The 54,571-nt window shown below is 62.3% G+C and carries 59 protein-coding genes and 1 tRNA gene (1 of these 60 cut by a window edge); 15 read left to right on the forward strand and 45 right to left on the reverse strand.

Annotated features, from left to right (window positions below; all coding sequences use genetic code 11):
• Positions 1 to 64: 64 nt before the first annotated feature.
• The 7 genes from xdhB to VNT00_RS00200 form a co-directional block, all read right to left on the reverse strand.
• Positions 65 to 2,470: a xanthine dehydrogenase molybdopterin binding subunit gene (gene xdhB / locus VNT00_RS00170; RefSeq protein WP_325583270.1), complete on the reverse strand. Its 2,406-nt coding sequence runs from the start codon at positions 2,468 to 2,470 to the stop codon at positions 65 to 67.
• Positions 2,471 to 2,482: 12 nt separating this feature from the next.
• Positions 2,483 to 3,928: a xanthine dehydrogenase small subunit gene (gene xdhA, locus VNT00_RS00175; RefSeq protein ID WP_325583272.1), complete on the reverse strand. Its 1,446-nt coding sequence runs from the start codon at positions 3,926 to 3,928 to the stop codon at positions 2,483 to 2,485.
• Positions 3,925 to 4,491 (reverse strand): ureidoglycolate lyase, encoded by a 567-nt coding sequence (locus VNT00_RS00180; protein WP_325583274.1) that lies wholly within the window; start codon positions 4,489 to 4,491, stop codon positions 3,925 to 3,927. Before VNT00_RS00180 ends, xdhA begins: the two co-directional genes overlap by 4 nt.
• Before the next feature lie 105 nt (positions 4,492 to 4,596).
• Complete coding sequence (alc, locus tag VNT00_RS00185; RefSeq protein ID WP_325583276.1) at positions 4,597 to 5,637, reverse strand: allantoicase; 1,041 nt, start codon at positions 5,635 to 5,637, stop codon at positions 4,597 to 4,599.
• Positions 5,638 to 5,698: 61 nt separating this feature from the next.
• Positions 5,699 to 6,217, reverse strand: a complete 519-nt coding sequence (uraD, locus tag VNT00_RS00190) for a 2-oxo-4-hydroxy-4-carboxy-5-ureidoimidazoline decarboxylase (RefSeq protein ID WP_325583278.1) — start codon at positions 6,215 to 6,217, stop codon at positions 5,699 to 5,701.
• Entirely contained in the window at positions 6,214 to 7,149 is a 936-nt protein-coding gene (gene puuE, locus VNT00_RS00195) for an allantoinase PuuE (protein WP_325583280.1), read from the reverse strand. The genes uraD and puuE overlap by 4 nt, the downstream gene beginning before the upstream one ends.
• A 12-nt stretch (positions 7,150 to 7,161) precedes the next feature.
• Positions 7,162 to 7,917: a GntR family transcriptional regulator gene (locus tag VNT00_RS00200; protein ID WP_325583282.1), complete on the reverse strand. Its 756-nt coding sequence runs from the start codon at positions 7,915 to 7,917 to the stop codon at positions 7,162 to 7,164.
• Positions 7,918 to 8,088: 171 nt separating this feature from the next.
• Between VNT00_RS00200 and uraH the strand changes: the two genes are divergently transcribed.
• Both uraH and VNT00_RS00210 read left to right on the forward strand, forming a co-directional pair.
• The gene (gene uraH, locus VNT00_RS00205) at positions 8,089 to 8,442 is read left to right on the forward strand and encodes a hydroxyisourate hydrolase (protein WP_325583284.1); all 354 of its coding nucleotides are present in this window, start codon (positions 8,089 to 8,091) and stop codon (positions 8,440 to 8,442) included.
• A gap of 84 nt (positions 8,443 to 8,526) precedes the next feature.
• Entirely contained in the window at positions 8,527 to 9,765 is a 1,239-nt protein-coding gene (locus VNT00_RS00210) for a urate hydroxylase PuuD (RefSeq protein WP_325583286.1), read from the forward strand.
• A 14-nt stretch (positions 9,766 to 9,779) separates the two neighbouring features.
• Here VNT00_RS00210 and VNT00_RS00215 read toward each other — a convergent pair whose 3' ends face one another.
• Genes VNT00_RS00215 through VNT00_RS00235 form a run of 5 tightly spaced genes read right to left on the reverse strand, consistent with a single transcriptional unit; the run spans position 9,780 to position 13,602 of the window.
• Positions 9,780 to 10,250 (reverse strand): nuclear transport factor 2 family protein, encoded by a 471-nt coding sequence (locus tag VNT00_RS00215; RefSeq protein ID WP_325583289.1) that lies wholly within the window; start codon positions 10,248 to 10,250, stop codon positions 9,780 to 9,782.
• Complete coding sequence (locus VNT00_RS00220) at positions 10,247 to 11,185, reverse strand: fumarylacetoacetate hydrolase family protein (protein ID WP_325583291.1); 939 nt, start codon at positions 11,183 to 11,185, stop codon at positions 10,247 to 10,249. Before VNT00_RS00220 ends, VNT00_RS00215 begins: the two co-directional genes overlap by 4 nt.
• The gene (locus tag VNT00_RS00225; RefSeq protein WP_325583293.1) at positions 11,186 to 12,055 is read right to left on the reverse strand and encodes a DODA-type extradiol aromatic ring-opening family dioxygenase; all 870 of its coding nucleotides are present in this window, start codon (positions 12,053 to 12,055) and stop codon (positions 11,186 to 11,188) included.
• A complete protein-coding gene (locus tag VNT00_RS00230) occupies positions 12,055 to 12,471 on the reverse strand; it encodes a hypothetical protein (RefSeq protein WP_325583295.1) in 417 nt (138 codons plus the stop codon). The genes VNT00_RS00225 and VNT00_RS00230 overlap by 1 nt, the downstream gene beginning before the upstream one ends.
• Before the next feature lie 33 nt (positions 12,472 to 12,504).
• Positions 12,505 to 13,602 (reverse strand): aromatic ring-hydroxylating dioxygenase subunit alpha, encoded by a 1,098-nt coding sequence (locus VNT00_RS00235; RefSeq protein WP_325583297.1) that lies wholly within the window; start codon positions 13,600 to 13,602, stop codon positions 12,505 to 12,507.
• A gap of 280 nt (positions 13,603 to 13,882) precedes the next feature.
• Here VNT00_RS00235 and VNT00_RS00240 point away from each other — a divergent pair, with 280 nt between their 5' ends.
• Together VNT00_RS00240 and VNT00_RS00245 are read left to right on the forward strand one after the other, a co-directional pair.
• Positions 13,883 to 14,674: an IclR family transcriptional regulator gene (locus tag VNT00_RS00240; protein ID WP_325583299.1), complete on the forward strand. Its 792-nt coding sequence runs from the start codon at positions 13,883 to 13,885 to the stop codon at positions 14,672 to 14,674.
• Positions 14,675 to 14,712: 38 nt separating this feature from the next.
• Positions 14,713 to 15,357 (forward strand): aspartate/glutamate racemase family protein, encoded by a 645-nt coding sequence (locus tag VNT00_RS00245; RefSeq protein ID WP_325583302.1) that lies wholly within the window; start codon positions 14,713 to 14,715, stop codon positions 15,355 to 15,357.
• A 58-nt stretch (positions 15,358 to 15,415) separates the two neighbouring features.
• Here VNT00_RS00245 and VNT00_RS00250 read toward each other — a convergent pair whose 3' ends face one another.
• From VNT00_RS00250 to VNT00_RS00285, 8 genes are read right to left on the reverse strand one after another with little or no spacing between them, the layout of a single operon-like run.
• Positions 15,416 to 16,429: a prepilin-type N-terminal cleavage/methylation domain-containing protein gene (locus VNT00_RS00250; protein ID WP_325583304.1), complete on the reverse strand. Its 1,014-nt coding sequence runs from the start codon at positions 16,427 to 16,429 to the stop codon at positions 15,416 to 15,418.
• 9 nt (positions 16,430 to 16,438) lie between these two features.
• Complete coding sequence (locus tag VNT00_RS00255) at positions 16,439 to 17,023, reverse strand: type 4 pilus major pilin (protein ID WP_325583306.1); 585 nt, start codon at positions 17,021 to 17,023, stop codon at positions 16,439 to 16,441.
• Positions 17,024 to 17,048: 25 nt separating this feature from the next.
• Complete coding sequence (locus VNT00_RS00260; RefSeq protein ID WP_325583308.1) at positions 17,049 to 18,182, reverse strand: type II secretion system F family protein; 1,134 nt, start codon at positions 18,180 to 18,182, stop codon at positions 17,049 to 17,051.
• Positions 18,179 to 19,936, reverse strand: a complete 1,758-nt coding sequence (locus VNT00_RS00265; RefSeq protein ID WP_325583310.1) for a GspE/PulE family protein — start codon at positions 19,934 to 19,936, stop codon at positions 18,179 to 18,181. The genes VNT00_RS00260 and VNT00_RS00265 overlap by 4 nt, the downstream gene beginning before the upstream one ends.
• A gap of 5 nt (positions 19,937 to 19,941) precedes the next feature.
• Complete coding sequence (locus tag VNT00_RS00270) at positions 19,942 to 20,481, reverse strand: hypothetical protein (protein ID WP_325583311.1); 540 nt, start codon at positions 20,479 to 20,481, stop codon at positions 19,942 to 19,944.
• The gene (locus VNT00_RS00275; RefSeq protein ID WP_325583312.1) at positions 20,393 to 21,754 is read right to left on the reverse strand and encodes a type 4b pilus protein PilO2; all 1,362 of its coding nucleotides are present in this window, start codon (positions 21,752 to 21,754) and stop codon (positions 20,393 to 20,395) included. Before VNT00_RS00275 ends, VNT00_RS00270 begins: the two co-directional genes overlap by 89 nt.
• 11 nt (positions 21,755 to 21,765) lie before the next feature.
• Positions 21,766 to 23,361 carry a hypothetical protein gene (locus tag VNT00_RS00280; RefSeq protein ID WP_325583314.1) on the reverse strand — a complete coding sequence of 532 codons (1,596 nt, stop codon included), beginning with the start codon at positions 23,359 to 23,361 and terminating at the stop codon, positions 21,766 to 21,768.
• Positions 23,358 to 24,239 carry a TrbG/VirB9 family P-type conjugative transfer protein gene (locus VNT00_RS00285; protein ID WP_325583316.1) on the reverse strand — a complete coding sequence of 294 codons (882 nt, stop codon included), beginning with the start codon at positions 24,237 to 24,239 and terminating at the stop codon, positions 23,358 to 23,360. Before VNT00_RS00285 ends, VNT00_RS00280 begins: the two co-directional genes overlap by 4 nt.
• Before the next feature lie 292 nt (positions 24,240 to 24,531).
• Here VNT00_RS00285 and VNT00_RS00290 point away from each other — a divergent pair, with 292 nt between their 5' ends.
• Positions 24,532 to 24,813: a hypothetical protein gene (locus VNT00_RS00290; RefSeq protein ID WP_325583318.1), complete on the forward strand. Its 282-nt coding sequence runs from the start codon at positions 24,532 to 24,534 to the stop codon at positions 24,811 to 24,813.
• Between the two features lie 214 nt (positions 24,814 to 25,027).
• Here the strand turns inward: VNT00_RS00290 and VNT00_RS00295 are convergent.
• Positions 25,028 to 25,103: transfer RNA gene (locus VNT00_RS00295), tRNA-Lys, on the reverse strand.
• 140 nt (positions 25,104 to 25,243) lie between these two features.
• Positions 25,244 to 26,620: an adenylosuccinate lyase gene (purB, locus tag VNT00_RS00300; protein WP_325583320.1), complete on the reverse strand. Its 1,377-nt coding sequence runs from the start codon at positions 26,618 to 26,620 to the stop codon at positions 25,244 to 25,246.
• A 196-nt stretch (positions 26,621 to 26,816) separates the two neighbouring features.
• Between purB and VNT00_RS00305 the strand changes: the two genes are divergently transcribed.
• Together VNT00_RS00305 and VNT00_RS00310 are read left to right on the forward strand one after the other, a co-directional pair.
• The gene (locus VNT00_RS00305; RefSeq protein ID WP_325583322.1) at positions 26,817 to 27,431 is read left to right on the forward strand and encodes a glutathione S-transferase N-terminal domain-containing protein; all 615 of its coding nucleotides are present in this window, start codon (positions 26,817 to 26,819) and stop codon (positions 27,429 to 27,431) included.
• Between the two features lie 116 nt (positions 27,432 to 27,547).
• Positions 27,548 to 27,781: a hypothetical protein gene (locus VNT00_RS00310; RefSeq protein ID WP_325583324.1), complete on the forward strand. Its 234-nt coding sequence runs from the start codon at positions 27,548 to 27,550 to the stop codon at positions 27,779 to 27,781.
• Here VNT00_RS00310 and VNT00_RS00315 read toward each other — a convergent pair.
• The 8 genes from VNT00_RS00315 to VNT00_RS00350 all read right to left on the reverse strand — a co-directional run bounded on the left by VNT00_RS00315 (position 27,778) and on the right by VNT00_RS00350 (position 33,876).
• Positions 27,778 to 28,119 (reverse strand): hypothetical protein, encoded by a 342-nt coding sequence (locus VNT00_RS00315; protein WP_325583326.1) that lies wholly within the window; start codon positions 28,117 to 28,119, stop codon positions 27,778 to 27,780. The two genes, VNT00_RS00310 and VNT00_RS00315, sit on opposite strands and share 4 nt — an antisense overlap.
• Before the next feature lie 60 nt (positions 28,120 to 28,179).
• A complete protein-coding gene (locus VNT00_RS00320; RefSeq protein ID WP_325583328.1) occupies positions 28,180 to 28,545 on the reverse strand; it encodes a hypothetical protein in 366 nt (121 codons plus the stop codon).
• A 119-nt stretch (positions 28,546 to 28,664) separates the two neighbouring features.
• A complete protein-coding gene (locus VNT00_RS00325) occupies positions 28,665 to 29,147 on the reverse strand; it encodes a hypothetical protein (protein ID WP_325583330.1) in 483 nt (160 codons plus the stop codon).
• A 180-nt stretch (positions 29,148 to 29,327) separates the two neighbouring features.
• Positions 29,328 to 29,528: a hypothetical protein gene (locus tag VNT00_RS00330; RefSeq protein ID WP_325583332.1), complete on the reverse strand. Its 201-nt coding sequence runs from the start codon at positions 29,526 to 29,528 to the stop codon at positions 29,328 to 29,330.
• 91 nt (positions 29,529 to 29,619) lie between these two features.
• Positions 29,620 to 30,735, reverse strand: a complete 1,116-nt coding sequence (gene mnmA / locus VNT00_RS00335) for a tRNA 2-thiouridine(34) synthase MnmA (RefSeq protein WP_325583333.1) — start codon at positions 30,733 to 30,735, stop codon at positions 29,620 to 29,622.
• A 101-nt stretch (positions 30,736 to 30,836) separates the two neighbouring features.
• Positions 30,837 to 32,237 (reverse strand): FAD-binding oxidoreductase, encoded by a 1,401-nt coding sequence (locus VNT00_RS00340; protein ID WP_325583406.1) that lies wholly within the window; start codon positions 32,235 to 32,237, stop codon positions 30,837 to 30,839.
• 83 nt (positions 32,238 to 32,320) lie between these two features.
• Positions 32,321 to 33,397 carry a 3-deoxy-7-phosphoheptulonate synthase AroG gene (gene aroG / locus VNT00_RS00345; protein ID WP_325583335.1) on the reverse strand — a complete coding sequence of 359 codons (1,077 nt, stop codon included), beginning with the start codon at positions 33,395 to 33,397 and terminating at the stop codon, positions 32,321 to 32,323.
• Between the two features lie 281 nt (positions 33,398 to 33,678).
• Positions 33,679 to 33,876, reverse strand: coding sequence for a hypothetical protein (locus VNT00_RS00350; protein ID WP_325583338.1), 198 nt, complete (start codon positions 33,874 to 33,876; stop codon positions 33,679 to 33,681).
• Here VNT00_RS00350 and ehuB point away from each other — a divergent pair.
• The 4 genes from ehuB (at position 33,855) to ehuA (ending at position 37,020) form a co-directional block, all read left to right on the forward strand.
• Positions 33,855 to 34,721: an ectoine/hydroxyectoine ABC transporter substrate-binding protein EhuB gene (ehuB, locus tag VNT00_RS00355; RefSeq protein WP_325583340.1), complete on the forward strand. Its 867-nt coding sequence runs from the start codon at positions 33,855 to 33,857 to the stop codon at positions 34,719 to 34,721. The two genes, VNT00_RS00350 and ehuB, sit on opposite strands and share 22 nt — an antisense overlap.
• Positions 34,722 to 34,884: 163 nt before the next feature.
• Complete coding sequence (gene ehuC, locus VNT00_RS00360; RefSeq protein ID WP_325583408.1) at positions 34,885 to 35,556, forward strand: ectoine/hydroxyectoine ABC transporter permease subunit EhuC; 672 nt, start codon at positions 34,885 to 34,887, stop codon at positions 35,554 to 35,556.
• A 1-nt stretch (position 35,557) separates the two neighbouring features.
• Positions 35,558 to 36,253 (forward strand): ectoine/hydroxyectoine ABC transporter permease subunit EhuD, encoded by a 696-nt coding sequence (ehuD, locus tag VNT00_RS00365; protein ID WP_325583342.1) that lies wholly within the window; start codon positions 35,558 to 35,560, stop codon positions 36,251 to 36,253.
• Complete coding sequence (gene ehuA / locus VNT00_RS00370) at positions 36,250 to 37,020, forward strand: ectoine/hydroxyectoine ABC transporter ATP-binding protein EhuA (RefSeq protein WP_325583344.1); 771 nt, start codon at positions 36,250 to 36,252, stop codon at positions 37,018 to 37,020. Before ehuD ends, ehuA begins: the two co-directional genes overlap by 4 nt.
• A gap of 76 nt (positions 37,021 to 37,096) precedes the next feature.
• On the opposite strand, the gene thpD is transcribed toward ehuA, so the two are convergent.
• From thpD to VNT00_RS00405, 7 genes are all read right to left on the reverse strand, one after another.
• Positions 37,097 to 38,017 carry an ectoine hydroxylase gene (gene thpD, locus VNT00_RS00375; RefSeq protein ID WP_325583346.1) on the reverse strand — a complete coding sequence of 307 codons (921 nt, stop codon included), beginning with the start codon at positions 38,015 to 38,017 and terminating at the stop codon, positions 37,097 to 37,099.
• Positions 38,018 to 38,036: 19 nt separating this feature from the next.
• Positions 38,037 to 38,432, reverse strand: a complete 396-nt coding sequence (locus VNT00_RS00380; protein WP_325583348.1) for an ectoine synthase — start codon at positions 38,430 to 38,432, stop codon at positions 38,037 to 38,039.
• The gene (gene ectB / locus VNT00_RS00385; protein WP_325583410.1) at positions 38,429 to 39,736 is read right to left on the reverse strand and encodes a diaminobutyrate--2-oxoglutarate transaminase; all 1,308 of its coding nucleotides are present in this window, start codon (positions 39,734 to 39,736) and stop codon (positions 38,429 to 38,431) included. Before ectB ends, VNT00_RS00380 begins: the two co-directional genes overlap by 4 nt.
• A gap of 90 nt (positions 39,737 to 39,826) precedes the next feature.
• A complete protein-coding gene (ectA, locus tag VNT00_RS00390; protein ID WP_325583350.1) occupies positions 39,827 to 40,294 on the reverse strand; it encodes a diaminobutyrate acetyltransferase in 468 nt (155 codons plus the stop codon).
• Positions 40,295 to 40,374: 80 nt separating this feature from the next.
• On the reverse strand, positions 40,375 to 40,914 hold the full coding sequence (locus VNT00_RS00395) for a MarR family winged helix-turn-helix transcriptional regulator (RefSeq protein ID WP_325583352.1): 540 nt from the start codon (positions 40,912 to 40,914) through the stop codon (positions 40,375 to 40,377).
• A gap of 200 nt (positions 40,915 to 41,114) precedes the next feature.
• Complete coding sequence (gene tldD, locus VNT00_RS00400; RefSeq protein WP_325583354.1) at positions 41,115 to 42,572, reverse strand: metalloprotease TldD; 1,458 nt, start codon at positions 42,570 to 42,572, stop codon at positions 41,115 to 41,117.
• 26 nt (positions 42,573 to 42,598) lie between these two features.
• Positions 42,599 to 43,417: a carbon-nitrogen hydrolase family protein gene (locus tag VNT00_RS00405; RefSeq protein WP_325583356.1), complete on the reverse strand. Its 819-nt coding sequence runs from the start codon at positions 43,415 to 43,417 to the stop codon at positions 42,599 to 42,601.
• Between the two features lie 233 nt (positions 43,418 to 43,650).
• Here VNT00_RS00405 and VNT00_RS00410 point away from each other — a divergent pair, with 233 nt between their 5' ends.
• Positions 43,651 to 44,013, forward strand: a complete 363-nt coding sequence (locus tag VNT00_RS00410) for an H-NS histone family protein (RefSeq protein WP_325583358.1) — start codon at positions 43,651 to 43,653, stop codon at positions 44,011 to 44,013.
• Positions 44,014 to 44,120: 107 nt separating this feature from the next.
• Here the strand turns inward: VNT00_RS00410 and VNT00_RS00415 are convergent, their stop codons facing one another.
• Positions 44,121 to 44,759 (reverse strand): DUF4136 domain-containing protein, encoded by a 639-nt coding sequence (locus tag VNT00_RS00415; protein ID WP_325583360.1) that lies wholly within the window; start codon positions 44,757 to 44,759, stop codon positions 44,121 to 44,123.
• 218 nt (positions 44,760 to 44,977) lie between these two features.
• Between VNT00_RS00415 and pepN the strand changes: the two genes are divergently transcribed.
• Together pepN and VNT00_RS00425 are read left to right on the forward strand one after the other, a co-directional pair.
• A complete protein-coding gene (gene pepN, locus VNT00_RS00420) occupies positions 44,978 to 47,677 on the forward strand; it encodes an aminopeptidase N (RefSeq protein WP_325583362.1) in 2,700 nt (899 codons plus the stop codon).
• 12 nt (positions 47,678 to 47,689) lie between these two features.
• Positions 47,690 to 48,700 (forward strand): class 1 fructose-bisphosphatase, encoded by a 1,011-nt coding sequence (locus VNT00_RS00425; protein WP_325583364.1) that lies wholly within the window; start codon positions 47,690 to 47,692, stop codon positions 48,698 to 48,700.
• Here VNT00_RS00425 and VNT00_RS00430 read toward each other — a convergent pair.
• Both VNT00_RS00430 and VNT00_RS00435 read right to left on the reverse strand, forming a co-directional pair.
• Positions 48,685 to 49,452, reverse strand: a complete 768-nt coding sequence (locus tag VNT00_RS00430; RefSeq protein ID WP_325583366.1) for an alpha/beta fold hydrolase — start codon at positions 49,450 to 49,452, stop codon at positions 48,685 to 48,687. The two genes, VNT00_RS00425 and VNT00_RS00430, sit on opposite strands and share 16 nt — an antisense overlap.
• Before the next feature lie 2 nt (positions 49,453 to 49,454).
• Positions 49,455 to 50,168, reverse strand: coding sequence for an SDR family oxidoreductase (locus tag VNT00_RS00435; RefSeq protein WP_325583368.1), 714 nt, complete (start codon positions 50,166 to 50,168; stop codon positions 49,455 to 49,457).
• An 86-nt stretch (positions 50,169 to 50,254) separates the two neighbouring features.
• On the opposite strand from VNT00_RS00435, the gene VNT00_RS00440 reads away from it, so the two are divergent.
• Complete coding sequence (locus VNT00_RS00440) at positions 50,255 to 50,935, forward strand: GntR family transcriptional regulator (RefSeq protein WP_325583370.1); 681 nt, start codon at positions 50,255 to 50,257, stop codon at positions 50,933 to 50,935.
• Here VNT00_RS00440 and VNT00_RS00445 read toward each other — a convergent pair.
• The 5 genes from VNT00_RS00445 to VNT00_RS00465 all read right to left on the reverse strand — a co-directional run.
• Positions 50,868 to 51,185 carry a hypothetical protein gene (locus VNT00_RS00445; RefSeq protein WP_325583372.1) on the reverse strand — a complete coding sequence of 106 codons (318 nt, stop codon included), beginning with the start codon at positions 51,183 to 51,185 and terminating at the stop codon, positions 50,868 to 50,870. The genes VNT00_RS00440 and VNT00_RS00445 overlap by 68 nt on opposite strands.
• Positions 51,182 to 51,997, reverse strand: coding sequence for a DODA-type extradiol aromatic ring-opening family dioxygenase (locus VNT00_RS00450; protein WP_325583374.1), 816 nt, complete (start codon positions 51,995 to 51,997; stop codon positions 51,182 to 51,184). The genes VNT00_RS00445 and VNT00_RS00450 overlap by 4 nt, the downstream gene beginning before the upstream one ends.
• Before the next feature lie 13 nt (positions 51,998 to 52,010).
• Complete coding sequence (locus VNT00_RS00455) at positions 52,011 to 52,517, reverse strand: aromatic-ring-hydroxylating dioxygenase subunit beta (RefSeq protein WP_325583375.1); 507 nt, start codon at positions 52,515 to 52,517, stop codon at positions 52,011 to 52,013.
• Positions 52,518 to 52,531: 14 nt separating this feature from the next.
• A complete protein-coding gene (locus VNT00_RS00460; protein ID WP_325583377.1) occupies positions 52,532 to 53,785 on the reverse strand; it encodes an aromatic ring-hydroxylating dioxygenase subunit alpha in 1,254 nt (417 codons plus the stop codon).
• A gap of 149 nt (positions 53,786 to 53,934) precedes the next feature.
• Positions 53,935 to 54,571: the 3' portion of an SDR family NAD(P)-dependent oxidoreductase gene (locus VNT00_RS00465; protein WP_325583379.1), read on the reverse strand. The gene runs 134 nt beyond the window's last position; only the last 637 of its 771 coding nucleotides appear in the window; its start codon lies beyond the right edge, outside the window; the stop codon is at positions 53,935 to 53,937.

The raw sequence follows: 54,571 nt of genomic DNA on the forward strand, positions 1-54,571 counted from the left end.
CAGGATATTCTGCGTGGCCTGCACCCAGGAAGGCCTGGATACCGGCCGGCGCAGCGCCAGGGCCTCAGGCATCGCCCGGTCCGGAACTGGCCGCCCCCATGACGGGCACGGCCAGGGTCTGCGCAGAGCCCAGGTCATCTTCGGCAAGAATGCCGGCGCCCAGGGCCGAGCCCTCGTTGACGCTTTCCAGCGCCCACAGCACACGCTCGGCAGTGGCGGGCGCGTTCAATGGCACGGTGACCCCGGGGGCCGCCGTGGAAGCAATGGCGTCGCGAATGGCCAGGAATACGGAAATGGCCGTGGGCAGCGGCGGTTCGCCCACCGCCTTGGACTGATAGATATTGTTCTCGGTATTGCCGTTGTCGAAAAACGCGATATTCAGCACCGGAGGACAGTCGGACACCGAGGGAATCTTGTAGGTGGATGGCGCATGGGTCATCAGCTTGCCTTTGTCGTTCCACCATAGCTCTTCGGTGGTCAGCCAGCCCATGCCCTGGATGAAGCCGCCTTCGACCTGGCCCCCATCGACCGCCGGATTGATGCTGCGTCCGCCATCGTACAGAATGTCGGCCCGCAGCAGCTTGTTCTCGCCGGTAAGGGTGTCGACGACGACTTCAGCGCATGCCGCCGCATAGACAAAATAATAAAAGGGCCGGCCGGTGAGCGTCTTGACGTCGTAGTGGATCTTGGGCGTGCGGTAGAACCCCGACGACCACAGGGGAATACGCGCCATATAGGCCTCGTGCACGAAATCGGCGAACGGCAGCGTAATACGGTCGCCGCAGACGACTTCGTTGTTGCGAAACTGGATATGGGCTTCGTCGCAGCCATAGTGGTCGGCGGCAAATGCCGTGAGCGCCGCCTTGATTTTGCGGGCGGCGTCCTGAGCGGCCTTGCCGTTGAGATCGGAACCCGTGGAAGCCGCCGTGGCCGACGTATTGGCAACCTTGGAGGTATCGGCCGCCGATACGCGCACATGCGTAATATCCAGGCCCAGTTCCTCGGCCACGACCTGCGCCACCTTGGTGTTCAGGCCCTGGCCCATTTCGGTGCCACCATGGTTGATCAGCACCGAGCCATCGGTATAGATGTGCAGCAAGGCGCCGGCCTGGTTCAGGAAGGTGGCGGTAAACGAAATGCCGAACTTCACCGGCACCAGCGCCAGGCCTTTTTTAAGGATGCGGCTTTGCGCGTTGAACGCGTCGATCTGCCGGCGGCGTTCACGATACTGGCTGCTGGCCTCGAGCTGGTCGACCAGCTCGTGCACGACGTTGTCCTCGACCACCATTTGATACGGCGTGACATTGCGGTCGGTGCGCCCGTAGAAATTGAGCTTGCGCACATCGAGCGGATCCTTGCCCAGTCTGCGGGCGATGTCGTCGATGATGTATTCGATGCACAGAATGCCTTGCGGGCCGCCGAAACCGCGGAACGCGGTATTGGACTGCGTATTGGTCTTGACCCGCAGCGACAGGATGTCGAAGGTTTCGAGATAGTAGGCGTTGTCGGAGTGGAACACTTGGCGATCGGCCACCGCGCCGGAAAGATCGGCGGAGTAGCCGCAGCGCAACTGCTGCTCGAACGCCACCGCCTTGATCAGGCCTTCGTCGGTATAGGCGACATCGAACAAAACGCGAAAGTCGTGGCGCTTGCCCGTGATGGTGAAATCGTCGTCGCGGTCGGCGCGTATTTTGACGGGCTTGCCGGTGCGCCGGGCCAGCAGGGCCGCCGCCGTGGCGAACGGCCAGGACTGGCTTTCCTTGCCGCCGAATCCGCCGCCCATGCGCCGGCATTGCACCTTGACGGTATGCGAGGGCTGGCCCAGCATGTGCGCCACCATGTGCTGCATTTCGGACGGGTGCTGGGTGGAGCAATAGACCTGGAATTCGCCATCTTCGCCCGGAACGGCATAGGCGACCTGGCCTTCGAGGTAGAACTGTTCCTGCCCGCCGCAATACAGCTCGCCCTGATGCCGGTTGGGGCCCTGCGCAAGCGCGGCCGGCACGTCGCCCCGCGAAATATGCACAGGCGGCAGCACGTAGGACTTGCGCGCCGCGCCTTCCTCGACCGTCAGGACGGGCTCGAGGTCTTCGTATTCGATGCGCGCCAGCTGCACGGCGCGCCGCGCCTGGTCGTGGGTGGCGGCGGCCACAGCGAATATCGGCTGGCCCAGGTATTCGACCTTGCCGTCGGCGAAAATGGGCTCGTCCTGGATATAGGAACCCACGTATTTCTCGCCCGGAACGTCGTCCAGCGCGACGACCGCCGCAACTCCGGGCGCGGCGGCAACCGCCGAAAGATCCATGGATACGATACGGGCATGCGCCCGCGCGGACATGCCCAACGCCCCGTGCAGGCTGTTGGCAAGCTCGGGGATGTCGTCGGTGTACTGGGCGCTTCCCGTGACGTGCAGATGCGCGCTTTCGTGAGGCAGCGCCTTGCCGACGGTTTGATAGGTGTTTGCAGACATGAGACCCCCTGACTAAATGCGAGTATCGGTCATGCCGGTGCTCTCGAGGTAAAAACGGTACAAAAGGTTGCGCGCCGCCTTCAGGCGGTAGGCGCCGGTGGCGCGCATGTCGGTCATGGGCTGGTAGTCCTGCTCCAGCGCGTCCATGGCCCTGGCCACGGCCGCCTCGTCCCAGCTTTGGCCGTCCAGGGCCCGCTCGGCATGCGGGGCGCGGCGCGACGTGGCCGCCATGCCGCCGTGCGCAATGCGCACCGACGCCACCCTGCCCTGGTCGACCCGAAGCGCGTAGGCGCCGCACACCGCCGAGATGTCCTGGTCGACGCGCTTGGAAAGCTTGTACGTGGCCACCTGGACATCGGCGGCCCGCAAGGGGATGAGCAAGGCCTCGACGAACTCGCCGGGCTCGCGGGCCTGCTTGCGGTAGTCGACATACAGGTCTTCCAGCGGCAGCTCGCGCCGGCGCCCTCCTTTGCGCAGCACCACCCGAGCCTGGATGGCGATGAGAAACGGCGCGCTGTCGCCGATGGGCGAGCCGTTGGCGACATTGCCCACCAGGGTTCCCGAATTGCGGATGGGCATGGACGCAAAACGCTTCCAGAGCTCGAGCACCTCGGGGTATTCGTTGGCGACGGCCGCGTAGCCGTCATTCAGCAAGACCGTGGCGCCGATGCGCAGACAGCCACCCTGGTGCTCGATTTGATTGAGCTCGGAAACGCCGCCCAAATAGATGATGTCGTCGAAAGACCGAAGCTGCTTGGTCACCATGAGGCCGACATCGGTGCCGCCCGCCAGCAGCATGGCCTCGGGGCGGGCCGCGTAGAGCCCGGCCAGTTCGTCCAGCGTGGCCGGCGCAAAATACCGTTGCCCCGCGGATTCGAGATATAACGAGGTCTTGCACGATTCCTGCAGTTCAGCGAGCTGCCGTTCGATACATTCGACATCGAGCCTGGCTTCGGGGTAATTGCCCATATTGAGCGCAGCGTCGATGATGGGCCGATAGCCGGTGCAGCGGCACAGATTGCCCGAAAGATTGTCGAGCACTTCCTCGCGCACAGGGCGGGTAAGGCCGTTCTGGTACATGGTGTACATGGACATGACGAAGCCCGGTGTGCAAAACCCGCACTGCGATCCATGATGATCGACCATGGCCTGCTGCACGGGGTGCAGGCTGCCGTCGCCGCCGGCCACTGCCTCGACCGTCCAGACGGCCCGGCCGTCCAGCGTGGGCAGGAAACGGATACAGGCGTTGACGGCCCGGAACTCGACCTGGCCATCGGCCCCGAGACTGGCCTCGGTAACGGTACAGGCTCCGCAGTCGCCTTCCGCGCAACCTTCCTTGGTGCCGGTAAGCCCCGCCTGCTCGCGCAGATACTGCAATACCGTCTGCGTGGGTGACGCCGGTGTTACATGCTGCAACCGGCCATTCAAATAGAAACTGACGACCTGCCTTTGACTCATTGCTGTCTCCCGCCTTCCAGGCTGATGGTCGGGGCGCTTTGCTGTTCAGCCGCCTCGTCCAGGAACGACCCATCTACCGTATAGTGTTGATCTAAATTGCTTTCATCGCAATTGGGGGCGGAGCCGATGCGATCGACCACGACGAATTTCCCCTTCCTGCCCAGGGTCATGAGCGGGTGGTGCCATGTCCCCTGGAAATAATTGACGCCTTGCCCGCCGTCGGCAAGAAAAGCGCATATGCCAGTTTCGTCGGGCTTGTCGTTGGCGCCATTGGGCGCGACCACGATGACGAAGGCCGCGCCGTCGGCGGGTATCCACGACTGGCTGCCAAGCGGATGGCGCTCCAGCATGGATATGCTCATGGGAAACGCCAGGGCGTCGCCCAGCGCCAGGCTGATGCCGGCATGGCCGTCGGCGCCGCTGACCTGCACAGTGCCCTGGGCATGGTAGCGTCGGGTGGTTCCGTTATTGATGGGAAACCAGTCCCGGCCTTCCGTTTCGATGACCTCGCCGAACCGGGCGAAGCGGGATTGCGTCAAACGCTGTAGTTTCAAAATCGGCAATCTGTGTCTCCTGGATCGGCGTTTGCGCCCGATGCGCGCGCCGCCGTCCCGTATTTTTATTGCCGGCCGGGCAGGCTTGCGCCACGCCGGGCCCGGGCAAAGCGGCTACCGCGCCAGGCGGCCCCATATGCGCAGCCGGCTGATGCCGCCATCGGGAATCATGTTCAGCTTTACATGGGTAACCGGCCCCAGCGGCTGGATATGCTCGGTCGTATAAAAATGCTGCTTGTCGGCTTCGGTTTTTTGCTCGCCCAACAGGACGGGCCAGAACATGGCCTGGGTGATGACGGACTGGTCGGTGCCGCCCGAAACATGCGCCGCCTGCAGGGAAATACGGTCGGGGTAGTTGCCCTTGAAATGCGCCGTATCGACCTCGATTTTCTCGACCACGGCCGCATGGCCGAGTTCGACGATGCACCAGTCGTGGCCTGGATCGCGGCGGCGACGCGTTTCCCAGCCATCGCCCATGTTGACGCCGCGCCCCGGCATGATGAGCCGGAACGGCACGCCGAAATGCGCGTCGTTGTAGCCCACGATGCGCCCGCCGGCCGCCAGCGCGGAAACCTCGTGCAGCGCATTGGCGTCCAGCGCACTCCAGTCGCAAACAGCCTGGCCGTAGATGCGCAGGCGCGCAACGCCGCCATCGGGGTAGATGTTGAGGCGGCAGTGCGTCCAGGCGCGCCCGTCGTCCAGCTCGATGAAATGGTGCGAATTGCCGGCCAGCGACGTGGCGGGCACGAGATCCGTCCATACCGTGTTCTGGTCGGGTTCGGTGCTGCAATGGCACGCCTGCAGCGAAGCCGCGGGCGGGAAGTTGCCGGTGAAATGGCTGGTATCGATATCCACGCCCTTGATGACCCCGGGCAGGCCCAGCCTGACAATGGCATGATCATGGCCGGCCTGGCGCTTGCGCCGGGTTTCCCAGCCGTCCATCCATTTTCCGTGGTCGTCGAACTTGCCCACCACGAACACCGGCTCGGAAGCCTGCAACATGCGATTGGCGGCGGCGAACCATTCATCCGAGCACGAGACGACGGTGGCGCCGAAATCGGCCGACGCCAGATTGGCGTGCCGGGTGGCGAACGCGGGCAACTCCGCGCTGGGGGCATTCAAGACAGTACCTGCGGGTAGATTGGGGGCTGCCATTGCAAAATCACTCCTGACGAAAAACTGCGCGCCGGTTGAAGAAAGGGCCGGCCCCTTGCGATTATTCGCGAATGAGGTCATCGAGCCGAAGTCGCCCGATTCTGTATATCTGAGCCAGGTTTTCAGCCATTTCGGCGTCGGGCGCCAGGCCCAGGCGCCGCTGGAACTGCTCGATGATGCCGGCGCGGTCGTAGCCGCGCACGGCAAGAATGAACGGAAAACCGAACTTCTCGCGATACGCCTGATTGAGCGAGGTAAGCGTGGCGAACTCTTCCGGCGAGCAATTGGCCAGGCCCGCGCCCGCCTGTTCGGAACTGGACTCGGGCGTGAGCTCGCCTCTTACCGCCGCTTTGCCGGCCAGCTCCGGATGGGCGCGGATGAGCGTCAGCCAGGCATCCCGCCCCGCCCGCTGAATGCACTCGGTCATTGCCCGGTGCAAGGCTTGCACGCTGGCAAACGGCCGCTGGCCCAGCACCCCCTGCGCCACCCATGGCGAATGCTCGAAGACGCCGCCCAGAACGCGCACGAAATCCTCTTCGGAGGCGCTGTTCAAGGCCGCCAGCGTGATGGCGGCGCTCATGGCCGGCTCCCGTCGTAATAGGGATGATGTTCCCGCCAGTGCCTGGCTATATCGACGCGGCGGCAAATCCAGACCCGCTCGTGCTTTTGCACGTAGTCCAGAAAGCGCTGCAGCGCGGCAAATCGCCCCGGGCGCCCGGTAAGGCGGCAGTGCAAGCCCACCGACATCATCTTGGGCGCCGTTTCGCCTTCGGCGTACAGGACGTCGAAGGCATCCTTGAGGTAGTTGAAAAAGTGTTCGGAAGTATTAAAGCCCTGGGGCGTGGCGAAACGCATGTCGTTGGTGTCCAGCGTATAGGGCACGATAAGCTGGGGGGCGAGGCTGCCATCAGTTTTCTCGACCTCCATCCAGAAAGGCAGGTCGTCGCCATAGTAGTCCGAGTCGTACAGGAAGCCGCCCTCGTCGGCCACCAGGCGGCGCGTATTGGGGCTGTCGCGCCCGGTATACCAGCCATAGGGATGTTCGCCGGTAATGCCGCGGATGATTTCAATGCAATGCAGCATATGTTCGCGCTCGACATTCTCGGCTACCGACTGGTAGTGGATCCAGCGATAGCCGTGGCAGGCGATTTCGTGGCCCTGCTCCACAAACGCCCGGGCCACCTCGGGGTTGCGCTCCAGCGCCATGCCGATGCCGAACACCGTAAGCGGCAGGCCGCGCCGCTCGAACTCGCGCAGTATGCGCCATACGCCGGCCCGCGAGCCGTATTCGTAAATCGATTCCATGGACATATGCCTGGCGGAATAGGTATCGGCGCCCACGATCTCCGACAGGAACTGCTCGGAACCCGAGTCGCCGTGCAGCACGCAGTTTTCGCCGCCTTCTTCGTAGTTCAGCACGAACTGCAGCGCAACGCGCGCCCCGCCCGGCCAGGCCGCCTGGGGAGGTTTTTTGCCGTAGCCGATCAAATCGCGAGGATATTGCTTGTTCATGGATGCTCCGGATCAAGGCTTGATGCTGAAGGCCGCCCAGGGGTCGGCCGGCACAGTCGTTGTGGATTCGCTCACGCGCTGCTCGCAATCCTGAAGATGGTGGCACATGGCGCCCTTGGCGCCCTCGGCATTGCCGGACGCCAGCAGGTCAAGGATTTGCTCGTGCTCGATATAGGAGCAGGTGCTGGAGCTGGGCGTGTCGTAAAGCGCGATGATCAGGGTCGTGCGCGAACACAGGCCATGCATCATCTCGGTAAGCACGTCGTTGCCGCCCAGGGCGGCCATCTTGACGTGAAAAGCGTTGGAAAGCCTTAGCCAGCTGACGCGGTCACCCTGCTCGAAGGCCTGGCGCTCTTGAGCGACCATGGCCCGCAAAGGCTCGAGCCTTTGCGGCAAGTCGGGCATGCCCAGCAGTTGCTCGATGAGCAGGCATTCAAGGGCGCGCCGGGCCTCGAAAACGTCTTTGGTTTCCTTGGCGTCGGGGCGCCACACAAAGGCCCCGCGGTTGGGCAACTGCACGACCAGCTTGTCGTAGGCCAGTTGGGCCAGCGCGCCGCGCACCGTCGCGCGCGAGCAGCCGAAAATGCTGCACAGCGTCGATTCGGTAAGCTTGGCCCCCGGCAGCAGGCGCCTGTCCATGACCGCGTCGAAAATCTCGGCGTAAACGCGGTCGACGTCGGAGTCGGGCGCGCTGCCCTCGAGCAGTGAGGACGCCCTGGGCGCATCGCTGTCGGAAACCGGATCTCGGCGCGAGTCCAGATAAAGCATTGCACGTATCCTTTACCGTTCTTTATAAGGAAATCTACTATTGACAATTATTGACACCTAAAACAGAATCGTCAACACAAATTGTCAACAATTAATGAAAACAGCTTCGGCGACGCCAGGTTTGCTTTCAAGGCCGTCGATACACCCCGCCGCGCCACAACCGGAGACTCCATGGGAAAACTATCCACCCACGTGCTGGACACCATGCACGGCAAGCCCGCCGAAGGCGTGGCCATGCGGCTTTACGCCGTGCAGGGCGACACCCGGAAACTCCTGAAACAGGCCGTCACCAACCATGACGGGCGCTGCGACGCCCCCCTGCTGGAAGGCGGCAACCTCGAAGCCGGCGTCTACGAACTGGTTTTCGAGGCCGGCGACTACTTCGCCGGGCAAGGCGTGACCCTGCCGGAACCCCGCTTCGTCGATCAGGTGGTGCTGCGCTTCGGCATCGCCCGGCCCAACGAGAACTACCACGTGCCGCTGGTCGTCACGCCATGGACCTACTCAACCTATCGCGGCAGCTGATGGCGCCGCGCCGGCAATGCAAGTCGTAAACCGGCAAACGGCGTTCCGCCCTCCACCCTTCAATCAAACCAACGGAATCGAGTCATGCACGCATATTTGATGGAGTTCGGCAATTTGCTCTTGCGCTGGCTGCACGTGGTGGCCGCCATCGCCTGGATCGGCGAATCCATTTACTTCGTGATGCTCGACAACAGCCTGCATCCGCCGCGCGGCGAGGAAAGCAAGAAGCGCGGGGTGTTCGGCGAGATGTGGGCGGTGCACGGCGGCGGCTTCTACCACAACCAAAAATACCTGACCAACCCGGCGGAACTCCCCGACGACCTGCACTGGTCCTTCTGGAAGGCCTACACCACCTGGCTTTCGGGGTTTGCGCTGTTCGCGGTGCTGTACCTGGTCAAGCCCTCGTTCTACCTGGTCAACACGGGCAGCGACTGGGCCTGGGCCGCGGCGCTTTCGGGCTGGCAGGCCAGCATCATTGCCGTGCTGTTCCTGGTGGCGGGCTGGGTGGTCTACGACCAGCTCTGCCGGCGCGTCAGCCCCAATATGGAAAACGACGGGGTATTGAGCATTGCCGTCGCCATCATGATGGTGATCGTGGCCTATCTAAGCAGCCATATATTCCAGGGCCGGGCCGCCTTCCTCATTACCGGCGCGGTCATGGCCACCAGTATGTCGGCCAATGTGTTCTTCTGGATCATCCCCGGCCAGCATCGCATGGTCAATGCCCTGAAAAGCGGCCAGACGCCCAATCCCCTGGACGGCAAGCGCGGCAAGCAGCGCTCGGTGCACAACACCTATTTCACGCTGCCCGTCGTGTTCCTGATGCTCAGCAACCACTACTCGTTCACGTTTTCCAGCCCCTACGCCTGGATCATCATGAGCCTGTTCATCTTTTCGGGCGCGGCCATACGGCAATATTTCGTGCTGCGCCACCTGGGGCAGAACAAGCTGGCCTATCCCGCCGTCGGCATCGTCCTGCTTATCGTCATTGCCTGGCTGGCCGCCCCTGTCGCGCCAACCGTCCCGGCGCCTGCCGCGCAAACGGCGGCTGCCGGCGGCACCACCGCTGCCGCCCAAGAAACCAGCACCAAGCAGGCCCTGGAAATCTTCCATGCGCGGTGCATACAGTGCCACTCCGCCAAGCCGAGCCAGCCGGGGTTCGCCTCGGCCCCGGCCGGCATCATGCTGGACACCGAACAGGAAGCCCTGGCTCACCCCGCGCTTATCAAGCAGGTCGTCGCCAGCAAATACATGCCTCTGGGCAATATGACTCACATGACTGACGCCGAGCGCGCCAGCATCGCGGCCTGGGCCGGCAAATAAAGCCGGCCTCGTGGCTACGCCCTGGGCGCCGCGGCGGCGTTCCTGAAAACAGGCCGGATCACGCGCTCGCGGATCCGCCAATAGCCGTCGCCCTGCAGCACATACACGTCTTCAAAGTCCGCGACCATGAACACGGCAACATGGTCGACGGGCAAGTCGGCGGTATTGCTGGCATAGGAAACCCAGACGCTGCTGCCGCGCGCCTCGGTATGGTCGTGGTTGAACTCCAGCCGCAAGCCTGTGCCCGCATGCCGCGTTATGCGCGGCCCGCCGGCCGCCTTGCGCTCTACGAAGAACCGCTTGATCTCGCCCGGCCCCGACAAAAAGCGTGCACCGCTTGTATAGCGCGCGTCTTCGGTGAAGGCCTGCGCCAGGTCGTCGTAACGCTGCTCGTCGAGACAGGCTGCCACAAAGGCGTTCAGCTCTTCGATCGCCAGCCTGTGCGCAAGCGTTGCGCCGATTTCCTGCACGGAAGAACGCTTCATCGCCATTCCACCGGGTTGATCAGGCGGCCTATGCCCGAGATGCCCACCTCGATGGGGCCGCCCAGCTTGTTCAGGTCTATGTTCTGAACCGCCTTGCCGTTCGCGGCGCCGGCGGCCTTGAGCGCGGTGCCCATGGAAATGATGTCGCCGGGCTCGAGAGTCATGTAGGTCGAGGCGAACGCCACCACATCCCTGACCTTGAAGAAAAGATTGGCGGTGTTGTCTTCGGTGACGAGCTCGTCCTGGTGCACGCAGCGCACGGTAAGGTCGTGCGGGTCGTCGATGGCATCGCGCGTGACGACCCACGGCCCCATCGGGCCGAACGTGTCTGAGCATTTGTAGCGGGCCGGGTAGGATACCCAGCTGTCGACGTATTCGATGGCGCTGGCGTCGCCCTCTTTGGGGTGGATGGCCCGATAGTGAAAGGTGTCTTCGCCGCGCATGGTGGGCGAGGTCAGATCATTGATGATGCTGTAGCCGAACACGTGGTCCATGGCCTGTTCGACCGGGATATCGCTGCCCCCCTTGCCGATGACGACGGCCAGTTCGGGCTCGGGATGAACCCGCCCGAAATCGGCCCGCAGCCGGATGGGCTGGCCATGCCCGATGAGCGATGACGAAGCCTTGATGAACATGGCGGGATGCTTGGGCCCGCTTTTGATGCGGTCTTTATTGGCGCTGTTGTTCAGGGCGACGCACATGATCTTGCCCGGCCTGGGCACGGGCGGCAGCCAATGCTGGCTGTCCACGGCGGCCCCCTTGCGGCCGGCAACCGCGGCGCGAACGCGGCCAAGCAAGGCGTCGCCACCAGCGATCACGTCCATGACCGAGCGCGGCGCATCGTCCATGATATCTTCAAGCACGGCAACCGCATCGCTCTCCACGGCGACCACCACCGCATCGCGGCCGTTCCTGCTGATTGTTCCGAACTTCATTCATGCTCCTTGTACGGTGTTGTCCGCAAACTCCGGTTCAATCATGGTCAATACGCCACAACCGGTGATCTGCGGTGAGGTATAAAAATCGTAGACGGCCTGCGCCTGCTCCGACAGTGCGGCCCGCATGGCGAACCACAGGGACAGCTCGCTGGCCTCGGTGCCGCCGTAGCGCATGTATTCTTCCTGGGGCATCGCCACCAGCTTGTCCATATTCCTGGGCAAAGCCTTGAGGAAGCGCCTGTCGAACTCCTGGTTGGAAATGCCGAAGCGGGCTCCGCTGATTTGATGCGACATGCCGCCGGTGGCGATGACGACGACCCGTTCGTCGGCGTCATTGGCCTCGACAGCCGCCCGTATCTGCCGGCCCAGCCTGGCAAGGCGCTGCGAGGTGGGCAAGGGCTGGCGCACCATGTTCACCGCGATCGGCGTAACCGGTATGTTCCAGGGGATATCCACCAGATACGGAAACCAGGAATACACGCCGTGATCGAGCTTGAGCGTCTGGCATATCGTAAGGTCGACCTCGCTTTGGCGGACCAGGTGCTCGACCAGGGGAATGGCGAAGCCCGGATCGCCCCGCAAGTCCGGCAAGGGCCGCTTGCCCCAGCCTTCGTCGGCCTGCTCGAATTCGTCGGCCACGCCGATGGCCAGGGTCGGGTAGGCGTCGAAATCGAAGTGGTTGAGGTGGTCGTTATAGACGACGACCAGTTGCGTGGGCCGCAGGTCTTCCAGCCACTGCCTGACCGGACGGGTGCCTTCGTACCAGATGCCCCAGCGCGGGTCGAACCCATGCGCCAGCCCCTTGTCGTATTCCATGCCCATGGAGGGCGTATGCGCAATACCTATGCCTGCAATGATCTGCGCCATTATTCGAACTCCTTGGGCAGGCCGCTTACCTTGCGCGGGCACGAGGCCTTGAGCACCTCGACATCCACGCCGGCATTGTGCGCGCCGATGTGCCAGAGGTTCTGGCCGACCGCGGCGGCGATCTTGGAAATGGCCTGCAGATGGCCGCCGGATAGCAGCAGCCGGCTCCAGTCGCGTGCGAGCACCAGCGCGATATCGCCCTCGGAAATACCGTAAGTCTTCATGTAGGCCACCTCGTCGCGCAGGTAAACCTGCCGGTTGGCCGGGATGCGCAAGCTAAGCGCAAACTTGTTCAGCTTGTGCCCCTTGAGCGCCAGGTAGGGCGAAAACAACAGGGTTCCCGGCCAATCGAGATTGAATTCGGGCGTGGGCATGCCCTGGGCTGCTGCTTCGGATGACGATGTCTGGGTGTGCATGATTGCTCCGTGCCGGCTGTGTCCGTCGCAAGTCTATACCTGCTCGTTCGCCATGCGTAGCAGGATGCGGCGCATGGCGACGCCGGCCTGATCGCTTTTTATGTGGATCTCGGCGCCGGTCGCCTCGGGTTCGGTCCGGTAGATGCGGGCGATGGCCTCGAGCGCGCCCTTGTCCTCGTTGAACGCCGTGATGGCGCTTTGCCTCATGTATTCGTCCACCTCGGTCTCGCCCAAGGCGAAGTCGCGGGCGAACGAAAACCAGTAATGCGTGGAGTCCTGGGTTTCCGGGGTGGCGAAGTGGGTGATGTAGACCGTGAAATCGCGGCGCTTGCCCGGTTCGGGCTGCAGGTCGGAAAGCACGGCCGAGGCATGATGCATGGCCGGCGAAACGAATTCGGATTCCGTGCGGCGCGACATTTTTCCGGCAATGCCGGTGCGCGCGTAGATGGGGGGCACGTCGCATTCAGCGACGAAGCGGCTGATGTGCACGGTGTTCTCGGTGGTGGATACCTCGAACGGGCTGCGGGCGTACTCGGGGGTGCCCAGCGTGGACGGATGCAGGTAGGTGAAATGCGACAAGTCCAGCAGATTCTCTTGCAGGTAGACATAGTTGGCCTGCAGGCTTAGATAGCTTGTGACGTAGTTCCACTTGGGGTCCACCAGCCAACTGGTATCGGGGATGGCGCTTTCATCGGCCCTGGCGGCATCGTCCATCCATATCCACACGAAGGGGCCGCGTTCCGCCACTGGATAGGAACGGGTACAGGTACTGGGGGGAACCGACGTTTGCGAGGGAATCTCCGCGCAGGATCCGTCCTGGCGGAAAGCCAGGCCATGGTAGCCGCAACGCAGAACGTCGCCCTCGAGCTTGCCCTGCGACAACGGAAACGAGCGGTGCGGGCACCGATTGAGCAAAGCCACCGGCTGCCCGCCCTGCGTGCGATAAAACACCAGGCTTTGGCCGAGCAGAGTCCGCTCGCGCGGCTCGCGCGTGAAGTCGCTGCCCCAGCCGGCGATGTACCAGCAATTTTTCACCAGCGGCGTCTTCCCGTCGGCCAGGCGCGCATTGGCCTTTGCCAGTGCGGCGACAGCTGCCGATGCCGCCACGCCGGCCTGTTCGTTTGCTCCCATTTTTTGCTCCTTGCACAGATGTTGGACGACCCTTTTGCTGCCGAGCACGGGTAAACCTGCTGGCCTGCGAAATATTAATGCAGCATTGCTGCACTAATGCAGCTATAGTATCATTGCTTCAGATCAAAAAAATATCCGGGAATTCCCGGAATCGGCCATTGGGGCAACGCCCGACAACATCGGCAATCCCCCATGCCGCTATACTTTCGCTGGGCATGCGCCCTGGCCGCGGCGTTTTCCACGGTACATGACGTTCTGCAAGGAGCAGGCAAGCAGTTCTATGGCAAAGGGAATCCAATCCATCGATATCGCGTTCGGCGTGCTGCACGCGCTTCAGCACAGCACTGGCCCGATGCTGCTGAAGGACATCGCTGCGCGCACCGGCATGTCGGCAAGCAAGGCCAGGATGTATTTGGTCAGCCTGCTGCGCACCGGGCTGGTCTCGCAAAACGCAAGCAGCGCCTATACCCTGGGCCCGGCCGCACTGAACCTGGGCCTGGCCGCCTTCAAGCAGATCGACCTGATGGATACGACGCGAAGGCTGCTGACTTCGCTGACGGAAGAAACCCAGGCCCCCACCATGCTGAACATATGGGCCGGCACGTCCATAAGAATCATTGCCCGCAACGACAGCGCCGGCGACCTGCCCATCCACTTCCGCATAGGAGGAACCGCCGCCCTGACCAATACGGCGACGGGGCGGGTCTTCATGGCTTATTTGCCGGCCGGGGTCGTCATGCCTTACGTACAGAGCGAACTGGCAAACAAGCCGGCAACGGGGGAAGATGCCGTGACCATGGAGGCCCTGGAGCAGCGCGTCCACGCCATCCGCGAACGCGGCTACGATATGTCGCCCGATGTCGTGCTGACCACCGATCCCCACATCACACTGCAGGGCTATGGGGCCATCGCCGTGCCGGTCGTCGACATTTCCCAGGAGCTGCGGTTCGTCATCACCGTGCTGTACCGCAAGACCAGCGATACCCGCGAAGCCGATACCATAGCCAGCATCCTGGAAAAAATCCGCGACGCCATTCCTACCCCCGTGCTGCCGCCCGTCCGGGCCTCCTGAAGCCTATACTCCCAGAACAACGCATCCCTGGACTTTCCATGACCCGCATCGCACTCATCCACGCCCTGGCTCAATCCGTTCCGCCCATCAACCAAGCCTTTGCGCGCCTGTGGCCCGAAGCCACGCTGATGAACCTGCTTGACGACAGCCTGTCGGCCGACGTGGCGAAAACCGGACTGGACGCGTGCATGCACCAGCGCTTCATGACCTTGGCCGACTATGCAGTGGGCTGCGGGTCCGACGCCATCCTCTATACCTGCTCGGCCTTCGGCCCCTGCATCGAAGCCGTGGCCCGCAAATACCCAGACATGCCGGTGCTCAAGCCCAACGAAGCCATGATTGCGCAAGCGGCCAGGCGCGGCAAACGCATCGGCCTGGTGGCGACCTTCGCCCCCACCCTGGCCTCCATGCCGGCCGAGTTTCCCGGCACCGTCGAAGTCGAGACCGAGCTGGCGGCGGGCGCGCTGGACGCCCTGAACGCCGGCGATGCCGCGCGCCACGACGAGCTGGCTGCGCAGGCTGCCGGCCGCCTGCAGGCGCGGGGCTGCGACCTGATCGCCCTGGCGCAGTTCAGCCTGGCGCGCGCCGCGCCAAAAGTCGCCCAAAGCGTCCCGCTCGATGTGTTGACGACCGTCGACAGCGCGGTCGAGCTGCTGCGCGAAAAGCTGGCCCCGGGCCGCTAATCCCGCCCGCCGTGCGTATCCGGTACGACGCTTGCCTTGAAAATCCGCGGGCCGCAGCCTAGCCAATGCACAGATAGCCGCGCGTAAGCCCTTCCGCGGCCATCATCGAGCCGCTTTCCGAAATACGAACGGCCCCATAGCCCGGCGGACAGCTGCAGGCGCCGGTAATCAGGTTGTAGGTTCCGGCGGCACAGCCGGTCTTGGTATTGGTGGAATACCCTCCGCCGCCCCGCCCTCCCGCCGGCAGCCAGACATTGCCCCAGCAGACAAGCAGGGCGCCGTAAGCGGCGCGCGCCATCAATCCATCCGCCGGGCAGGCCGTTCGCTCTGTGGCTTCGGCGCCAATCGACAGGTACCCCTGCACATTGACCGAAGCCTGCGCATGGATATCGCCTTTTACCGTAGCCGTGCCCTGTAGATCTGGGTCTCGGCTATCCCGCACCCGCAGGTAATCGGTGGCCGCCAATTGCTCGGCGGTGACCGCCATGGCAACGGTACCATCAGGCAGCGGATCCAAGCCCGGAACAGGAGGATTGGGAAACTGAAAAGCCGCCCCGCCTATCTGATGGGAACGGCCGCGCAAGACGGCCCCGCCCTGGCCCTGGGCCGCGAGCAGCCACTGCGCCACCAACTGCTCGCCGGACGACGAGGCCATGGCGTCGGGCAGCGCCCGGCTGCTGTGGACGAGCGCTTCGACGCGGCACTCGTTGCCGGGACATGGCCCGCTGCGCATGATGCGGATCGTCGCCCCCAAGCCTCGCACGCCGGACTCGGGAAAGCCCGCCGACAGCAAGCCCGCCGCCTTCAATTCGGCAAGCCGCGGCCGGGCCCAATCGGCATAGCCAAGATGCGCGAGCTCGGCGGTGCCCGAGGCCGCCCGCAGTACCGCCTTGTGACGATCCAGGTATGCGAACGCCGCCAGCCGTATCGACGACATCCACACGGCGGCGGCCTGGGCCGCCGCGTCGTTGATGCGATTGGCGACCTGGCCGGCGCCCCATACCGCAAGCAGTGTGGCGACGAGCAAGGCCACGGTCAGCTCCAGCATGGCGAAACCTCGCTGCCTGCGCACGGCAGCCGCCTAGCTTGCCACGAAGACGAAGGTATTTACGTCGCCTCGCCCGCACAGGGTTTCGGCGTTGAGAGCGTTATAGGGAGTGCCGGCATCCTTGACCGTTGCGGCGGACTGCCCGTCGGCCGAAATGGAAATGGAGTCGGACACCCGCTGCATGACCGAAGCGATGGACGGGCACGCCGCGTTGTTGACGCTGGTAAGCGTAATGGAAAAGGCGGCGCCCGATTCTGCGGCGGCAACCGTCACCTCGCCGCTGCCGCCAAGGCCATGCAGGATGCGGGTGGTGGAATCGCTGCCCGATACCGAGAAAATGCTGGACTCCCGCACGAGATTGGCCAGATGGTTCGTATCGATATCGGCATACGGCGTGGTCGACCCGTTGGGCGCGTTGACCTTGGTCTGCAGGATGAAACGCGCCAGCTCTTCGCCGACTTTGGGGACTTTGTTTTCGATGATGTATCCCCCGACGGCTGGAACACTGATGATGGCCAGCAACAACACGATGGCCGTGACGATGGAAACCTCGATCAGGGAAAAACCCTGCTGGCGCATAGCCTGGCTGCGCTTGATTTTCAGACGGGACGCAAACATTTCCTCTCCTTGAGTAAGGCCGGCCCTATTGGCTGGCGTAAAAAAACATGAGCAAACGACGCAGCTCGTCGATGACGGCGTAATGCCAAAGCGCCACGGCGAGCAACGCAGCAAGACAGGCCAGCAGCATCGCCCAGCGCAATGCGCCGACGCGCACGGCAATGACATGCAGGAGGCGGTCTTTCAGGCGCTGGCGCACCAGCGTCAAAGCATGGGCCAGCCCGTGCGCCTGAGCCATATCGACCAGAAACCAGTGCAGGTCCGCTTCCAGCATTCCGGTTCCGAAGGTATCGGCCCCGGTCAGACCCGCGTCTACGCGGGCCAGCATGGCGTCGAGATGCCAGCGCAGCCATGGCGAGGCGCCGGCCTTCTGCATGGCCAGCGCGGTTCGCAACTGGGTGGACGCCGACTCATGGCGCGTCAGGACAATGGTGATCATCGCCAGGAAATGCATGGCTTGGACGCCGCGATAAACACGCCAGGGCGAATACTCGTCCAGACAGCGGCGAATCCTGCCCGTGCAATTGGGCAGCGACCAGGCCAGCAAAACCCCTGCGCCCACGATCGACACCAGCAGAAAGATCCAGTTCGCCAGGATGGCATCCGAAAACCGGAACAGGGCCCGCGTAAGCACCGCATGGAACTCCGGCGGAACGGCGCCGAATACCTGCCGCAGCCTGGGGACCGTATACAGCGGGATAGCCAGCAACATGGCCAGCAACACGCACGCGCCAAGCACCGCCGACCACATGGCGGAAACCACGATGCGACGCGCGCGGCGCAGCAACGCCACCGCATCCGCCAGTTCGCCCAAAGTGCGGGTGAGCGCGGCATTGCCCGACAATTGCGCCACCCGTATCAAGGTCAGTTCGGCCAATGGGAAACAGTCTTGCCAAGTGGCATAGAGGTCGCCGCCGCTTATTTGGTATGCCTGCGCCCAGCGATGGGACAATCGGCCGCGCACGGTCTTCCAGCCGTGACGGCCCGCGTCCTGCTCGAAAATCTTCTTGACGGTAAGCCGGCCTTGCGCGCCCTGGATCAGCACCGACAGGTATTCGAAATAGTCGGAGCGTCGCCCGGCGAACCGGCGACGATCCATCTCGAACACGGCCTGTTCGGCCCAGTGGCTTCGGCCGGAAGAAGGAAAGACGCGCTTCATGCGAACGCCCGCAAGGGAAGCGGCCCGGAACGTAAATCGCCCGAGCCAGCCGACATGTCGAAAGAGCCGAAATGCAGCTCGATGTCGCGCACATCGATTTCCGCATTGAATGCCTTGAGCATCGCGCAGGCAAGCGCGGTTCGGGAACCATCACGGCCCGGCGGACGCCAATGGGCAGGTTCACTGCCGTTGCGGATGCTCTCGAGAAAGCCCGGGCTGTGCGCCGGTTCGACGTATTCGGCAACCACGGTACGCCCGCGATAGCCGGCCAATGCAACATCGCGCCCGGAGTGGCAGGCGGAGCAACCCAGCGGATTGCGTAATCGCAGCACGGCGGGGTCGCCGCCAAAATGCTGGGCAATGGTTTCGACCCAGGGTCGCCACTCGCGCGGCTTGCGGCGGGCATCGAACGGCGATTGGCCGCGCCCCCACAACACCGATGCCGGCAGCGCGCAATCCGGACACAGGCGAGGCAACAGCGCCTGGTAGACCAGTAATTTAAGGACACCTGGGACGGCAAGGAAGTCGCGCGACACGCCGATGAAATCGGAAGCCAGGCGCTCCGGGATCAGGGCTGCCGACAACGCATGGGTGGTCGTGTAGACATTGACGCCCGAGCCGGCCAGATCCATGAAGGCGCCGCCGGTCTCCTTGTCGCGTATTTCGCCCAACAGCACGTCGTTCATGGCCGAACGCTTGAGCGCCCGCAGCTTGACGGCGAACCCGTCGGGCGCCTGTGCGCCGAAGTCGCGCACCACGGTATTTTGTATGGCGCGGGGAATCAGGTATTCAACCGGGTCCTCCAGCGTGACCACCTTGCGTTCTTCGGGCAGGCGGGAAATCAGCGAGGCCAGGGTCGTGGATTTTCCCGAACCGACCGCGCCCGCGAAAATGATGGCGCCGCCTTCGGTTCGCATGGCGCATTCGATTACCTGGATCTGCTCCGGCAAATACCCCAGTTGCTCCAGCGTCAGGCCTATGGAACCCGCCTCCCGTTCGAGCAGGCGGATGCACACGCTCGGCCCCTGATCGGCTGAAAGGGATGCCCAGCGCAACAAGACCGGCCGGCCGTCTACCTGCTTGAGCAGGCTGCCCTGCTGTTCGGCCCGGGGATCGAAGACCGCGCCATTGCCCCCGCGGATATCCATCCATGCCACCGAGAGCATATCGACCAGCATGCTGGTGGGCATACGGCGAAACCGCTCTGGAGCGATATAGCGGCCGGACACGGTGTACTTGACCTCGGACTCGGTTTCGCCGTGCCGGATATTGATGTGCAGGTCGCTGGCCGCATGGCGCACACCCCACTCGACCATGTCCTGAAACGCCTGGGCCAGAGCGGTTCGCGAATGCTCCAGCAAGGCGTGGCCCGCCTGCCGCGAGGAATGCGCACCCACTTGGTTGCGCACGATCGCCAGCAACAAGGGCGCCGCCAGGACGTACCGTTGCGGGCAGGACAATGTATAGCCGTATCGCTCGATACGGCGGGCCAGTTCGTCCGCCTGGTCGCTGCCCACATGCTCGGGCAGCGAAAGAATGGCCACGGAGTGGTCGGCCAGCAGCACGGGGCAAAGCCGCGCCGCCAGATCCTGGACACCCAGCTCGGCACAGAGAGGCCGAAGCAATGCGGGTTCGAGCGCCAGCAGTTCGTCATGGCTGGAAATCGCCACGGCATGCGACGCATCGAACCGGGAACTGGATGCCGCGACATCGGCGACTCGTAGACCCAAACGATTCCCCCAGGGTACGCGCATGGAAATCACCTTTCCTGAATGGGCTGTCCGGCCAGGCACAGTTGGGTTTCGCGCGACTCGCGCTCGAGGCGCACGCACGCGCTGTCCATGGCGCGCAGCGTATAGGCGGACTTGCCGGCCTTGCGCTGCCCCACGGGCAAGGGATGGCCGTTCATGTACAGATGCGTATCGGCGCCGATACGCACTTCCGCCGCCAGTTTTTTTCCTACCCCGTAAATCGCGACAAGCCTGGGCGCTGCCGATTGTCCGGATGTCCTCTGGCCCGCATCGCCGGGCCGGCTGGCTCCTTGCAATTTTTTCTGGGCCTGGCTCAATGCCAAGGCGGTTTCCAGTCGGATCAGTTCGCGCACCGAGATCTGGTCGGCGGCGAGCTCGTCGGCATCGGCAGCGCCGACGGCCGTTGGCTGTGCAGCCGCCGGCGCAGCAAGCGCACACGCCAGGCAGCCATAGGCGGCGCTACGACGAAAAAATGGGCGAAGCCGCCGCTTGCCCGGAATGCGGCGCCACGCCTGGAGCCGCATCGAGGGGTTCGGACTGGATTTCATAGAGATCTCCGTGCAATGAAACATGAAAGCGACTGGCCTTGAGAGTGGCCTCCCGCCGGTCGTGAAACGACAGGACGATTTTTTTCCAGCTTATGGATTCGGTGTAAGGCAATAGCACCGCGGCCGAACGCATGGGGCCGTCGAAGACGACCTGGCGCAACGTATAGACCGGCAACCCGGGCGGCCGGACGATAGGCTGGCCGTGCGCATCGCGCGGCGCGGCCACCGCCATCGGCGCGGGCCGGCCCAACTGCATGGAGGAAAACGCGGCTTGAATGGATTGCAGGGAACTCCATAGGTGGCGCTGGTTGTAGGCTACGCTGCGCACGGTGGCCGCAGGTAGCGGCAAGGCGGGCGCACCGGTCCGCCAGGATGGTTCGGCCTGGTCCATGGAAGGAAACTCGACGGCCCAGCCGGGGCCCGCCGCCTCGATGAAACCCGCATTGCTGGCATGCGGCCCTTTGCGCTGATAGCGTGCCTTGCAATACCAGTTGCCCGCCTGCGGCTGGCAATCCGCGCCAAGCAGCGACCAGCCGGCCAGGCGCACCGGCAAACGGTAAAGCTCCTGCAGCGCGGCCCGCGTGCCATGCACTCCGTGCACGGCGATAGCACGGCCCGCTTTGTCTTGCGCATCGAGCCATGCCCGGCCGGCATCGACGCGAGGCAATTCCTGTTGCGCGGGAGCGGACGCCTTCCAGAGCTTCCATATGCGAGGCGGCACGAACGCCAAGGCAAGGAGAAGCAAGCCCCAACGCAACAGACCCGCCGCGCCGCCATGCCAACGATGCGCACGCCGCAAGCGCGAAGGTTCGCCGCTGGCGGCGGCGATGTCTCTCAAGGAAGGCGCTTGCGATTCATCGAGCAGCATCAATTGCGGAAAGGCCTGTCGCAGTTCTTCCAGGCTTTCCCTGGCATCGTCGGCGCAAGCATGGATTTTGTCGGTGCGCGCGACAACCGTCCCTTCGTGCACAGCCACCAGCCAGTGGCGGGACTCGTCAAGCGCCATCAGCAGAGCGATGGTTCCCGCGGGGAATAGCCGGGCCATATTTTGCGCCGCCGAATGCAGCGGCGCACCGCGCCCGCCCCCCCTGGGACTCAAATGCGCAAGTCCAACCGCCGCAGCGAAAGAGCCTGCCGCGACCAGATGGGAGGCGCGATGCCGCCTTGCAACACGATAGGCCATGCGGTCGGCGCGGCCATCGAGCAAGGGCAGCCAATCGAGCCCGAACGCCAGCGAGGCAGAAGCAACGGGAAGGATCAGGATGTCGCTCATGGCCTCCGCCCTTAGAAACCTTCTTCGACCTGTGCGGTGACCACGATGATCGTGGTCAGCCGCTGGGTGGAAAGGCGTTCGCTTCCGCCCAGCAGCATGGGCAAGCCCGGGTTCAGCCTGCGGCCTTCCGTTTCCTCGTTGCTGCGGTCGAAACCCGAAATAACCAGCGGCTGCCCCGGCCGCAGCGCCACTTGCTGGACTGTGCCGTTGCCGTCGATGGTGACCTGCTGCAATTGCAATGGATTGGACTTGTCGCCGAACGTCACGGATTTAAGAGGCTGGGCGACCGTATTGTCATAGGCCACCGACAGCAATATCTGGCCATCGTCCTGCGCGTCGGGCACGAGGGTCAGCAAAGAGCCGACCGTTTCCTCTTTCTGGCTTACCGAAACGGAAGGAAGCGACACGCCCGAGCCGGACGGCAGCGCCGTCGTCTCGACCCTATCGATGTACGAGAACGTCGTTCGGACAGCGTGCGATACAGGACGCCTGTTCAAAGTCAGTACGGGCAGGCTGCTGCGCCGCACGACCTGCCCTACCTGGCTCAACGCCTTGACCACGGCTTCAGAGCCCTTGAAAGAGCCATCGGCAACGCCCAGGCCGAAGCTGGCCGCCTCCACGGCGCCCGCATCGGGCATGCTCGCGGCCGCAACGAATTTGGCGCTGGAAAACACCAGGTTCCAGTCGAAGCCGGCCTCGGCCGCATCGTGCACGGCCAGCGTGATCTCGTCGAAAATCAAGCGCACGCGGCGCGTCAGGGCGCGGTTTTCCTGTTCCAGATACAGCGCAATGCGCTGCAGGACTTCCGGAATGTCGGTAACGACTATGGATGAACTGCCCCCCGCTTCGGCAACCAGCATACCGGCTTGCGACAGGAAGGGCTCGATGCGAAGGCGCACGACTTCGAGCAACTCGTGCTTGCCTGCCGACAAAGTGGTTTTGGATGTGCTGGCAAATCCTTCGGACCGGCTTCGACGGCTGGAGCCCATTTCAGCTTCGGCGTTGGCATTGAGCGTAAGCGCGCGTACGTTGAAGACGCGCGTTTCAGTACGGTAGAACTCGATGCGCCCATCCCGGAACCGCCACATGACGCCAAGGCGGGCGCCTATGCGGTCCAGTATCCTGGCCAAAGGTTCAGGCTTGACGGAAGGCCGCATGAGCGGCGCACCTTGGGTGCCCGCGGCCTTTTGCGTCGCGGCGGCGGCCAGGCGCGGCGCAAAGGCCTCCAGCGGCATCAGGGCGTCGGGCCGAACGTGGACAGGAATGCCGGTTGCCGCGGTAATGCGCTGGGCCAAACCGGGCAAGTCGAACGATGCATCGCTGAACAGCAGGGTTGTATTGACATTGGCGCGCAGGGCTGGCGGCAAGGCGATCTCGCGGGCCAACGGCTGGGCCGGACCCGCCAGCCACGGCTGACCGACATCTTGCGCGGCACGGCGGGCGGCACGGTCAGAAATCGAACGCTCGAACTCCTGGCGCCGGCCTTGAATGTCGTCCTGCGCCTGGCCCACGGACAACGCGATCTGCCTGGCCTTCTCGGCCAGCGCGCAGGCCGAGACGCCCGCCGCGCAGCACACGACGACACACAGGCGAGCCGCGCGATTCATGATGCCCCCGACAGCGCTGCAACGCGATTGCACGGTTGGGCGTACGGCACGATGCGCAGCACCTTATTGGAATAGAAACACGGCTGCAGCGGGCGGTCGGCCATTTCGGTGGATGCCATGAGCGCCTGCACGGCCTGCTTGAAGTCGCTGCGGAACTGCGCCGAACCGGCAATGGGAATATCGGCATCGACCGACCAGTGCTCGGCCTCGAACGTCCACCCCGCCATGTCCGCCCAGCGAGACAGGGCCAGGCGCATGTTTTTGTCTTGCGGACTGACGTCGAACTGCGCAAGATCCGGCGGAACGTCCACCGTTGCGGTGATGGCAGCCGATTGCGCCGGCAACGGCGCGGCGACCACAGGAACCACCGCCTCATCGGCCTCGGTGTGCACGGCCAGGGTATCCACAACCGCGCTGGATGGCGCCCTGACACCGGACGGCTCGGCCATCTTTCCTGCATCGGCTTCCGGCACGGCGCCGGTCAGCGCCATGGACGGATCGGACGCGGCGCTCACGCGGTCGATGCGGCTTGATTGCCGGCCGCCGCGCAACACCAGGTGCGGCCATATCTGGTCGAGCACGACATAGGGGTCTTCGCGGCGGTATCCCAAGAGCCGGTCGCCCTGGGAGGTGCTGGCAAAAATAGCCGGCACCGCCTGCCCCGGCACAAACTGCAGCCACATGCGGCGCCCATCGTCGAAGACCTGCAGCGGCGCCACTTCGGGATCGCCCGACAGCTGCCAGGCAAAATCGAAAATGCCGGCGCTGTGAGACACGGGAGCTTGCATGCCGGCGGAGTCGAACAAACGCCAATCCGGCAGGCCTGTGCAGCCGCCAAGCACCAGCATTGCCAACCCCGCAACCCACTTTACAGCCATCGGCCACCTCCCCTGCAAGACCGTCCATTCCTGGTACGAATGGCAGCCATCTTGCATGGGGAACCTAGGCCCCGCCAGACCGAGTTGTACGAATAGAAAATTTTGTCACAAAAAAAAAGGGCGTATTTTCAGGCCGGATTACTTTTTATAAATCAGCCAATTGAGGACCCAACTTAAAGCGGAATATCCACGCCTTTAAAAAAGAGGTAACCGCAAAAGCAGACAAATGGATTAATCTTGGATCTCAGCCAAGAGGTGCCATTACCGGCTCCCTCACTACAGGAGACTCACCATGAATGCACTTGTTGAGCAATACTGGGCTCGGGCACTGAAAATCGCGCGCCAATACGAAGCCGGCGATTTCGCTTTTGCCGACCTCACGGGCTTGGGCGAAGAGTTTGCCGCCTCCTTCACGGAGCAGATCAACGAACTCCCTGAAGCCACTCGCAATGCCCAGGCGGCAGCCATGGAAGCCAAGCTGCAGCAGGTCCTTGCCGCCAGCGGCATCAGCGAAAACGCCTCGCAGGCGCTGAACGAGCTGCTCGTTTCCATCACCCGCACGCCCATCTATTAACAAGCCCGCCAAAACCTATACCAAGGCGTATTGCCCAAGGCCGGATATCTCATCCGGCTTTCTTTTTGCCGCCAGGCAAGACATCCGAATTTAAAAGCGTGAACCAACCAACAGCACACTAGAATCTGCATCCGTTCTTTGATTGCACCGCCGCGCCGGCGCCCAAAAAGAAAAGCCGCCTGAAAAGGCGGCTGCTGACTTTCTGCAAGCATTTTGGTGGGGCCTGTGGGACTCGAACCCACGACCAAAAGATTAAGAGTCTTCTGCTCTACCAACTGAGCTAAAGCCCCATGCCTGAAAAGAGAGCTATTCTAGCATCTTTTTTATGAGGCCGCAAAAGGCCGAGGCTGATTGGCTGTGTGCGCATCCGGCGCCTGGATCAGCCAGGTTTTTCATGGCTTCGCGGCTTCTTAATAGGTGTTGACAGGTTCTAGATTGCCTTGGCCAGATCGGCCGCCAGCCCCACATAGCTGCGCGGAGTAAGCGCCAGCAAGCGGGCCTTGGGTTCGGCGGGCAGATCCAGCCCCTGGATGAATTCGGTAAGGCCTTCCTGATTGATGCCCTTGCCGCGGGTAAGCGCCTTGAGCTGCTCGTAGGGTTGCGGCAAACCGTAGCGGCGCATGACGGTCTGCACGGGCTCGGCCAGCACTTCCCAGCAGGCGTCGATGTCGGCGTCGATGACCGTACGGTTCAGCTCGAGCTTGTCCAGGCCGCGCAGGCAGGCGTCCCAGGCCACGGCGCAGTATCCGAAGGCCACCCCCAGGTTGCGCAGCACGGTGGAGTCGGTCAGGTCGCGCTGCCAGCGCGATACCGGCAGTTTCTCGGACAGGTGGCGCAACACGGCATTGGCCAACCCGATGTTGCCTTCGGAGTTTTCGAAGTCGATGGGGTTGACCTTGTGCGGCATGGTGGACGAGCCGACCTCGCCTTCCTTGAGGCGCTGCTTGAAGTAACCCAGCGAGACATAGCCCCAGATATCGCGATTGAGATCGAGAATGATGGTGTTGGCGCGCGCCACGGCATCGAACAGGGCGGCCATCCAGTCGTGCGGTTCGATCTGGATGGAATAGGGGTTTTGGGCAAGGCCCAGCCCGGCCAGCACACGGGCGCTGAAAGCTGGCCAGTCCACCTCGGGATAGGCGCTGACGTGGGCGTTGTAATTGCCCGTGGCGCCATTGAGCTTGGCCAACGGCTGCACGGCGTCGATGGCCGCGATGGCGCGATCGAGGCGGGCCGCCACGTTGGCAAACTCCTTGCCCAGGGTCGTGGGGCTGGCCGGCTGGCCATGGGTGCGCGACAGCATGGGCTGGTCGGCGAACTGGCGCGCGGCGGCCTTCAGGCGGTTGCAGACTTCGGTAAGGCGCGGCACGATGAACTGCGCCCGCGCGCGCGTCAGCATGAGAGCGTGGGACGTGTTGTTGATGTCTTCCGAGGTGCAGGCGAAATGAATGAACTCCGCCGCGCTGGACAGCGCGGCATCGCCGGCGACTTGCTCTTTGAGCCAGTATTCGACAGCCTTGACGTCGTGGTTGGTGGTTTTTTCGATTTCCTTGATGCGGGCCGCATCGGCTTCCGAGAAATTCTTGACCAGGCTGTGCAGCAGCGCCCGGGATTCGTCGGAAAACGCGGGCAGCTCAGGCAGGCCGGCTTGCGACAAGCCCAGCAACCAGGCCACTTCGACCTCGACCCGGTGGGCCATGAAGCCCGCTTCGGACAAGGTTTCGCGCAGTATCTGCCCCTTGGCGGCGTAGCGGCCATCGAGAGGCGACAGGGCGTTTAAATGACTAAGTTGATCGGCTATTTGCATCACGGCTCACGTAACTGAAAAATCAGCGGGCATTTTAACATTCGCGCCGAGGGCGGCCGCTGCCGGGGCAAGCGAAGCATATAAACCACACATTCGGCGCCAGGCTTTTTCTGCATGGACAAGAGGGCCTGCTGCCGGCACTGCGTGCCGGGTAACCCTGCTATACTTTTCCGGCCAGTAACTTCCTTAGGTAGCCATGAAACTGATTGGTTCGCTGACTAGCCCTTATACCCGCAAAGTGCGGGTGGTAATGGCTGAAAAAAAACTCGAATACGAGCTGATTCTTGAAGACGTCTGGTCGAGCACAACGCAAATCCAGACCTACAACCCCTTGGGCAAAGTTCCCTGTCTGGTCATGGACGACACAGGCTGCCTGTTCGATTCGCGCGTCATCGTCGAATACCTCGATACGCTTTCGCCCGTCGGCCGCCTCATCCCCCAGCCCAGCCGCGACCGCACGGCAACCCGCTGCTGGGAAGCCATTGCCGACGGAGTGCTCGATGCGGCCGTCGCCATCAACATCGAAAACACCAAGCGGCCGGCCGAATTGCGCAGCGAAGACTGGGTGCAGCGCCAAATGGGAAAAATCACCACGGCGCTGGAATTCATGGATGCCGAACTGGACAGCCACGCCTTTTGCATGGGCATCAATTTCAGCCTGGCCGATGTCGCCGTGGGCTGCGCGCTGGGCTATCTGGACCTGCGCTTTCCCAACCTGGATTGGCGCAAGCAATTCGGCAATCTGGCCGTGCTCAACGAAAAACTCCAGGCCCGGCCTTCCTTTATCGGGTCCGCGCCGCCCAAGCCGTAAACATAAACGCCTGCATGGCGTATTCGCTTACCGCAAAGTCCCCTTCAGGGGACTTTTACATTTGGGCCTGGATATGTTTTAGGGCCTGTTAACACGTATCAAGGAGTCGCGAAGCCATGAAAAATCTGACTGATCAAGGCGCCGGGTGCCGCGCGTATGTCGATACGCGCAAGCACGGCAACGCGGAGCAGGCTGATTTTTCATGGCTTCCCACAGGGTTGGGACTGGAACCGGCCGCTCGCGGTGTTGCCCATCCTCGCAAGGCATTGAGCCTTGCTGCGGTGGGCGCCTTGCGTTCAGCCGATTCCAGTCCCAACGCGATCTCCTTGATACGTGTTAACAGGCCCTAGTGCAGATGCGATTCGTTCGAGCGCTTCAACAAGGCAATAAGGTGTTCCTTCAGCCCCGACGAAAACAAGGGAACGAATTCCAGGCAATGGTTGTTGTTGATGATGGAACGCAACTGGATGGACTGGTTCCGGAATGCCTGGGTGCCCCTGGCGTTCTTGTCGTAGGCCTGCAAAAGCTTGTTGGCGGCCGCCTGGGCCTGGAACAGATTGGCCTCGGGCGAGCCTTCCAGCGCCGCGTAGTGCTTGAGCAGGTTTTCCATGTCGTCCAGGAACAGGCCCAGCGCCTGGTTGCCCCGGCAGTCCGCACGTTCGTAACCCCAGTTCATCGGCTTGGTCATGCTTGCTCCGCTATGGTGCCGGGCACTGCCCGGCCGTGAATGAGGCCGACGTGAAATCGGTCAGTTTATGGTTTGCGTCGCCTGCAGCTGCGACTGCATTTCAAGAATAAGCTCTTCGAGTTCGGGCGAGGTCTGCAGCGCCAGCACGGGCGTGCCTTCGGCGTCGGAACTGTCGCGCTCGAGCTTCAGGGTAATGCTTTGGCCTTCGAAAGCCTTGGGGTTGGCCTGGATTTGCACGTACTGGTTGAGCAGGCGATCGACCGCCTTTTGCGCCTCGGTCAGTTGCACGGCCAGGGACGACTCGGCGTGGAGCTTGAACTGCTGCTCGATGGTCTTGGCCAGATCCCAGCTGAAGAACAGGATGGCGTTGTAGCCATGGCATTCGGGGTGCAGGAAACCCCAGGATTCGTTTTGTGAGGGATTCAAAATAATACGTTCCGGTGTTGCGGGCTTGGGCTGGGCGTAGGCTGAACGGCCCGGGGGGCATATTGCGGCGTGCATCGCCAGGTTGGCGCCCCGTAAGGCGCCGCCCGGGCGCATGGGGTTCAGCGTTTACGTGTCAGGGTCTTGCCGTCGTAGATGTAAGTATCTATTTTATCCGGCTTTTCGGCGTTGGGGGTCTGCACCAGGAAACGCCGGCCTTTTGCCGATACCTTCACCCGCGTGCTGCACGAGCCGAAAGGCGGCGAGACGGTATAGCCTTTGTCGCGCAGGATGATCCAGCGATATTTGACCGGGCATTTTTCGTTGCCGTCGCTGATGGACACCAGCGCCGCCTCGGCCTTGGGCAGGCTGAAGGCATAGGTGATGTTCAGCAGCCCTTCGATCGGCGGGCTGATTTCGGTGTCGTTGATTTTCAGGCGCGATTCGTACAGGTACTCATAAGACTTGATGCCCAAGGTGCCGTAGGGGGTGACGAAGTTCAGCCTGGACGGCAACGGAGGCCATTTGTCCTGCGCGGGGGCGGCATGGCCGGGTAATGCGATAGCCAGAAGGAATCCGGCGGAAGCCAAAATGAACTGACGCATATTGCCTGTGGATGGGTCTTTGGGCAAACGATGGCGGGCATGAATGTTGCTTGGCCAGCGTATCCAGCCGCGGCTGCATTGCATAAATTGCCACGTTTTGTAAAGGCTATTACATAGTATTTTGAATGGGCGGGCAAGCGGCGTCAAGGCAAGGCCCGCTTGGGGGATTTGCGGGCGGCGTCAACGCGAAACGGCCATCATGTAGAGCAGCGCCACGAGCAGCAGCGCAAAATACACGACGACACCGGCCAAAATGCTTTGCCCCGCGACCCGCAGCTTTTGCGACAGGGTCGGCGCGGGCCCAAGCCGGCTGTTGCGAACGGCCCACCACCACATGCCGGCGGCGCCCAATATGCTGAGCAGGAGGATTCCGATTTTCATCCAGCCATTCTAGCGGATGCGCTCTCGGGCGGTTCCTGCGCCGGAGCAGCCCGAAAGCACCCCTTCGAGCCCTTGGTGGTCGCGCCACCCATTAGACGATGATTCCGCCGCCCAGGCACACGTCGCCGTCATACAGCACGGCCGACTGGCCGGGAGTAACCGCCCATTGTGATTCGCGGAACTCCAGCGCGAAGCTGTCTTTCTGGGCAAAGGGCAGCACGCAGGCGGCATCCGACTGGCGATAGCGCGTCTTGGCGGCGTAACTGCCCGGCGCAGGGGCATGGCCGGCAACCCAGCTGCCGTCCTGGGCGTTCAATTTGTTGCTCAGCAGCCAGGGGTGATCGTGCCCCTGAACCACGTACAGGGTATTGGATTCCAGATCCTTGCGCGCGGTATACCACGCGTCAGCCGTGCCGTCGTCGCGCTGCCTGCCCTTCACGCCGCCTATGCCCAGGCCCTTGCGCTGCCCAAGGGTGTAAAACGACAAGCCCTGATGCTGGCCCACGACAACCCCTTCGGGCGTCTTGATGGGCCCCGGCTGCGTGGGCAGATAGCGGTTCAGGAACTCGCGGAACGGACGTTCGCCGATAAAGCATATGCCGGTGGAGTCTTTTTTGGCCGCATTCGGCAGTTGCAACGACGCCGCAATGCGCCGGACTTCCGTCTTGGGCAGTTCGCCCAGGGGAAACAGGGTTCTCGACAACTGCGCCTGATTCAGGCGATGCAGAAAATAGCTTTGATCCTTGGTGTGATCCAGCGCCTTGAGCAATTGATACTGCGCCTGGCCGCCCTCTTCCACGGCGCGCACGCGGGCATAGTGGCCGGTGGCGATGCGCTCGGCGCCCAGCGACATGGCGTGATCCAGGAATGCCTTGAACTTGATTTCGGCATTGCACAGCACGTCGGGATTGGGGGTGCGGCCGGCCGAGTACTCGCGCAGGAAATCGGCGAAAACGCGGTCTTTGTATTCCGCCGCGAAGTTCACGGCCTCGATTTCAATGCCGATGAGATCGGCCACGCTGGCCGCGTCAATCCAGTCCTGGCGCGTCGAGCAGTACTCGGAATCGTCGTCGTCCTCCCAGTTCTTCATGAACAGGCCTACGACCTCGTAGCCCTGCTCTTTGAGCAGCCAGGCCGTTACCGACGAATCAACGCCCCCCGACATGCCGACGACGACACGCCCTTTCGATGCAGATAAATGAGTCATGCCGGTATTTTAATCGGATACGCCCCACCCGATTTGCCTGCGGGCGCCCAGGCCCGCAGTGCGCTGCCGCCGCCGGGACGCCGCTTGCGCCCCAGAGCCCCTCAGGCGGGCGGAATGACTTTTCCGGGATTCAGGATGTTGTTGGGGTCGAAAGCCTGCTTGACGGACTGCATGAGATCGAGAGCATCCCGCCCGTGCTCGGCCAGCATGAAGTCCATTTTGTGCAACCCCACGCCGTGCTCGCCGGTGCAGGTTCCGTCCATGGCGATGGCGCGGGCCACGATATTGTGATTGATGCGCTCGGACTCGTCCCATTCCGCCGGATTGTTCGGGTCGAGCATCATCTGCACGTGGAAATTGCCGTCGCCCACATGCCCGACGATAATGTACGGAAAGCTGGCCTGTTCTAGTTCGGCGGCGGTTTCCGAAACGCAGTCGGCCAGCCGTGAAATGGGCACGCACACGTCGGTGGTGTTGGAGCGCGACCCCGGCCGTGTATGCAGGCCGGCGAAATACGCATTGTGCCGGGCCGCCCACAAGCGCGAACGGTCTTCGGGGTGTTCGGCCCATTCGAACGCCATGCCTCCGTTGCCGGCGGTGATTTCCTGCACCGTCTGGGCCTGCTCGCGCACGCCATTGGGACTGCCGTGGAATTCGAACAGCAGCAACGGCGACTCGTGCAGATCGAGCTTGCTGTAGGCATTGATGGCCTTGACGCCGGCCAGGTCCATGAATTCGACGCGCGCCACCGGCACGCCCATTTGTATGATCTCGATGACGCTTTGCACCGCGGCGTGCATGGTGGGGAAATTGCAGACCGCCGCCGAAATGGCCTCGGGCTGGGGATAGAGCCTGACGGTGATCTCGGTGATGATGCCCAGCGTGCCTTCGCTGCCGACGAACAGGCGGGTCAGGTCGTAGCCGGCCGAGGACTTGCGCGCGCGGTTGGCGGTGTGAATGATGCGCCCGTCCGCCAGCACGACCTTGAGGTTCATGACGTTTTCGCGCATGGTGCCGTAGCGCACGGCGTTGGTGCCCGAAGCCCGCGTGGCCGTCATGCCGCCCAGGCTGGCGTCCGCCCCCGGGTCGATGGGGAAGAACAGGCCGGTATCGCGGATTTCGGTGTTGAGCTGCTTGCGGGTAACCCCCGCCTGCACCGTGACGGTGAGATCTTCGGGGTTGACGGCGACGATTTGGTTCATGCCCGACAGATCGAGGCAGATGCCCCCCTGCACGGCCAGGATATGCCCCTCGAGCGATGACCCGGTGCCGTAGGCGATGAGCGGCACCCGATGCTGATGGCAATGCCTGGCCACCCAGGCGACGTCTTCGGTGCTTTGGGCATAGACGACGCCGTCGGGCAAGACGGCCGGATACGCGGATTCGTCGCGGCCGTGGTGCTCGCGCACGCTTTGCGCGGCGGAAAAGCGCTCGCCGAAACGCGCCTTGAGCGCATCGATGAAACCCGCCGGAATGGGACGGGGCCGGGCTTGCAACTGCATTAAGGCATTCAAATGAGACTCCATGACACCACGAAAAAACACGAATGCCGCTGCCCGCGGGACGGCGCCCCGCGAACCGGGCGCTACGCGGCAGCCGGGTGCGCGGCGACCTTGCGGCGGTTCTTTACTGCCTGGGCCAGACGTTCGAGCACTTGAACGGAAGTGTCCCAGTCGATGCAGCCGTCGGTAATGCTTTGGCCATAGACCAGCGGCTGGCCCGCGACGAGGTCCTGGCGGCCGCCCACCAGATGGCTTTCCACCATGACGCCGCAGAGCCGGTTTTCACCGCCTTCGAGCTGGACGGCGATGTCGTCCAGGACCTTGGGCTGGTTGCGGTAGTCTTTATTGCTGTTGGCGTGGCTGGCATCGACCATGAGGCGCTGCGGCAGCCCTGCCTTGGCGAGCGCCTCGCAGGCAGCTTCGACATTGGCGGCATCGTAGTTGGGTACTTTACCGCCGCGCAGGATGACGTGGCAATCATCGTTTCCAACAGTTGACACAATGGCCGAATGCCCGCCCTTGGTAACCGAAAGAAAATGATGGGATTGCGAAGCGGCCTTGATCGCGTCGACGGCGATTTTCACGTTGCCGTCGGTGCCGTTCTTGAAACCCACCGGACACGACAGGCCGGAAGCAAGTTCGCGGTGCACCTGGCTTTCGGTGGTGCGCGCGCCGATGGCACCCCAGGAAACCAGGTCGGCGATGTACTGCGGCGTGATCATGTCAAGGAATTCGCAGCCGGCGGGCAGGCCAAGCTCGTTGATCTGGATGAGCAGCTTGCGTGCGGTGCGCAGCCCCAGGTTGATGTTGAAACTGCCGTCCAGCCCCGGATCGTTGATAAGCCCCTTCCAGCCGACCGTCGTGCGGGGCTTCTCGAAATACACGCGCATGATGATCTCGAGCTCGTCCTTGTACAGGTCGCGCTGCTCTTTGAGGCGGCGGGCGTAGTCCAGGGCGCCTTCCGTGTTATGGATGGAACACGGCCCGATGACGACCACCAGCCGGTCGTCGTTGCCATGCAGAACCTCGTGCACGGCACGGCGCGCCGCGTACACGGTGGAGGAAACCTCGGTAGAGCTGGGGAATTCGCGCATGACGTGCGCGGGAGGGCTGAGTTCTTTGATTTCGCGGATCCGTAAATCGTCAGTATTGTGTGACACGAGTTGCTCCAGGGGTTGATGCCAACTTAGCAAGCAATATAAAAAAAGCCGCCAAGCTACTAAGCTGGCGGCTTTTTGGGAATTTGGCTTTTACTGCGTGCAACGTTTCCCTTCCTCCACCAGCGGTGTTGGAAAAGCAAAATAAAAGAAGTAAACCGAGAAAACGTTGTTCATAGGCAAATCCTAGCACAGTTTTTTCGCCGCGCCAAGAAAAACCGCCCAAAAAGGCCACGGGTGCCCGTTCAAAAGCAACAATCGCGCCCGCGCGCTCCTCCGCACAACTAATTTGAGTTGAAATGATTAATTAGGTTATGATTTTCATACGAATCAATTTCAAGAACACCTTGCCCGTGGCTGGCATTGGCGCCGCCGGCGGCACGCATTACGTTTTCAGCATCCGCCGCATAGCCCGCCTCCCGGCTGAAGAACGGCAACTCCCACCGCAAAAGGACGATCCATGAAAAATCGCTTCCGGACACTCAGGCTTTCCATTCTTGCGCTATGCGCATTGGGCCTGTCGGGCGCCGCCGGCGCGGTCACCCTGAAACAGATCCAGGATCGCGGCGCCGTGCGCATTGCCATCGCCAACGAAATTCCCTACGGCTATGCCAATCTCGACGGCAAGGCCCAGGGCGTCGGGCCCGACGTGGCCAAGCAGGTCATGCAAAAGCTGGGCATCACCAAGATAGAATGGTCGGTCACCAACTTCAGTTCGCTGATCCCGGGCCTGAAGGCGCAACGCTACGACATGGTGGCAGCGGAAATGGCCATCCTCCCGCAGCGTTGCCGCCAGGTGCTGTTCTCCGAGCCAAACAGCTCTTACGGCGAAGGCCTGCTGGTCGCCAAGGGCAATCCCGACAATCGGCACACCTTCCAGGAGTTCGCCAAGGGCGACGGCAAAATCGCCGTCATGGCCGGCGCGGACCAACTGGACATGCTGCGCGCTCTGCATGTTCCGCAAAGCAATATCGTCACGATCGCCAGCAATGCCGACGCGATTTCCACGGTTTCGACCGGCCGCGCCAGCGCCTACGCGGCCACCAGCCTTACCGTCAACCAACTGGCCCAAAAAAGTCAGCGCGTCGAGGCCGCGTCGCCATTCACCGATCCCGTCCTCCATGGACAGCCGGCGCGGAGCTGGGGCGGCTTCGCCTTTGCCAAGAACTCCGGCTCGTTCCAAAAAGCCTTCAACACGGAATTGGCCAAGTTCAAGCAGACCCAGGCGTGGCGCGACATCCTGGCGCGCTACGGATTCAGCGACACCGACATGAAGGCCTCGTTCGAGCGCGGGACGAAACAATTGTGCGCCAGGCAAAACGGTTAGAACCCCTGCCGCACCGATCGGTTTCGGGAACGCGGTTACCAGCAAGCATGCGAAAGGCCGGGCCCAGGCCGTCGTTGCGCCGCGCCGCTCCGGGAGCCGCTACGCCGGCCGGCCCCGATCCCTTCACCCTTGATGCCGCTACGAGCCGGCGGAGTCATGCATGATGGAATGGCTCGACTACCTTCCACCGCTGCTCAAGGGCGCCTGGGTGACGGCGCAGCTTGCCGTGGGTTCCACCGTGCTGGGCGGGCTGCTGGCCTTTGCCTTCGGCATCGGCCAGGTGGCCTCGCGCCGGGCGCTCCGGGCAGCTTCCAAGGCAATCATCGAGTTCTTCCGTGGCACTTCGCTGCTGGTGCAGCTGTTCTGGCTGTACTTCGCCCTGCCGCTGCTGGGCCAGAGCCTGGGCGTGGATCTGCGCCTGCCGCCCGTGGCCGCCGGCGTCCTGGCCTTGAGCCTGAACATCGGCGCCTACGGCGCCGAGGTCGTGCGCGGCGCCCTGCAGGCCGTGCCGCATGAACAGCGCGAAGCCGCCCAGGCCCTGGACTTCACGCCTCGCCAGATACTCTGGCGCATCAGCCTGCCCCAGGCGATTCCCGAAATGCTGCCCAGCTTCGGCAACCTGGCCGTGCAGAACCTGAAGGACACCGCCCTGGTGTCGCTGGTGGGACTGGGCGACCTGGCGCTGCGCGCCGAACAGATACGCAACATCACCCAGGACAACACCACCGTCTATACCCTGCTGCTGCTCATGTACTTCGGTATGGCGCTGGTGGTGACGCTGTTCATGAAGCTGCTGGAGCGTTCGACCGGCCGCTGGCGTTCGGGAGGAGCCTGACATGCTGTTCGGCATGAACTGGAACCTGGACGGCGGCACCTGGGCTTTCGCGTGGTCCATACTGCCCATGCTGCTGCGCGGACTGCTGGTGACCATCCAGGCCACCGTGCTGGGCTTCGTGGTGGCCGCGATACTTGGCCTGGTGCTTGCGGCCCTGAAGGGCTCCAGGCTGCGGCCGGTATCCTGGCTGGCCAGGGCCGTATCCGAATTCATCCGCGACACGCCCCTGCTGGTGCAGCTTTTCTTCCTGTACTACGTGCTGCCGGACTACGGCGTCGTGCTGCCGGCCTTCCTGACCGGCGCCCTGGCGCTTGGCATCCAGTACAGCGCCTATACCTCGGAAGTCTACCGGGCAGGCCTGGAGTCCGTGCTGAAGGGGCAGATCGAAGCCGCGCGCGCACTGGATCTTTCGCCGGCGCGGATATTCGCGGCCATCGTGCTGCCGCAGGCCATTCCCCGCATCATCCCGGCGCTGGGCAACTACCTGATCTCCATCATGAAGGACGTGCCGGTGCTGTCCGTCGTCTCGGTGCTCGAACTGCTGAACGTGGCGAAGATCATCGGCGACCGCACTTTCAACTACCTCGTCCCCCTGACCATGGTGGGCGCCCTGTACCTGATTCTCACCTTGATCGCCTCGGCGGGCGTGCGCTACCTGGATGCTCGCCTGCCCAGGCAAGGACTGCCTTTGCGATGAACGAACCCATCATCAAATTCGACCGAGTCACCAAGCGCTTCGGCCAGGCCACCGTTCTGGACGAGTTGGATTTCGAGGTCGAGCCGGGCGAGAAGGTCACCATCATCGGCCCGTCGGGCTCCGGGAAGTCTACGGTGCTGCGCATCCTGATGACCCTGGAGCACATCGACTCGGGCGTCATCACGGTTGCCGGAACGCCCTTGTGGCACGAGCGCCGCGGCGACCGGCTGGTGGCGGCGGGCGAGCCGCACCTGCGCGAAATGCGCAAGCAGATGGGCATGGTTTTCCAGCAGTTCAATCTTTTCCCGCATATGACGGTGCTGCGCAATATCACCGAGGCGCCCGTGCACGTGCTGGGCCTGTCCAAGCCCGAGGCCCGCAAGCGCGCGATGGAATACCTGGAACTGGTGGGCCTGGCAGACCACGCCGGCAAGTTTCCCCGCCAGTTGTCCGGCGGCCAGCAGCAACGGGTGGCCATCGCCCGCGCGCTGGCCATGCGGCCGCGCATCATGCTGTTCGACGAACCCACGTCGGCGCTCGACCCGGAACTGGTCGGCGAAGTCCTGAACGTGATGACGCGCCTGGCGCAGGAAAGCGAATTGACCATGCTGCTGGTGACGCACGAAATGCAGTTCGCCAAGCAGATCTCCGACCGCGTCTGCTTTTTCGACAAGGGAGCCATCGTGGAGCAAGGGTCGCCCGAGGCCTTGTTCGGCTCCCCCCGGGAAGCCCGCACACAGGAGTTCCTGAAGGGCGTCGCGTTTTAGTCAAGGCGCCGGGCGCAGCGCGTATATCGATACGCGCTGCGCCCGGCAACGCGGAGCGGCGAGCGTTGGCAACGCCCTAGTCCACCACCGCCGCATCCTGCGGTTCAAGCCGTTCGATGCGTTCGCGCGCGGCGATATAGTCCGGGCGCGGGGCAAGGCCGTACTTGGGCTGCTCGAGCACATTCTCCATGCTGTTGTACACCATGAAGACATTGGCCCGCGGCCACGGAGAGATATTGCCGGTGGAGCCGTGCATGGTGTTGCAATCGAAGAACACCACCGATCCCGCCTTGGCGGTCATGGAGCGTATGCCCCCCTTCTCGACCAGCAACTGCAGGCTGACGGGGTCGGGCACGCCGTACTCCTGCTTGCGCAGCGATTCTTTGTAATGCTGGTCCGGCGTGGTTCCCTGGCACGAGATGAACTGCATCTGCGAGCCCGGAATCAGCATCAGCGGACCGTTGCACTCGTTGTTGTCGGTGAGCAGCACCGAGCAGCTCAGCGCCCGCATCGCCGGCATGCCGTCCTCGACGTGCCAGGTTTCGAAGTCGGAATGCCAATAAAACTCCTTGCCCTTGAAGCCCGGTTTCATATTGACGCGAGACTGATGGATATAGACTTCGGAGCCCAGTATCTGCCGCGCCACGTGCAGCAGGCGCGGATCCCTGGCCAAAGCGGCGATTCGGCCGCTTAGCTCATGCACCCGGAAGATCGACCGCACGGCATCGCTGCCCGGCTCGCGAATGGCTTCGTCGCGGCCGGCGATGGCGGGGTCGGCGCTCATGCGCCGCAGCTCATCCAGCAACGCCGCCGTTTCCTGCGTATTGAATACATCCTCGAGAAGAATGAACCCATCCTGCTGGTAATCGGCGATCTGGCCTTGCGTCAGCGCCCGGGCATAGTCGCCCGAACCGTACACGACGGGATCACGCCGCGCAATAATGGCCGACCCACGATCCGTGCGGGATGCATAAAGGTCTCTCATGGAATTGGCCATGATGTCCTCCTGTAAAAATTCAAGCGTCGCTGGCCACGGCCGGATAGACGCCTTTGTCGTCATGCACTTCCATGCCCGTCAGCGGCGGATTGAACACGCAGATGACGCGCAGCGGCTTGCTGCCGCCCCGCAACCAGTGCTCGTCGTGCTCGTTCAGCGCATAAACCACGCCTGGACCCAGCGCGTACTTCTTGCCGTCCGCGATGGTTTCCACCTCGCCGTCGCCCTCGATGCACCAGACGGCCTCGAGGTGATGCTGGTAATGAATATGGGTTTCCGTGCCGGGAAAAATCACGGTCTCGTGAAAGGAAAAGCCCATGCCGTCCTTTTGCAGCAGGACGCGGCGACTAAGCCAATTCTCGGTCTTGACCTCGTATTCGGTGCCGATTACATCGTTTACGTTTTTCACTATCATCGACGCTTTCCTCCAAATTTCAATACATGCGCGCTGGCGCCCTTGGCCGCAAGGACCTCGCCCACGCTGCGTTCGATTATTTCCAGTCCGGACTTCAGTTGCTCGTCGCCGATCGTCAAGGCCGGCAAGACCTTCAGCACCTCGTCGTTCGCGCCGGAAGTCTCGATGACCAGCCCGTGCTCGAATGCCTTGCGGGCGATCTGGTTGGCAATATCCTCGCCGGCCGGAGTCGACAACCCCTGGATCAAGCCTCGTCCACGCACGCTAAGGCCGGCGCCCCGGTAGCTGTGGGCCAGGTTTTCCAGCCAGTCGCGCACCAATTCCTCTTTGCGCTGGATCTCCTCCGAAAAGGCCGGCGTCGCCCAATAGCTGTCGAGCGCCTGGGCCGCCGTGACGAAGGCCAGGTTGTTGCCCCGGAAGGTGCCGCTGTGGGCGCCCGGCTTCCAGACGTCGAGCTCGGGCTTCATCAGCACCAGCGACATCGGCAGGCCGAAGCCCGATAGCGACTTGGACAAGGTAATGATGTCGGGCCGGATGCCGGCCGACTCGAAGCTGAAGAAGTTGCCCGTCCGGCCGCAGCCTACCTGTATGTCGTCGACGATGAGCAGCATGCCGTATTGGTGGCACACGCGCTCGAGATCCTTGAGCCAGCGCCGCGTCGCCACGTTGACGCCGCCCTCGCCCTGCACTGTCTCGACGATGACGGCGGCCGGGCTGTCCAGGCCACTGCTGGGGTCGTCGAGCAGGCGCTCGAGGTAGGCGATGGTGTTGACGTCGGGCCCCATATAGCCGTCATAAGGCATGAAGGTGGTGTTGCCCAGCGCCACGCCCGCCGCATCGCGGAACTTGGCATTGGCGGTGACGGCCAGCGAACCGCCGCTCACGCCATGGAAGCCATGCGTGAACGAGATCACGTTTTGCCGGCCCGTGACCTGGCGCGCCAGCTTGAGCGCGGCCTCGACGGCATTCGTGCCGGTGGGCCCGGTGAACTGCAGCTTGTACTGCCAGCTGCGCGGCTTGAGCAGCACGCGCTCCACCGTTTCCATGAAATACCGCTTGGCGCCCGTGGCCATGTCCAGGCCGTGCACCACCCCGTCGGTATTCAGATAATCGATCAGTTTTTCCTTGAGCACGGGATTGTTGTGGCCGTAATTGAGCGTTCCGGCCCCCGCGAAGAAATCAATGTATTCCTTGCCTGCCTCATCGATCAGCACAGAGCCCTTGGCCTGGCTGAACACAACCGGGAACGACCGGACGTAGCCCCGTACTTCCGACTCCATCCGGTCAAAAATTTTTAAGTCCATCATTTTGCGTCCTCTCTCGTGGTTATGGCGGGGTCAATACCCTGCATGGCAGGATCCAACCCGGCCTGCGCGACTAAAAAGCAGATTGGCTCAGAACGGCCCGATGCGTATCAGGCGTTCGTCGTCGTGGGCGGCCGGCCCGAAAAGGCTGCGGTCGAACAGCAGGCTTTCGTGCACCGGGGCGCCGAGGCGCCGGGCAAGGCTCAGGAACATATTGCGCGACGGCGCATTGCCCGGCCCCACGGTGGTTTCAACATAGCGGGCCGGTTTTGCCGATGAACCGGCAAGCAGGCTGCTCAGCAAATGGCTTCCCAAGCCGGTTCCCCGGGCGCGCTCGTGCACGGCGACCTGCCATACGAAAAGCACGTCGGGGGTCTTGGGGGGAAAGTAGGCGGATACGTAGCCGTCGATCTGGCCGGCCTTTGACGCGATCAGGCAGGTATCCGAAAAATGCTCGCTAAGCAGCAAATAGGTGTAGACGGAATTGAGGTCCAGCGGCGGGCACTGCCGGATGAGCGCGTGGATCTCGCAGGCGTCCGCGCGCCGGGGATTGCGCACCAGGACGCCGGATAAGTCTCGATCGTGTGCCGATGCGTGTGTGGATGATTCTGGTGAAGAGGATGTCTCGGTATATTCAGTCAAACCACCAATCCCGATTCTGGCGGCACAATGCCATCGGGAACCTCGAGAATCGGCGAGACGGGCTCTTCGTGCCCTTCCGTCACGCCATTGGTTTCAATGAGGCCGACGATACGCTCCAGCGACAATGTGATCGTGGCCTGCTCCAGCTCGGGCAGGTCGTTCAGGGCATCGGCCAGTTTTTTCTGCAGTGGCGAAGGCGTGGCCCGCGCCAGCGCAACGCCGTCTTCCGTGGCGGAAACAAACACAATGCGGCGATCCTCGCGCCCCCGTTCGCGCCGCACCAGCCCCTTGTCCTCGAGCCGATCGAGTATGCCGACCACCGTGCTGGGGCTGACATGCATTTCGCGGCTGATGGCCGTGGCCGTAATGGGCACTTCGTTGTCGATGACCGCCCTCAGGCAGATAAGCTGGGGGGCCGTGATGTTGCTGCAGGCCGCCAGTTGGCGCGAATGCAGGGCGATGAGCCGGGTAATCCGCCGCAAGGCCCGCAAGATGCGCAAATCGTACGCCTGGGTGTTTCCTGAAGAATCATTCATGGTAAGAACAAATTCAGTTAAATTGATTTCAACTGAAATCATATGCGCATGAATCAATACTGTCAACCCGAACCCCAAAATGAAACTGCGCTCCAGGACCCGGGAGCCGACCCGGATTCTGGAGCGCAGTTTCATTGACCATATGGCGCCGCGACGGCGCGGCGGGCAGCCCTTTAGGGCCTGTTAAGCGTCAACAGGCCCTAAGCCGTGCCCCCCACCGTCAGACCATCCATCCGGATGGTTGGCATGCCCACCCCGACGGGCACGCTCTGGCCTTCCTTGCCGCAGGTTCCAACGCCCGAGTCCAGCTGCAGGTCGTTGCCTATCATGCTTACCCGGGTCATGGCGTCCGGCCCGTTGCCGATCAGCGTCGCGCCCTTTACCGGGTAGGTGACCTTGCCGTTTTCGATCATGTAGGCCTCGGATGCCGAAAACACGAACTTGCCGCTGGTGATGTCGACCTGCCCGCCGCCGAAGTTGACGGCATAAAGCCCCCTCTTGACCGAGGCCAGGATTTCCTCGGGCTCGTCCTTGCCGGCCAGCATGTAGGTGTTCGTCATGCGCGGCATGGGCAGGTGCGCAAACGACTCGCGCCGGCCGTTGCCGGTTACCGAGGTCTTCATCAGGCGCGCGTTCAGGGAGTCCTGCATATACCCCTTGAGAACGCCGTCCTCGATCAGGACGTTGCGCTGCGTGGCGTTGCCCTCGTCGTCGATGTTCAGCGAGCCGCGGCGATCGGCCAGCGTACCGTCGTCGACCACCGTAACCCCCTTGGACGCCACACGCTCGCCGATACGTCCGGCAAACACGCTGGAACCTTTGCGGTTGAAATCGCCCTCGAGCCCGTGGCCCACGGCTTCGTGCAGCAGAATGCCTGGCCAGCCCGAACCCAGCACCACCGTCATCTCGCCCGCGGGCGCGGGACGCGCTTCGAGGTTGACCAGGGCCTCGTGCGTGGCGTGCCGCACATAGGAGCGCAGGACATCGTCGGTGAAGTAGGCCAGGCCTGTGCGCCCGCCGCCTCCGCCATGGCCCATTTCGCGGCGGCCATTGCGTTCAGCGATTACCGTGAGAGACATGCGCACCAATGGGCGCACGTCGGCCGCCAGCCGGCCATCGCTGCCGGCCACCAGCACCACGTCGTATTCCATGCCCAGTCCCGCCATCACCTGGATGACATGGGGGTCGGCGGCCCGCGCCATGGCTTCCACCCGCTCGAGCAGCGCCACTTTTTCGGGCGCCGGCAGGGTGTTGAGAGGGTCGATGGCCGGATACAGGCCATGGCCGGCGGCGTCATTCGGCGTCACGATTTTTTGACGCCCCGCCCCCTGGCGCCCGATGGTGCGCACGGCGCGCGCCGACGACAGCAGGGCATCGGCGGACAACGTGTCGGAATAGGCGAACGCGGTTTTCTCGCCGCTGAGCGCTCGCACGCCGACACCCTGGCCTATGGAAAAGCTGCCCGTCTTGACGATGCCCTCTTCGAGGCTCCAGCCCTCGCTGCGCGTATATTGGAAATACAAATCCGCGTAATCGACCTTATGGGTAAAGATCTCGCCCAGCGCGCGGGCCATGTCGGATTCCGTCAGCCCCCAGGGATCGAGCAAGACCGATTTGGCCGTGGCCAGGGCGTTAATGGAAGGATCTGCGATTTTCATAAATAACCATACCGTATTGAACGTGTTTACATCGTGCGGTGCTTCAGGGCCGGCAAGGACTGGCGCACGTCTGCCAAGCGCTGCTGATTGACATTGCCCGCCACGAAGCCCGGGCCTTCCTCAAGGCTGGAGACAATATCGCCCCATGGATCAATTAGAACAGAATGTCCCCAGGTCCGCCGGCCGTTTTCATGCTTGCCGCCTTGCGCCGACGCCAATACATAGCACTGGTTCTCGATGGCCCGCGCCCGCAGCAAGATCTCCCAGTGCGCGGACCCCGTGGTGTAGGTGAACGCGGCCGGCAGAATGATGAGGCTGACTTCGCCAAAAGCCCTGAACAGCTCCGGAAAGCGCAGGTCGTAGCAGATGGACAGGCCCGTTCTTCCGCAAGGCGAGTCGAAAACCTGGGGGGCGTTTTCGCCCGGACGGATGGACACCGACTCGTCGTACGACTCGTCGCCCTTTTTAAAGCCGAACAAGTGGATCTTGTCGTAGCGGGCCGCCTGGCTGCCATCAGGCGCATACACCAGGCTTGTGTTGTAGATGCGGCCGGAATCGGGGCTTTCAATAGGCAAGGTGCCGCCCACCAGCCACACGGCATGGCGCCGGGCCTGTTCGCCCAGGAAATCCTGGATGGGGCCTTGCCCCGGGGACTCGCGCATTTCGACCTTGTCGCGATCGCGCCGCCCCATCAGGCAGAAATACTCGGGCAGCGCAATCAGCCCGGCGCCATCGGCGGCCGCTTCGGCGATGAGGCCGGCGGCCTGCTCCAGATTGGGCTCGAGGGAAGCAAATGAAACAGTTTGAACGGCGGCAACGCGAAAATCATCCTTGATGGCTGTCATGGCTTTTATTTTTCAATATCAATGTCGTTGATCGGATTCTGTATTTGACGGCTTCTGCATTCAACTGAAATAATAAATTTTCGATATTCAAATATATGCGAAACAAAAGTCGGTTATATTCTGGTTTTGTGTAATAACATCCGGAAATGCTCTGCGAATATGCGCAGTCGGCATATTCGAAACCCGCATTCCCCCCCATTACTGCTCATCCATTCCTATTCCAGGAGCAACGAATGACGCGTGACAATTACGCCGCACTTCAATCGAAAATCGAAAAAGAAATCAACCGCCTCCAGAAACAGGCCCAGGCCCTTCAGGCCAAACGGCGCAATCCCGTTATCGCATCCATTATCCAGTCGATGCGCGAATATAATATAACCCCCGCCGAACTGGCCGCAGCCTTAAATAAAAAAAGCGCAGCCAGCGCACAAAAAAACAAAAACGGCGGCGCAGCCAAAACAACCCGCACCGTACCGCCCAAATATCGCAACCCCGAATCGGGAGAAACCTGGACCGGCCGCGGCAAACCGCCCCGCTGGGTTTCCACTGCCGAAGCCCAGGGAAAAAGCCGCGACAGTTTTCTTATTGCCAATTAACCCTCGGAACGAACCTGCCATAAACACAGTGCGGCTGCGCAGCGGCTCTGGACAACCCAGAACCGCTTCTGCCGCAGTCGGCGCCCAGCCGCCGGAAAGGCCGGCCGTCAATGCTGCCTTTCGTAGCTTATGACACGCACCTGCCCGTTGTTTCCGGGAAAACCGTCGAACACGGCGCGCGCCAGATAAGGCATGACGGCGGGCAGGTTGTCGTGGTCGGACGTGCTGACCGCGCTGGATCGATACACCTCGGCATTCTTGCGGGCATTATCCGTGATAATTACCGTAAGGGTGTTTTTATATACTTGGACGGGCACGCTCACGACGGGCGGCGCATAATAAAACCCTCCGCCCCAGCCCCAGCCCGGATATCCGCCCCAACGGCCGTAACCATTATAAAAATACGGGTCGGCATATTGCTGCACCCAGGCCTGGTTTATTGGATTGCCATATTCGAAAGAAACCGTGAACCGCGCTTTCTGGCCCGCCGCGGCCTCGACCAGGCCGGTGCGGCCGATATTGGCGCGTATCATGTCGGCAAAGGTTTCATATTCGAGATTGCCGGCTTTTTCCTGTTGCGAAACAAGGTGATACGTCTTGCCGGCCGCGTCCGGCGGCCATTGCTCGTAGCTGGTCACCCGGGCGGACCAAGTGGGCGCTGCGCAACTGGCCAATAGCGCCAGACTTGCCAGCGCAAGCCCGGCCCGCCACCGGGAATCCCATAATTGCCCGAAACGTTGAAACATAAGAGCTCCTGCGCTTGTGTAATAAGACATGAAACGTGATGCAAATTCACAGCATGTCCGGAAAACCCGCAACCTATTTTGTAGAAGGCCACCCAAGTAAGACCGTTCTGCCAAGGCAAGGTTGCATTATCCCAGTAAAAATCGGCGCGCAGCGCAAACATTGTCATGCAAACATTACAATAGACTTCATTCTTCCCCGAACTGATCAGGTTTTCGCCATGCGTACCGATGCCGTACCCACCATTTCCCGCCACGACTACCAGCCATACCCCTACCGCCTCCCCCAGGTCGAGCTGTTTTTCGACCTGGACGAGAAGCAGACGCGTGTCCGGACCGAGCTTTCCTTCGAGCGCGCCACCGCCGAAAACCAGCCCCTGGTGCTGAACGGGCAAGACCTGGTCCTGGAATCCGTCGCCCTGGACGGACGCGCTCTGGCGGCCGGCGAATACCAGCTCAACGATGAAACCCTCACCGTATTTCCCACCGCCGCCGCCTTCACGCTAAGCATCGTCAGCCTGTGCCGGCCAGCCGACAACTCCACGCTGATGGGGCTGTACGTTTCGGGCGGCAATTTGTTCACGCAGTGCGAGGCCGAGGGCTTTCGCCGCATCACCTGGTTTCCCGACCGTCCCGACGTCATGTCGCGCTACCGCGTCACGCTCAGGGGCGACAAGTCCCGCTACCCTTTGCTGCTGTCCAACGGCAACCTGCTGGAAAGCCGCGAACTGCCCGGCGGCGCGCATGAGGCGCATTGGGAAGACCCCCACCCCAAGCCCTGCTACCTGTTCGCCCTGGTGGCCGGCGACTTCAGTTGCCGCGAACTGTCCACCAGCACAGCCAGCGGACGAAATGTCCTGCTTCAGGTATACAGCGACCGGGGTTCCGAAGGCAAAACCGCCTGGGCGCTGGACAGCCTTGCGCGCGCCGTCAAATGGGATGAAACCCGCTTCGGGCTGGAACTGGACCTGGATCGCTTCATGGTGGTGGCAGCGCGGGACTTCAATATGGGGGCCATGGAAAACAAGGGCCTCAACATCTTCAATTCCTCGTATGTGCTGGCCGACCCCGATTCGGCCACCGATGCCAGCTTCCATGCCATCGAGGGCGTCATCGGGCACGAGTACTTCCACAACTGGACCGGCAACCGCGTAACCTGCCGCGACTGGTTCCAGCTTTCGCTCAAGGAAGGCCTTACGGTATTTCGCGACCAGGAATTCTCGGCCGACATGCAGGCGCGGGGGCTGCCCGCCGCCGAGGCCGCCAGCGCACGCGCCGTCAAGCGCATCGACGACGTCAGCGTGCTGCGCTCGGCGCAGTTCCCCGAAGACGCCGGCCCCATGGCCCACCCCATCCGGCCCGAAAGCTACCAGGAAATCGGCAACTTCTACACTGCAACCGTGTATGAAAAAGGCGCCGAGGTCATACGCATGCAGCACACCCTGCTGGGCGAAGACGGTTTCCGGGCGGGCATGGATGAATACTTTCGCCGCCACGACGGCAGCGCCGTCACCTGCGACGACTTCGTCAACGCCATGGAATCGGTCTACAGCAAGCGCAATCCTGGCAAAAACCTTGGCGTCTTCCGGCAATGGTATTCGCAGGCCGGAACGCCCCGCGTCAAGGTCGAGCTCGACTACGACGCCGCCGCGCAATCGTGCCGCATCACACTGTCGCAGCATTGCGATCCGGTCGGCATCGAAAAACTGCGCGAGCCGCCCGCCGCCAAGCCGCCCCTGCTGATTCCATTCGCCATAGGCCTGCTCGACCAGCAAGGCAACCCCATCCAGCTCGAGCTCGACGGCAAGGCGCAGGACACGGCCGTGCTGGAGTTCGACCAGGCAAGGCAAAGCTGGACGTTCCCCGGCATACCCGGCCAGCCCGTCCCCTCGCTGCTGCGCAATTTCTCGGCGCCGGTCATCGTCGAATACGACTACACCAGCGCCCAGCTGAATCTGCTCGCCCGGCACGACCCCGACCCTTTCGCCCGCTGGGAAGCCGGCCAGGAGCTGGCCACCCGCCAATTGCTCAAGATCATCGCGGCAATCCAGGCCAAGGCCGCGCCAGGCGTCGACCAGGATTTCATCGACGCCTGGCGCGCGGTGCTGCAAGATACCCAGCTAACCCCCGCCTACCGTACCCGCGCACTGACCTTGCCCGGCGAAAAAATCCTCATGGAAAAAACCGCCCCCATGGACCCGGTTGCCGTGGCCGAAGCGCGCCGGTATTTGCGCGAAGCCCTCGGCCAGGCCTTGGCGCCGCTATGGCTCGACGCGTACCGTTCCGCCAGCGACCCCGACAGCCAGGCGCCCTACACGCCCGATGCGCTGTCGTCGGGGCGCCGCGCGCTCAAGAACCTGGGGCTCGCCTACCTCATGGCCGGCAAGCATCCTCATGCCCAGGACATGGCTCTCAAGCAGTTCCGCGAAGCCCGCAACATGACGGACCGCATGGGCGGGCTTTCAGCCCTGGTTCATTACGGCGACGCCGCCGCCAGCGCCCAGGCCCTGGCCGACTTCTACGGGCAATGGCAACATGACCCCCTGGTGGTCGACCGCTGGTTCACGCTTCAGGCCACCGCCCCCGCAACGCATGTTGCCACGGTGCGCGCGCTCATGGCTCACCCTGCGTTCACTTTGCGCAATCCCAACCGCGCGCGCTCGCTTATTTTCCAGTTCTGCATGAACAACCTGTCGAACGCGCACTCGCCCGAGGGCTACGAGTTCTGGGCGGACCAGGTCATCGCCTTGAACGACCTCAACCCCGAAATCGCGGCGCGCCTCGCACGCGCCTACGACAACTGGTCGCGCTATATTCCTGCCAACCGCGATGCCATCAGGCAAAGCTACGAACGCATCCAACAACATCCTTCGCTCTCGCGCAATGTCGCCGAGATCGTGACCAAAGCCTTAAAAGTCTAGCCGGAGCCCAACTTGAAACGTAAAACACTTACTCAGTACCTGGTTGAACAACAACGCAGCGGCCAGGCCGTCACGGCCGAACTGCGGCTGCTCATCGAAACCGTCGCGCGCGCGTGCAAAGCTATTGGACACGCCGTCGGCAAAGGCGCCCTGGGCGGGGTGCTGGGCAGCCTGGAAACCGAGAACGTGCAGGGCGAGGTTCAGAAAAAGCTGGATGTGCTGTCCAACGAAATCCTGCTCGAAGCCAACGAATGGGGCGGCAACCTGATGGCCATGGCTTCCGAGGAAATGGAAACCATACACCGCATTCCCAATGAATACCCGAAGGGCGGCTACCTGCTGCTGTTCGACCCCCTGGACGGCTCTTCGAACATCGACGTAAACGTTTCCATCGGCACTATCTTCTCGGTATTGCGCGCCCCCGAGGCCGCCAAAACGCGCGAGGTCGAAGAAGCCGACTTCCTGCAGCCGGGCACGCAGCAAGTGGCCGCCGGCTATGCCGTCTATGGGCCGCAAAGCATGCTGGTTCTGACAGTGGGCTCGGGCGTGGCGGGCTTTACGCTGGACCGCGAAATGGGCACCTGGGTCATGACCGCCGAAAACATGGCCATTCCCGAAGACACCAGCGAATTCGCCATCAATATGTCCAACATGCGGCACTGGGAAGAGCCTGTCAAGCGCTATATCGACGACTGCCTGGCCGGTGAAACCGGCCCTCTGGGCAAGAACTACAACATGCGCTGGATCGCCTCCATGGTGGCCGACGTGCATCGCATCATGACGCGCGGCGGCATCTTCATGTACCCGCGCGACCAGCGCGCCTCGGGCAAAAAAGGCAAGCTGCGCCTCATGTACGAAGCCAACCCTATGAGCTTCATAGTAGAACAGGCCGGCGGCGCCTCCATCGACGGCGACCAACGCATCCTCGACACCCAGCCCTCGGCCCTGCACCAGCGCATCGGCGTGGTGCTGGGCTCGAAAAACGAAGTCGAGCGCGTGCGGCGCTATCACCAGGAAGATTGACGCTCCCGGCCTCGAAGAAACTCCTGCACAACCCGGGCAAACTCGTCGGGCTGTTCGATATGCGGGGCATGCCCCGCATTCGGTATGGTATGCAGGCTCGCGCACGATAATGAATCCGCCAGAGTTTGCGAAACAGCGGCTCCGGTTACCTGATCATCCTCACCGCATAGAACGAGCGTCGGTGCCTGGATCGATGCAAGCCAAGGCCTGGCGTCCGTAGCGGCAATGGTTTTGGCAACCGCCATATACCCATCGGGACGCGCGCGGCGCATATGCCGTGCTATTTCCTCGACGATTTGCGTCGATGCGCCTGGGGCCGCAATCTCGGCGGCCCTTTGCATGCTTATCGTTTGAAGGCTTTGCGACAAGCCAAGCCGTCCTTGCAGCCATTTCTCTCGTTCGCGGTCGGCCAAATAGGCCCGGCCTAGGGTCGCATCCGCGAGCACCAGCGAACGCACCAGCCGAGGATGATAATGGGCCAAGGCAAGCGCGAGCAGGGCTCCGAACGAAACGCCAAGCACATGCGAAGGCTCTTCGTCCAGCAAGTCCACCACGGCATCCAGGATGGGCGTCAGCCCCTCGCCAACGGGAGAAGGAGAATCGCCATAACCCGGCAAATCAGGTGCGAGGCAGGTGAAATCCGCAGCCAGCCTTGCCATTTGTTTGTCCCAGGCCGTCGCGCTCGCGCCGATGCCATGCAGCAAAAGAAGCCGCGGTCCGCGCCCAGCACGCAGAGCATGCAGTTTTGTCATGTTCAAATACCCGTCAGTTCACCGCCGTCGACCAGGAATCCCGTACCCGTGACATAGCTGGTTGCCTCACCGCACAATGACGCCACAAAATGCCCAAAATCATCTGGCCGGCCAATCACGCGATCCTTGACCCCCAGCTCGATTGCTCGCCCGGTTTCGTGCGGACCGGCGAAGACCGCATTGATCGTGATCCCGCTCTCATAAAGCTTGGGCGCGGCGCTCTTGGCCCAGGCCCATAAAGCGCTACGCGCAGCCGCCGACAGGCAAAGGAACGGCTTGGGCGCCCTGACGCTGGTCGAGGAAATGATGACAATGCGGCCCCATTCGCCCTTTTGCATGGCCGCACTGGCGCTTCGTACCAGCCTCACCGCAGGATAGAATGTGGATTCGAAAGCAGAGGCGAAGTCTGCATCGCTGGCCTGCATGGGCAGCAGCGCAGGCGGCCCGGGCGTATTGACGATAGCCACGTCCAGGCGCCCGAACTGCTCCAGCGCGGCCTCGACCGCCATTTGCGGCAATGCCGGATCCCTCAGGTCGCCGGCCACCACCTTGCACCGGCCGGGGTGGATCGACTCGATCTCATCCAGCTCCGCGCTGGGACGCGCAACGACAAGCATTTTGGCGCCTTCGTCCGCCAATGCGCTGGCCACGGCTCGCCCCAGGCCTCGTGAGGCTCCGGTAACCAGGGCGACTTTATCCTTCAATCCAAGATCCATGAATTTCCCTTGTAACGTCTCATGGATGCGTAGAATGTGACATACTACGCGCACCACAAGACTTTCTCTAGTAACTCAAACCTGCAATGTCAAAGCTCAATAGCCTAGTCCGCTCCGAATCCCTCGCTCAGCAAGGCTACAAAGCCATCCGCCGCGCGATTCGCGATGGCAAGATTCCCAGAGGACAGTTCTTTTCCGAAAGTACTCTCGCCGAATCGCTGGGCGTTTCCCGCACTCCCGTTCGCGAGGCTTTGCTGAACCTGTATCGCGACGGCGTTGTGGAAATCGTTCCCAAACGCGGCTACCGCCTCATCGACCTGGACGAGGCCGCCATCAGCGAAATACGCCTTCTCCGGGTCGCCCTGGAGCAAATCGTGGTGGATCGCCTGTGCAAAACGGCAACCCCCGACGACATCAAGGAATTGCGTACCATTCTGAAAGGTGCGGGAGACAGCCGGGAAGACATGTACACCATCGACGAAACCTTCCATATCCGGATGGCCGAAATGGCGAACCTGCATCAGATCCGCCAAGAACTGATGAGCGTACGGGGGAAAATGTATTTGATCGCCAGCGGTGCACGCCTCACCTCGCTGCGCGACGAAAACGTTGCCAGGGAACACTCCGAGCTCGTCGATGCTCTTGAGCAACACGACCCTAAGAAAGCCCGGCGCCTGATAAGCAGTCATGTAGAACGCTCTATCGATTCTTTTGTGGAAGCCCGCGCCGAGCTTCTGGAACGGAACTGGCTCGATCCACTTTCCTGAGCTCAGCTTCGGTTATGCATGCGTAGTAGCGTTCCATGGACCAGCCCACGGCGCGCGAGAAATAGAGCAGGGCCATGGGAGAAACCCCTGCCAGCCACAAAGCGCCGATATCCCGCTCGCGCACGGCGGCGCGCAAGGCATCCGGCAACGACGCCGCGGCGATCACGTCTTCGCTGCTTTTTTCATAGGCCTCTTTCAAATGGCCGCGCGTGATGTCGATCAGAAATTGGGTGACCACGCTTTCCTTCATAAAGACTCCCACAACATCTGATACACGCCCGTGTACCACCCCGGCACATAGGGAATGGCCGTGACAACCTCGGCGCGGCTGGAGCCCATGGCCGCCGCAGCCGCAATCCAACTGCGAATCTCGTGCGTACCATTGCCGCGGGCATCGAGCGCACTGTCCGGATATGCGCAGGCCTTGCCCAGGTCACCCGCGACGAGAGCATCGACAAACTCCGCATCGAACCGCGGATCGTTGCGATCCATGCCCGGCTGGCCGACCGCGTGCGAAATACCTCCGGTGGCAAGCATCCCCACGCGCCGCCCCATGCCGTTCTGCCGCAAAGCGGCAGCGACCGCGGCCCCAAGCTCCCTGCATCGCCGCAACGTCGGCAAGGGAGGAAACAAAGTATTGATGATCACGGGCACGATGCGGACATCGGCTGAGACCTTTAATTGCTGCAAGGGCAAAGTCGTGCCGTGATCCAGCTGGAGCTCGCTGGAATGGGCGGGATCCAGGCCATTCGCGTACAGGCACTCTACAAGAGCGCATGCCAGCTCCGGGTCGCCAGGCCTCGCCACAGGTTCGAGCCTGAACTGCGGCTCGGGAAAAGAGGCGTGCACGGCGCCTGTCCCGATGATGAAAGCCGGCGCCATCCGCGGCTGGAGATTCACGATGTGCTCGCTGGTGAACACAATGAGTGTCTCCACATCCGCATCGGCGAAAGCCTTGCCGATGCGCTCAAAGCCTCGATGCGTCGCATCGCGGTGCTCGGGTCCCGCCTGCTCGGGCCAGGCGGTCATGTAAGGGAAATGGACGGTAGCGGCGGCAATCATCGGGCATCCTGTTTCAGAAAAATACGCTCAAGCCCTGGTTTCCGAGCGCCTGCCTATCAAGAACGACCCGCCGGTTCAGCAGGCGAAAACTGTGCTCGCCATCCTTGAGCGACAACAAGTCGGTGCGTCCGCCGCTGAATTGCTGTTCCATGTTCCAGCGATATTGCAGAAGCAGAAGATTGCTTCGAACAACGATCAGCCCATCATCCTGCGCGGCAATGTCAACCACTTGAATGAAATAGCGCAATCGCGATGGAGGCTGCTCCACCCACGACAGCTTGCTTTCCAGCTTGGCGACACGCGCCCTGAGCAGCTCCAGGTTCTCGTCGTAGTAGCCAAGCTCGTCCTCGCTGCTTATCAGTCCATTCAGCGTAGAGGTCGTAACGGGAACCCGGTAACTGATTTGCTCATCCATGAGCTCCAGCCATTCCCGGTAGCGTCGATCCTGCAGGAGCAAGGTTTCGCGACGATAGAAATTTTCTACCGCCGTCCATAATTGGGTATTCAATACGTCGGTCATTGTTCTTCCTGCGTTCAGGGCTTGCGATCAGGGCCGATCATTTGCGCGGCGTAGTGCCGGTAGAACGCCCGCTGGTTGGCTTCAGTCATCAGGATATCGCTGGTACTGCCAGGGAAAGGCGGCCCATAACGAGACGAGGTCGGCGCTTCGCGGCCCACTCCCATCTGGTAATTGAATCTCCCCTGCCGCCCGATATGGCCGCGCAAATTATCCTGGACACTCTGCCAGACATCCCCATCGTCCTGTTCGAAAATACCCCCGGGCCCGAAGGCAAGGGAATACTGCTTGCGAACGGCCGCTTTGAGCGCGGACGGCATGGCTTTGTCGACCAGGCACCAGGAATGCACCTCGATCTTGTCCACTCCGCGCGGATGCCATACGCGGAAGGTGCGGAAACGCGCAGTATCCATGAAAGACATGTTGGGGAAAATCGTGCCCACGCCTATCGGCACGAAGGCCGAGGCGGACTCGCCGTATTTGGCCACCAGCTCGCTGCGCATCTGCGCCATGAAGGCATCGTAGTCGGTCTTGACGGCCGTACCCTGCTGCGCGCCCCCGCGCTCGCTGCCAATGGAATGGCCATTGCCGGTTTGAATGCAGTAGCCATCATTGCTCAATCGGCTCCGGTAACCCATCTCCACGCCGGCGCCATGCGTGGAAGAAACGTGGTAGTGATCTCCAGCGAAGTTCTCCGACGGTATCTTCCAGTTCACATTGATGGTCCATTGATGAACGCCGCCAATCAGTTCCGTGCCGCCATCCATGCGGTTCAACATCAGCTCCAGGTAGAACGTCATATCGCCAAGGTATTCGCGCAAGGTCGGCGCCTGCGGATCCCAGCTCGCGAAAATCATTCCGCCAAAGCTGTCGACATGAGGCGCCTCCCGCAAGCCGAGCTGGCTGCGATCGAGTTTGTCGCCATAGACCGATCCCATGCGCGGCACGGACGCCAGCTCACCTTCGGTGTTGAAAGCCCACGCGTGGTAGGGGCACTTGAACATCGTCGCCACGCCGGCATCCACCCGGCACACCTTGGCCCCGCGATGGCTGCAACTATTGAGGTATACCCTCAAGCGGCCAGTCTTGTCTCGCACGACAATCACCGGATCCTCGCCCATGGTGGTCGTAATGAACGATCCGTTTGTCTGCAAAGCGCTTTCATGGCCAAGATATAGCCAGCATTTTGCAAAAATCCGCTCTTGCTCCAGGCGATAAAGGCTTTCGTCGACGAAAATGCGGCGATCGACGGAAGATCCATCGGAAGCCATAATATCTCCGGCCCGATATTCCCCCAACGCGGCATTCGCATCGATGAGAGGCGGTAGAGGCGTCGAGACGGCATCACACGATGTACTCGGGATATTGGGGTCACTCATTCTTTTTCCTCCAACGAAGATGATGTTCCGGACGCTCGCGCCTAAACACGAGGGCCGCGAATGGCGGTTCCACCATCGAGCGCCAAGATGCTTCCCGTCGCCATGCGTTCAGCCGCCACCGAAGCAAGAAAGACATAAGCCGAAGCGTAGTCATCCGGGGTCGCGATGGCCTGCAAAGGCAGATTTTCAGGCGCGGGGCTGACGGGATTCTTGTCCTGACCCAGGCTTTCCAGCCCACGCAGACCGGTGGGCGCATAGCCCGGCGCGACGGCGTTCACCCGCACCCGCGGCGCAAGTTCCAACGCCAACTGCCTGGTCAGGCCATTGATGGCATGTTTGGCTGAAACGTAAAGCGCGCCGCCGAAGCCTGCATGAGTACCGGAGATGGAGCTGGTAAAGATGATGGAACCCCGGTTGCGCGCCAGGATATCGGCCGCCGCACGCGCGGCAAGCATGTACCCCTTGACATTGACGGCAAAGAGCTCGTCGAAGGCGGCGTCGAGCTCGACGTCCGAAAATGACAAGAACGGCCTGCGATTGTCGTAGATGCCGGCATTGGCGACCAGCACATCCAGCCTGCCATAGCGGCTTTCCGCCAGTTCGACGGCGCGCCGGTTGTCGGCAAGCGAACGAACATCGCCAGCGCAACAAACCACGTCGCCGCCAGGAAATTCGTTT

The organism is Eoetvoesiella sp. (assembly GCF_035555955.1).
Classification (GTDB): domain Bacteria; phylum Pseudomonadota; class Gammaproteobacteria; order Burkholderiales; family Burkholderiaceae_B; genus Eoetvoesia.

Coding starts and splice junctions, on each gene's coding strand:
- uraH (WP_325583284.1), top strand. CDS start 8,089: ATGGGAAAACTATCCACCCACGTGCTGGACACCATGCACGGCAAGCCC.
- VNT00_RS00220 (WP_325583291.1), bottom strand. CDS start 11,185: ATGAAGTTCGGAACAATCAGCAGGAACGGCCGCGATGCGGTGGTGGTC.
- VNT00_RS00315 (WP_325583326.1), bottom strand. CDS start 28,119: ATGACCAAGCCGATGAACTGGGGTTACGAACGTGCGGACTGCCGGGGC.
- VNT00_RS00410 (WP_325583358.1), top strand. CDS start 43,651: ATGACGCGTGACAATTACGCCGCACTTCAATCGAAAATCGAAAAAGAA.
- VNT00_RS00460 (WP_325583377.1), bottom strand. CDS start 53,785: ATGGCTTCCGATGGATCTTCCGTCGATCGCCGCATTTTCGTCGACGAA.
- VNT00_RS00430 (WP_325583366.1), bottom strand. CDS start 49,452: ATGACAAAACTGCATGCTCTGCGTGCTGGGCGCGGACCGCGGCTTCTT.
- VNT00_RS00380 (WP_325583348.1), bottom strand. CDS start 38,432: ATGATAGTGAAAAACGTAAACGATGTAATCGGCACCGAATACGAGGTC.
- VNT00_RS00330 (WP_325583332.1), bottom strand. CDS start 29,528: ATGAAAATCGGAATCCTCCTGCTCAGCATATTGGGCGCCGCCGGCATG.
- alc (WP_325583276.1), bottom strand. CDS start 5,637: ATGGCAGCCCCCAATCTACCCGCAGGTACTGTCTTGAATGCCCCCAGC.
- xdhB (WP_325583270.1), bottom strand. CDS start 2,470: ATGTCTGCAAACACCTATCAAACCGTCGGCAAGGCGCTGCCTCACGAA.
- VNT00_RS00225 (WP_325583293.1), bottom strand. CDS start 12,055: ATGGCGCAGATCATTGCAGGCATAGGTATTGCGCATACGCCCTCCATG.
- ehuB (WP_325583340.1), top strand. CDS start 33,855: ATGAAAAATCGCTTCCGGACACTCAGGCTTTCCATTCTTGCGCTATGC.
- xdhA (WP_325583272.1), bottom strand. CDS start 3,928: ATGAGTCAAAGGCAGGTCGTCAGTTTCTATTTGAATGGCCGGTTGCAG.
- VNT00_RS00455 (WP_325583375.1), bottom strand. CDS start 52,517: ATGACCGACGTATTGAATACCCAATTATGGACGGCGGTAGAAAATTTC.
- VNT00_RS00435 (WP_325583368.1), bottom strand. CDS start 50,168: ATGGATCTTGGATTGAAGGATAAAGTCGCCCTGGTTACCGGAGCCTCA.
- thpD (WP_325583346.1), bottom strand. CDS start 38,017: ATGGCCAATTCCATGAGAGACCTTTATGCATCCCGCACGGATCGTGGG.
- VNT00_RS00240 (WP_325583299.1), top strand. CDS start 13,883: ATGGCAAAGGGAATCCAATCCATCGATATCGCGTTCGGCGTGCTGCAC.
- VNT00_RS00310 (WP_325583324.1), top strand. CDS start 27,548: ATGAAAAATCTGACTGATCAAGGCGCCGGGTGCCGCGCGTATGTCGAT.
- VNT00_RS00230 (WP_325583295.1), bottom strand. CDS start 12,471: ATGCACACCCAGACATCGTCATCCGAAGCAGCAGCCCAGGGCATGCCC.
- VNT00_RS00280 (WP_325583314.1), bottom strand. CDS start 23,361: ATGAATCGCGCGGCTCGCCTGTGTGTCGTCGTGTGCTGCGCGGCGGGC.
- ehuD (WP_325583342.1), top strand. CDS start 35,558: ATGCTGTTCGGCATGAACTGGAACCTGGACGGCGGCACCTGGGCTTTC.
- ectB (WP_325583410.1), bottom strand. CDS start 39,736: ATGGACTTAAAAATTTTTGACCGGATGGAGTCGGAAGTACGGGGCTAC.
- pepN (WP_325583362.1), top strand. CDS start 44,978: ATGCGTACCGATGCCGTACCCACCATTTCCCGCCACGACTACCAGCCA.
- VNT00_RS00325 (WP_325583330.1), bottom strand. CDS start 29,147: ATGCGTCAGTTCATTTTGGCTTCCGCCGGATTCCTTCTGGCTATCGCA.
- VNT00_RS00235 (WP_325583297.1), bottom strand. CDS start 13,602: ATGGGAGCAAACGAACAGGCCGGCGTGGCGGCATCGGCAGCTGTCGCC.
- VNT00_RS00260 (WP_325583308.1), bottom strand. CDS start 18,182: ATGAAGCGCGTCTTTCCTTCTTCCGGCCGAAGCCACTGGGCCGAACAG.
- VNT00_RS00270 (WP_325583311.1), bottom strand. CDS start 20,481: ATGAAATCCAGTCCGAACCCCTCGATGCGGCTCCAGGCGTGGCGCCGC.
- VNT00_RS00285 (WP_325583316.1), bottom strand. CDS start 24,239: ATGGCTGTAAAGTGGGTTGCGGGGTTGGCAATGCTGGTGCTTGGCGGC.
- uraD (WP_325583278.1), bottom strand. CDS start 6,217: ATGAGCGCCGCCATCACGCTGGCGGCCTTGAACAGCGCCTCCGAAGAG.
- VNT00_RS00200 (WP_325583282.1), bottom strand. CDS start 7,917: ATGCTTTATCTGGACTCGCGCCGAGATCCGGTTTCCGACAGCGATGCG.
- VNT00_RS00255 (WP_325583306.1), bottom strand. CDS start 17,023: ATGTTTGCGTCCCGTCTGAAAATCAAGCGCAGCCAGGCTATGCGCCAG.
- mnmA (WP_325583333.1), bottom strand. CDS start 30,735: ATGACTCATTTATCTGCATCGAAAGGGCGTGTCGTCGTCGGCATGTCG.
- VNT00_RS00440 (WP_325583370.1), top strand. CDS start 50,255: ATGTCAAAGCTCAATAGCCTAGTCCGCTCCGAATCCCTCGCTCAGCAA.
- ehuA (WP_325583344.1), top strand. CDS start 36,250: ATGAACGAACCCATCATCAAATTCGACCGAGTCACCAAGCGCTTCGGC.
- ehuC (WP_325583408.1), top strand. CDS start 34,885: ATGGAATGGCTCGACTACCTTCCACCGCTGCTCAAGGGCGCCTGGGTG.
- VNT00_RS00405 (WP_325583356.1), bottom strand. CDS start 43,417: ATGACAGCCATCAAGGATGATTTTCGCGTTGCCGCCGTTCAAACTGTT.
- VNT00_RS00305 (WP_325583322.1), top strand. CDS start 26,817: ATGAAACTGATTGGTTCGCTGACTAGCCCTTATACCCGCAAAGTGCGG.
- VNT00_RS00340 (WP_325583406.1), bottom strand. CDS start 32,237: ATGCAGTTGCAAGCCCGGCCCCGTCCCATTCCGGCGGGTTTCATCGAT.
- VNT00_RS00265 (WP_325583310.1), bottom strand. CDS start 19,936: ATGCGCGTACCCTGGGGGAATCGTTTGGGTCTACGAGTCGCCGATGTC.
- VNT00_RS00450 (WP_325583374.1), bottom strand. CDS start 51,997: ATGATTGCCGCCGCTACCGTCCATTTCCCTTACATGACCGCCTGGCCC.
- VNT00_RS00290 (WP_325583318.1), top strand. CDS start 24,532: ATGAATGCACTTGTTGAGCAATACTGGGCTCGGGCACTGAAAATCGCG.
- VNT00_RS00445 (WP_325583372.1), bottom strand. CDS start 51,185: ATGAAGGAAAGCGTGGTCACCCAATTTCTGATCGACATCACGCGCGGC.
- purB (WP_325583320.1), bottom strand. CDS start 26,620: ATGCAAATAGCCGATCAACTTAGTCATTTAAACGCCCTGTCGCCTCTC.
- VNT00_RS00215 (WP_325583289.1), bottom strand. CDS start 10,250: ATGAAGCGTTCTTCCGTGCAGGAAATCGGCGCAACGCTTGCGCACAGG.
- VNT00_RS00210 (WP_325583286.1), top strand. CDS start 8,527: ATGCACGCATATTTGATGGAGTTCGGCAATTTGCTCTTGCGCTGGCTG.
- VNT00_RS00395 (WP_325583352.1), bottom strand. CDS start 40,914: ATGAATGATTCTTCAGGAAACACCCAGGCGTACGATTTGCGCATCTTG.
- VNT00_RS00415 (WP_325583360.1), bottom strand. CDS start 44,759: ATGTTTCAACGTTTCGGGCAATTATGGGATTCCCGGTGGCGGGCCGGG.
- VNT00_RS00245 (WP_325583302.1), top strand. CDS start 14,713: ATGACCCGCATCGCACTCATCCACGCCCTGGCTCAATCCGTTCCGCCC.
- tldD (WP_325583354.1), bottom strand. CDS start 42,572: ATGAAAATCGCAGATCCTTCCATTAACGCCCTGGCCACGGCCAAATCG.
- puuE (WP_325583280.1), bottom strand. CDS start 7,149: ATGAACAAGCAATATCCTCGCGATTTGATCGGCTACGGCAAAAAACCT.
- VNT00_RS00275 (WP_325583312.1), bottom strand. CDS start 21,754: ATGAGCGACATCCTGATCCTTCCCGTTGCTTCTGCCTCGCTGGCGTTC.